Below are 56,450 nucleotides of genomic sequence, written 5' to 3' on the forward strand. Positions count from 1 at the left end.
TCCGAACAGCCCGGCAAACAAGCTGACGGACAAACGCTACGCCAACTTCGTCACGGCGTTCAACTTTGCCCAATATGGCGATCAGACAACGTCGCGCGACGAGGTGCTGAAAGACACGCCGAAGATCTACACCACGGGGTCGGCGCTTGGCCTGATCCCGCCCAACGCGGACACCATCAAGTCGGAGACCGCCTACTACCTTGCCAACGTCACCAACGTGAAATCCATCGACGACCTGATGGCCAACAGCCGCTTGTACAATTATGCGCTGTCGGCTTACGGACTCGATCCGGCGACGGAAAGCAAGGATCTCATCCGCAGCGTCCTGGCCGGCGGCGTTCGCGACGCCGACAGCGTCGCCAACAAGATGACGAACAAGGCCTATGCCGGGCTCGCCACCGCCTTCAACTTCGAACAGTACGGCGAGGCCGCCACCACCATCAATGCCGCGCAGCAGCCGACCGTCGACAAGTACATGCGCCAAACGCTGGAGGAGGATGCCGGCAAGACCAATGAAGGCGTGCGGCTGGCGCTCTATTTCAACCGCAAGGCGCCTGACATCACCAGCTGGTACGACGTGCTGGCCGACACCGCGCTCGCCAGCGTGGTGCGCACCGCGCTCGGACTGCCCGATTCCTTCGCCACCGCCGACATCGACAAGCAGGCGCAGCTGTTCGAGCAGAAGCTCGACCTCTCGGATTTCACCGACCCCGTGAAACTGAACAAATTCCTGACCCGCTTCACCAGCATGTACGAGATCAACAACCCGACCTCGCCGGCGGTGACATCGATCAGCGTGCTTTTCGCCAAACCGGTCACATCGGGCATATCCACCGACCTGATGATGGCCATGCAGAAATTGAAGTTCTGATCATGCGAGACAGTCTCTACGTCGCCCTCTCCGCGCAGATGGCCCTCGAGCGCCGGCTCGACACGATCGCCGACAATGTCGCCAACGCCAACACCGTCGGCTTTCGCGCTACCGGCGTGAAGTTCGAGGACGTGGTGTCGGGTACCGGGCAGAAATCGGTTTCGTTCGCCTCCTCCGGCAAGACCTTTCTGTCTGGAGCCCACGGCGCCATGACCGAGACCGGCAACCCGTTCGATTTCGCCATCCAGGGCGACGCCTGGTTCGCCATCGACACGCCGGCCGGCACCGTCATGACCCGCGACGGCCGCTTCTCGATGAACGAGAATGGCGAGCTGATGTCGGTCGAGGGCCACCCGGTGCTCGACGCCGGCGGCGCGCCGATCCAGCTCGATCCCCGCAACGGTCCGCCCAAGGCTGGCTCCGACGGCTCGCTGCGCCAGAACGACCAGCTCGTCGGCTCGATCGGCCTCTACAATTTCGACCCGGGCGAGAACTTCGTGCGCTACGGCAATTCCGGCATTGTGCCAGCACGCACGCCCGAGCCGGTCACCGACCGCTCCGACATCGGCGTCGCCCAGGGTTTCGTCGAGGAATCCAACGTCAATCCGGTGCTGGAAATGACCCGGTTGATCATGGTCCAGCGCGCCTTCGAGAACACCGCCGCGCTGATGCGGCAGACCGATTCCTCCTCCGACGAGGCGATAAAGACGCTCGGCTCGAAGTCGTAGCATGTCGCCGGAGCAGCCATCCATTCGCGCACCCGAAAGACAGCTCCAGCCGGCGCCGGAGCATCGGCTTGCCGCGTTGGAGCGGGTTATCAGGCGCTTCGGCGACGGCGACGGGCTGGTCAAGCGCGGCGGCCTCGTCACCGAAGTCACGTCGACGCATTACAAGGTGCGCGGCCTGTCCGATTTCGCCAGGCTCGGCGACATCGTCGAGCAGCGCGGCCAGGCCGGCACGCGCCGCGGCGAGATCGTCAAGATCAGCCGCGACGAGATTGTGATCGCCCCCTTCGAGCGCAGCGCCGACGCCGGCATCGGCGATGCCGTGTTCCGCAGGGGGCCGCTGGCGGTGGCGCCGCACGCCTCTTGGCGCGGCCGCGCCATCGACGCGCTCACCCGGGCGATCGATGGCGGTCCGCCTCTGGTCAGGGGCGCCGACATGTCGGCGGCCGGCGCGACACCCGGCGCCATGGCGCGGCAGCGCGTCGGCACCGCCTTCATGACCGGCGTCAAGGTCATCGACATCTTCACGCCGCTGTGCTTCGGCCAGCGCATGGGCGTCTTCGCCGGCTCCGGCGTCGGCAAGTCGACGCTGCTTGCCATGCTCGCCGGCGCCGACGCGTTCGACACCGTCGTCGTGGCGCTGATCGGTGAACGCGGCCGCGAGGTTCGCGAATTCCTCGAGGACACGATCGGCGACAGCATGGCCAAGACCGTCGCCGTCGTCGCCACCAGCGACGAGAGCGCCATGATGCGCCGGCGCGCGCCCGACACCGCCATGCGCGTGGCCGAGCATTTTCGCGACCAGGGGCAGCGCGTGCTTCTGGTGCTGGATTCGATCACCCGCTTCGCGCACGCGCTGCGCGAGGTGGCGACCGGAACGGGCGAGCCACCGGTCGCGCGCGGCTATCCCGCCTCGGTCTTCACCGAACTGCCCAAGCTGTTGGAACGCGCCGGACCCGGGGCCGAAGGCAAAGGCTCGATCACCGCCATCATTTCCGTGCTGGTCGATGGCGACGACCACAATGATCCGGTCGCCGATTCCGTGCGCGGCATCCTCGATGGCCATGTCGTGCTCGACCGCGCGATCGCCGAACAGGGCCGCTATCCGCCCGTCAATCCGCTGTCGTCCATATCGCGGCTGGCCGGCAAGGCCTGGAGCGTCGAACAGCGAGCCCTGGTGACGCGGCTGAAATCGATGATCTCCCGCTTCGAGGACACGCGCGACATCCGCCTGCTCGGCGCCTACCAGGGCGGCGTCGACGCCGAACTCGACATGGCTGTGCGCCAGGTGCCCGTGATCTATGAGGCGCTGACGCAATCGCCCAGGGACCGTCCGTCCGCCGATCCGTTCTCCGACCTTGCCCGCCATCTCAAGGGAAAGCAGAATGCCGAACCAGGAGACTGAACGCCAGTACACCGAGCGCCTCCTGAACGAGATGATCGCCGAGGCGAACGCCGCCGAGCAGGCTCGGGCGGAGGAGGCCAGGCTCGCCAAGGCAAATGTCGCCAGCGCCATTGCCGCCAGGACCGCGGCTGTTCTGGCCAGGGCCGTCAAACCGGCTCTGCCGAGATCCGAACCCGTTCTGGTCCGGCCTTCCCATTCCTCAATGCCCATCGTTCCCGGTGTCAGCGCTCCCGAGATCACCCAGGCAAGCCGTGAAACGCTGATCGAAGACCTTTTTTCCGCCGCCGAATGGCCGCAACCGCCAAAGGCGCAATTTCCGAGATTGAGAAAGAAGGCGGACCGGCGCAGCGATCTTGTCATCGCCGCCCTCGGCGTCACGCTTGGCCTGATCTGCGCCCTGTTTCCCTGGTACATCTTCTTCAATCAGGACCAGTTCGGCGTGCAGGCGATCAAGTTCGGCGGCACAGGCACCAATTCGGGACGTGCGGGCGGCGGCGTGGTCGCCGAGCGAAGCGCGCCACTGACCGCCAAGGACGTTCCCAACGCCGGTGTCGACCTGTTTGCCACCGGCACGGTGCAGGACGATTCCAAATCGGAGCCGCCCGGCGACCAGCCCTTCCCCGCCGACATCGCGAAGTTTCGCATGGTCCATGTCGCCAACGGCCGGGCCATGATCGAGGACGACACCGGCCTGTGGATGGTCCAGCGCGGTTCGACGCTGCCGGATTCCAGCAAGGTATCGGCGATCGAGCAGCGCAATGGCAAATGGGTCATGCTCACCAGCGCCAACCAGGTGATCGAGCTTTCCCGGTAAGGCCGACCATCCGCAAGGTCCGCGCAAGACTGACGGCATAGTCTTCGAGCACATGCCCGGAGATTCCCATGGAGCCCGTTTCCCTTTTCGATCTCGCCGCCAAGCAAGCGCAGTGGCTGTCGGTGCGTCAGTCGGCAGTCGCCGGCAACATCGCCAATGCCAACACGCCGGGCTACACGGCAAACGACGTCGAGCCGTTCGAGAAGGTGCTCGACCGCACCGCCGTATCGCTCCAGATCACCGAGCCCGGCCATCTCGGCAACGCGGCGACCAATGCCGGCTTCTCCATCAAGCCGCAGGAGGACGACGGCGTGATCATGCCGTCCAAGAACACGGTCGTGCTTGAAGACCAGCTTCTCAAGGCCGGCGAGGTGCGCCGCTCCTTCGAACTCAACACGGCCATCGTCAAGGCATTCCACTCGATGATGATGATGGCGGTGAAGAGCTGACCATGGACGCACTGACCGCAGCCCTCAAAGTCGCAGCATCCGGCCTCGGCGCCCAGTCCGAGCGCCTGCGCGTGGTTTCTGAAAACCTCGCCAACGCCCAGTCGACAGGCACCACGCCCGGCGCGGACCCGTATCGCCGCAAGACCATCAGCTTCGTCTCCGAACTCGACCGGGCCTCCGGCAGTTCCACGGTCGAGGTGAACTCGATCGACCGCGACCCGAGCAACTTTCCCGTTGAATTCCAGCCCGGCAACGAGGCCGCCGACGAGAAGGGCTACGTCAAGATGCCCAATGTCAACGTGCTGATCGAAATGGCCGACATGACCGAGGCCAACCGCTCCTACGAGGCCAACCTGCAAGTCGTGAAGCAGGCGCGTGACCTCATTTCAATGACCATCGACCTGATGAGGAATCAATGATCGTCAACGGCATCGGCGCGCTCAACCTGAAGCCTGGGCTGGGCGACACGGCCACCGACCTGCTGCAAGGCGGCGTTGCGCCGGCGGCATCGGGCAACCTCGGAACCTCTTTCGCCGAAGCAGTGGGCCAGGCCGCCTCCAAGACCGTGAACACGCTGCAGAATGCCGAGCAGGTATCGCTGCAGGCGCTCAAGGGCGATGCCGATACCCGCCAGGTGGTCGACGCCGTGATGAGCGCCCAGCAGGCGCTGCAAACCGCCGTCGCCATCCGCGACAAGGTCGTTTCGGCCTATCTCGAAGTCAGTCGCATGGGTATCTGAGGAGCAGGCCATGAAAGCACTCGCCATCGCCGCCACCGGCATGAACGCCCAGCAGACAAATCTGGAAGTCATCGCCAACAACATCGCCAACATCAACACCACGGGCTACAAGCGGGCGCGTGCCGAATTCTCCGACCTGCTCTACCAGGTCGACCGCACGCAAGGCGTGCCCAACCGCTCCAACGCCTCGCTGGTGCCGGAAGGCGTTTCGATCGGTCTCGGCGTCAAGACCACCGCCGTGCGCAACGTCCACACACAGGGCGAACTGACCAGCACCGGCAACAGTTTTGACATGGCGCTCACCGGCAGGGGCTGGTTCCAGATCGAGGGCGCCGATGGCGGCACGCTCTACACGCGCGCCGGCGCCTTCAACACCAACGCCACCGGCCAGCTGGTGACGGTCGACGGCGCCAGCGTCATTCCGGCCATCACCGTGCCGGTCGACGCCGTCGAGGTCATCGTCAACAAAACCGGCCAGGTCTTTGCCCGCATCGACGGTCAGACCGACCTGCAGAACCTCGGTCAGCTCCAGATCGTCAACTTCGCCAACGAGGCGGGCCTGGCGCCGCTGGGCGACAATCTCTTCCAGGAAACGACGGCTTCGGGTCCGGCCAATGTCGGCGTGCCCGGCGATCCCGGCTTCGCCACCATCCAGCAAGGCTATCTCGAAGCCTCCAACGTCGACCCCGTCAAGGAAATCACCGAGCTGATCTCGGCGCAGCGCGCCTATGAGATGAATTCGAAGGTCATCCAGGCCGCCGACGACATGGCCTCCGTCGTCTCCAAGAACATCAGGTAACGGGTGATGGCCATGCCGATATCCTGCTCCGCATTCCGCCGCGCCGCGCTGGTCCTTGCGCTGGTGGCCGGCGGCATGCCGGCTTTCGCCCAGGATTCGGCAAGCCAATCGACAGGGCAGTCTGCCACCCAGATCGCCAACAGCCAGCCTGCCGGCGAGGTCGTGCTGATCCCCAACCGCGTTATCTATCCCGGCGAGACCATCGAACTCGCCGCCCTGAAACAGGTCACCCTCATCGCCGGCAAGCACAAACCCGATGCGGTGGCGACCCGTTCCGAGGAACTCCAGGGCAAGATCGCCAAGCGCACGCTGCTGCCCGGTCGCTACATCCCGTCCGCCGCCATCCGCGAGGCCTGGCTTGTCGAGCAGGGTGCCGCCGTGCAGGTCTTCTTCGCGGCCGGCGGGCTGACGATCACGGCCACGGCCGTGACCTTGCAGCCGGGCTCGGCCGGCGACTTCATCAAGGTTCGCAACAGCGACAGCGGCAAGATCCTCTCCGGCACGGTGATGGCCGACGGCACCGTCCAGGTCGGCGCTTCATGATGCGGCCGTTTGCCCTTCTGCTCGCGGCGGCGCTTGGCCTGCAGCCGGCGCTGGCCGACGGCCTGACACCCAAGGCCAAGCGCGAACTCGCCGCCAGGAATGGCGGTGTCTACAACGATCCGGAATATGATCCGGCCACCACCACGCGCATGTTCCGCGTTTCGCCCGGGCCGAGCCAACTGCCGCCGGGCCAGGTCGCCTCGCGCATCAAGGACATCGCGCAACTCCAGAGTTCGCGCGACAACCAGCTCGTCGGCTACGGCCTCGTCATCGGGCTCGCCGGATCCGGCGACAGCCTGCGCAACTCGCCGTTCACCGAACAGTCGATCCGCGCCATGCTCGAAAATCTCGGCATCGCCACCGAAGGCGGCAGCGCGCGCGCCAAGAACGTCGCCGCCGTCATCGTCACCGCCAACATGCCGCCCTATGTGCAGTCGGGCGCCCGCATCGACATCGACGTCTCCTCCATGGGCGACGCCACGTCGCTTGCAGGCGGCACGCTGATCATGACGCCCCTGAAGGCGGCGGACGGCGAGATCTACGCCGTCGGCCAGGGCGCGGTCATCGTTTCCGGTTTCACCGCGCAGGGCCAGGCCGAGCAGCTGACGCAAGGCGTGCCGACCGCCGGACGGGTGCCGAACGGCGCCATCGTCGAGCGGCAGGTGAAGGCCGAGTTCGACGACCAGTCGACTCTGACGCTGCAATTGCGCAATCCCGATTTTTCGACCGCCATCCGCATCGCCGACGCGATCAATGATTATACCGCCCAGCGCTTCGGCATGCGCGTGGCGGCCGAGCGCGATTCCCGTACCGTGCAGATCAGGCGGCCGAAGAGCGTCTCGGCGGCCCGCTTCTATGCCGAGATCGAGAATCTGGTGGTCGAATCCGACACGCCGGCCCGCGTCGTCATCGATGAGCGCACCGGCACCATCGTCATCGGCAACGACGTCAAGATCTCGCGTGTCGCCATCAGCCACGGCACGCTGACGGTGCGCATCACGGAAGCGCCGCGCGTCGTGCAGCCCGAACCCTTCTCCAAGGGCGAAACCGCCGTCGAACCGTTCACCGCCATCGATGCCAGCCGGCCCAACGCCCGCGTCGCCGTGCTCGACGGACCCGACCTGCAAACCCTCGTTTCCGGCCTCAATCGTCTCGGCGTCAAGCCGGACGGCATCATTGCCATCCTGCAAGGGATCAAGTCGGCCGGCGCCCTGCAAGCCGACCTGGTTCTCCAATAGCCATGCCGATGATCTCCTCCCCCCCGTCCCGTGCAAGACACCGCTCCCGGATCATCCTGTTTGCGGTCGCGCTGATGGCCTTGGCCGCTCCCGGCAGCGCGCGCGGGGACGACACCGTCCGCCAGGTTCTGCCCGGAGCGCAGCCCGCTGTGGCGCCGCTGCAATTGACGCGGGAGAAAGCGCCGGACCAGAGCGAGATCGAGCGCTTCTGCTCCAACATCGCCGACGCCGCGCGCGACCGCCGCTATGCCTTGCAGGCGGAAGAGCTGAAACAGCTCCAGGCCGGCATCAACGAGCGCATGAAGGCCCTCGATGCAAAGAAGGCCGAATATGAAAGCTGGCTGAAGCGGCGCGAGGTGTTTCTGGCGCGGGCGGAGGACAGCGTCGTCAAGATCTATGCCGGCATGAAGCCTGACGCGGCGGCCGAACGCCTGGCGATCGTCAACGCCGACCTGGCCGCCGCCATCCTGATGAAGCTCGATTCACGCAAGGCCGGCGTCATCCTCAACGAAATGGACCAGAAGGCGGCGGCGACGCTCACCGGCATCATGGCCAGCGCAGCCCGAAGGGTAGATCCGTCATGATCCGCAGAATGCTCATCCTGTGCGCGGCGGCAGCCTTGTCCGGCTGCGGCACCAACTTCAAGGAGATCGGCAGGGAACCGGCGCTGTCGCCGGTCGGGTCCGGCATCGGCAGCGACGGGGTAGCGCCCTACAGCTATCCCCAGCCGCCCGCCACGCCGGTCAAGAAGTTCTCGCTATGGGACGACCGCCAGAGCCGGCTGTTCACCGATCCGAGGGCCTTGCGCGAAGGCGACATCCTGACCGTCAGGATCAAGCTCAACGACAAGGCCAACTTCAAGAACCAGAACGACCGGAGCCGCACCGCCGCGCGCAAGCTGGGCTATGACGTCACGCTCGGATGGGAAGGCAACAGCACGAGCGGCAAAGGCGACGCCGGCTTGAGCTCCAGCACCGAAACCAACGCCGACGGCGAAATCAAGCGCTCCGAAAACCTGGAGCTCAATGTCGCGGCCGTAGTCACCGAGGTCCTGCCCAACGGCAATTTGATGATCAGGGGTTCACAGGAAGTGCGCGTCAATTACGAGCTCAGGGTGCTCACCATCGCCGGCATGGTGCGCCCGTCCGACATCGGCGCGGAGAACACCATCTCTTATGAACGCATCGCCGAGGCACGCATCTCCTATGGCGGCCGTGGCCGCGTCAGCGAGGTCCAGCAGCCGGCATATGGCCAGCAGGTCCTCGATCAGGTTCTTCCGTTCTAGTTTCTGGCCTTCTGGGGATTGGAGCACAGCACCTTGGCCAATGTCGAACAGGTTCAGCCTCGCAAGGGTCCTTCCCTTGCCGTCCAGGGCGCCATGCTGGCCATGGTAACCGTGGCCGCCATCGGCATGGGCTGGATGTCGGGCGGTTACCTCAAGGGCGTCGGCGCACCATCATCGGTGCCCGTTGCGCCTGAAAATGAGGGCAAGGTCCCCCAGCCTGAAGCCGAAAAACAGCCTGGCACCGGGCCGACGCTCGTCGCACTGGCGCCGATCACCACCAACATCGCCTCGCCCGCGGACACCTGGATCAGGATGGAAGTGTCCGTGGTCTATGACGTTCCACAGCCGCCGGCGATGGCGGAGGATATCCAGCAGGATCTTCTGGCCTTCGTGCGCACCCTCAAGATGCACCAGATCGAAGGCGCCAGCGGCTTCCAGCACCTGAAGGCCGATCTCGACGAACGCGCCTCGATCCGCAGTCAGGGGCACGTCAAACAGGTTCTCGTCAGGACATTGCTGCTCGAATGAGAAAATTCCTCCTTGCCGCGGCACTGATCGGTGCCGCCACCTCCGTCGCGGCGGCCCAGCAACTGGACCTTGGCGGCATCGGCAAGGCCGATGGCGCCACCGTCGGTTACATCATCCAGATGTTCGGCCTGCTTACCGTCTTGTCGGTGGCGCCGGGGCTGCTGATCATGGTGACCAGCTTCACCCGCTTCGTCATCGCCTTCTCGATCCTGCGTGCCGGCATCGGCCTGCAATCGACGCCGGCGAACCTCATCCTCATTTCGCTGTCGCTGTTCATGACCTTCTATGTCATGGCGCCGACCTTCGATCAGGCGTGGAACACCGGCGTCAAGCCGTTGATGGACAACCAGATCAGCCAGACCGAGGCCTTCGAGAAGATTTCCGATCCGTTCCGCACCTTCATGCTGCACAATGTGCGCGACAAGGATTTCGACCTTTTCGCCGACCTCGCGCGCGAACGCGGCCAGACCGTTGCCAAGGAGACGGTCGACCTGCGCATCCTGGTCCCGGCCTTCATGATCTCCGAAATCCGCCGCGGCTTCGAGATCGGCTTCCTGATCGTGCTGCCATTCCTGGTCATCGACCTGATCGTGGCGACCATCACCATGGCAATGGGCATGATGATGCTGCCGCCCACGGTCGTGTCGTTGCCGTTCAAGATCCTGTTCTTCGTCCTGATCGACGGCTGGAACCTGCTCGTCGGCAGCCTGGTGCGCTCTTTCACCTGATCCTCCGCGCCCGGCATGGTAAGCCGCCTGCCCGAGGAACCGGGCGGCGCGTCGCGTCATCGAATTTTCTCCGAATTATTTTCGATTAACCGTCCGGTTTAGTCCTTTGGTAGGGACTCGCCGCCATAGTCGCTCGCAGATGGCGGGTGACCCAAACGCAACGGTCATTGGCATGATGCCGCTCCGTCATACCGGACACACCGGTATGCAAAAAACACCCTGTAAAACAAGGTACGAGTAGCCATGGCCAGTATCATGACCAACGCTTCGGCGTTGACCGCACTGCAGAGCTTGAACGCCACCCAGAAAAACCTCGACACCACCCAGGCCCGCATCTCGACGGGTTACCGCGTCTCCCAGGCTTCGGACAACGCCGCCTACTGGTCGATCGCCACCACGATGCGTTCCGACAACTCGGCCATGTCCACCGTTTCGGACGCGCTCGGCCTCGGCGCCTCGAAGGTCGACACCGCCTACACCGGCATGGACAGCGCGATCACGACCATCAACCAGATCCAGCAGAAGCTGACCGCATCCTACGGCCAGACGGACGCCTCCAAGGAAAAGACCCAGGTCGAAATCGCCGCTCTTCAGAAGCAGTTGAAGGCCTATGCCGACGGCGCCACCTTCTCCGGCACCAACATGCTGTCGGTCAACAGCGGCGCGACCGCCACGACCGCGGCCGACGTCAAGATCGTTTCGGCCTTCAACCGCAGCGCCACCGGCGCGGTTTCGATCTCGACGATCGACGTCAACGTGGAAAGCATCAAGCTGTATGAAGCCGGCAGCGCTGCGGGCGTTTCCAAGGGTATCCTCGACGCCGACCGTCTCGGCACCGACGGCAGCGTCGTGACGACGGCCTCTAACCCGACCCTGGGCGCCGCCGCGGCGGCTACCGACACCTATTCGGTCGCCAGCCTGAAGATCTTCTCGGGCACCACGGCGGCGAGCGATACCCAGATCCAGGCGATGATGAACGTCGTCGACGCCGCGCTGAAGGGCATGACCAACGCCGCGACCAAGCTCGGCGCCGCCAAGAGCTCGATCGACCTGCAGAAGACCTTCACCTCGAGCCTGATGGACTCCATCGATCGCGGTGTCGGCCAGCTCGTCGACGCCGACATGAACAAGGAATCGACCCGCCTCCAGGCCCTGCAGGTTCAGCAGCAGCTCGGCGTCCAGGCACTGTCGATCGCCAACGGCTCGTCGCAGTCGATCCTGTCGCTCTTCCGCGGCTGATCCCTTTCGACCGGTTACATCAGGCAAACGGGCCGCGCCAAAAGCGCGGCCCGTTTTGCGTTTGCTCCAGCCCCGCGCAACCCTCGTTTCTTAACCCTCGAAAGCTGGCTTTTAACAAGCCGTTAACCATAACGCGCTAGTCATGGTTAACCAATGACTTACAACGGTTTGCCGAATCGGCCATCGGGCGGCGGCAATCCACGGGCGGGTCGAGCGGCTCGCGAGGGCAACGCCGGTTTTTGAGAAAGACCGGCCTGAAAAAGGAGTGAGTTTCTTGGCGAGCATCATGACGAACGCGGCTGCGTTGACCGCACTTCAAAGCCTTAACGCCACCAACAAATCGCTCGAGCAGACGCAATCCCGAATCTCGACGGGCTACAGGGTCTCCGAGGCCTCCGACAACGCCGCCTACTGGTCGATCGCCACGACGATGCGCTCCGACAACCAGGCCCTCTCGACGGTGCAGGACGCGCTCGGCCTCGGCGCCTCGAAGGTCGACACCGCCTACACCGGCATGAACAATGCGCTGGATACGATCGGCAAGATCAAGACCAAGCTGCTTTCGACCATTGGCCAGACTGCTGCCAACAAGGCGAAGACGCAGACCGAGATCACGGCCCTTCAGGCGCAGATGAAGTCATTTGCCGATGCCGCGACCTTTTCGGGTTCGAATTACCTCTCTGTGACATCAACCCAGGTCAGCGCTGCCAACGATGGCGTCCAGGCCGACGCCAAGATCGTCTCATCGTTCAATCGCTCCTCGTCTGGCGCCATCTCGCTCGGCACGATCGACATCAATGTCGAGAGCACCAAGCTGTTCGATTCCGGTCTCTCCACCGCCGTCAAGAACCAGGGCACGCTCGACCGTCAGACCTCGGTCTACTCCACGGCCGCCGCCCAGAGCCTGTACGACAACGCCTATTCGACAGCACTCGCCGGCGGCGCCACGGACATCGCCGCCAACACCGCCGGCCAGACCGCTGCCGCGGCGAGCACCGCCACCAAGATCGACAACGTCTCGGCCTTCAATCTCGACATCACGGCGGCCGGCGTGACCGACGACATCATCACCCAGATGGTCGGCAAGATCGACAAGGTCATGAGCCAGCTGACCGACTCCGCCACAATCCTCGGTTCGGCCAAAAGCAGCATCGATCTGCAGAAGACCTTCACGCAGAGCCTGATGGACTCCATCGACCGCGGCGTCGGCCAGCTCGTCGATGCCGACATGAACAAGGAATCGACCCGCCTCCAGGCGCTGCAGGTTCAGCAGCAGCTCGGCATCCAGTCACTGTCGATCGCCAACAGCTCCTCGCAGTCGATCCTGTCGCTGTTCAAGAACGGCTAGTCCGGCCTAGCTGACGGATAGTTCTACTTGCAATTCCGGGCCGCGCCGCAAGCGCGGCCCGATTTCATTTTCGCACAAGCTTCGAGGGCTAGTGTTCCGGCGGACAAGTCATGCTGGGAGTCGCTCAACCGTGCCGGAACAGATCCAGAGCATCATCTCGAATCTTCGCGGCTTTGGCGTCAGGCGCCTGGCCATGCTGGCGGGCATCGCTGTCCTGGTGATGGGCGTCATCGGCATTGCCTCGGTCTACCTCAACCGTCCGGCCTACGACACGCTCTATGTCGGGCTCGACCGCTCCGACGTGAACCAGATCGGCCTTGTGCTGGGCGAGGCCGGTATCGGCTTCGACGTCGGCGCCGACGGAACGTCCGTGCTGGTGCCGGCAGGCACCACGGCGCAGGCGCGCATGCTGCTTGCCGAAAAGGGCCTGCCGACCAGCGCCAATGCCGGCTACGAACTGTTCGACAATGTCGGCGCGATGGGTCTCACCTCCTTTATGCAGCAGATCACCCGGGTGCGCGCGCTCGAGGGCGAGATCGCCCGCACCATCCAGTCCATATCAGGCATCAAGGCGGCACGTGTCCACATCGTCATGTCCGAGCGCGCCAATTTCCGCCGCGACGAACAGCAGCCCTCCGCCTCGGTCGTCATCCGCTATGCCGGCATCGACGCGGAGAAGAGCGCAATGTCGATCCGCCACCTCGTCGCCGCCGCCGTCCCCGGCCTGTCGGCCGACAAGGTGACGGTGCTCGATTCCAACGGCAACCTTCTGGCCGCCGGCGACGACCCCTCCAACACCAGCGCCGCCCGCACGCTCGGCGTCGAGCAGACCGTGGAGGCGCAGATCGGCGACAACATCCGCCGCGCGCTGACGCCCTATCTCGGACCCGACAATTTCCGCGCCAGCGTCAAGGCCGACGTCAACACCGACACCCGCCAGACCGAGGAGACGATCTTCGATCCGGAGTCCCGCGTCGAACGCTCGGTGCAGTCGGTGCGCGCCAACGAGAACAGCAACCAGAAACAGGCCTCCACCCCGGCCAGCGTCGAACAGAACCTGCCGGAGACCCAGGCGACCAGCACCGAAGGTCCGCAGACTTCCTCGGCGAACGACCGCAAGGAGGAGATCACCAATTACGAGATCAACTCCAAGAAGATCGCCACTGTCTCCAACGGCTATACCGTCACCAAGATGTCGATCGCCGTTGTCGTCAACCAGGACCGGCTGAAGACGATCCTGGGCAAGGATGCGACGCCCGAACAGATCGCCAAACGCGTCGCCGAAATCCAGAAAATGGTGAGCTCCGCCACGGGCTTCGACGACAAGCGCGGCGACGTCATCGACGTCTCGGCGGTGGAGTTCATCGACGGGCTGGACGGAGAGGCGATCCCGCAGGCCGGAATGCTGGATTCCATCGGCCAGCATGCCGGCACGCTGATCAATGCCGGCGCCTTCATCGTCGTGGTGTTCCTGGTCGCCTTCTTCGGCTTGCGGCCGATGGCGGCCGCGCTGACGGCCAAGGCGACGCCCGCCTTGGCAGGCCCCAATTTCGATGAAGTGCAGCGATCGTTGCCCACGCCGGAGGCAGCCGCCTCCGCCGATGCGGGCGCCGCCATCGGCGCCTTGCCCGGCACGCGAGCCGGCGCCACACCGCTCGACGATTTGCGGCAGAAGATCAGGCCGGCGCCGCAGGAACGGCTTGCCCGCATGGTCGACATCAACGAGGAACGCACCGCGCAGATCCTGCGCAAATGGGCGGCCCAGGAAGTCGCGGCGTAGACCATGCCTTCCGTAGCCCTCTTCGATCTTCTCCCGGATTTCGGCACGCGCGCGCAACGTGCCAGCCAGCCGCAGCCCGCCGAGCAAAAGCCCGAGGCGGCGGCACCGCCGGCCGATATCGGCACGCTGATCGCCGAAGCGGTCGCCCAGGCGGAGGCAGCACTTGGCGAACGGCTTGCCGCCGCCCATGAAGCGGCGCTGGAAATGGAACGCCAGGCAAACGCCGAGGAAGCGAAGGCTTTTCTCGACAGTTTTGGCGGCGATGTCGGCAAGGCGGTCTCGTCGTGCATCGACGCCATGGAGGCGCGCGTGACGGATCTTGTCGCCGCCACCGTCGCCCGCATCATCGGCGGCGTTGTCAGCGAGGAGCTGCGTAAGCGCTCGCTTGAAGCGCTCGCCAGCGCGATCCGCGAAGCGGTGGGAGATGGCGAGGCGGTGCGTATCGCCGTCCGCGGGCCGCTCTCTTTGTTCGAAACGCTGAGGGCCTCGCTTGGGTCCCGCGCCGCAAACCTCGACTTCATCGAGACGCCCGGCTTCGACCTGACCGTAACCATTGACGAGGCCGTGTTCGAGACGCGCATGGCCGAATGGTCGGCAACCCTGTCCGAGGTCCTGTCATGAGCGTCGCCGAAGCCGATCATGGCAGGCACGAGATCATCATCGTGCGGCGCGGCCATGACGACCACGACGAGGGTCATCACGGCGGCGTCTGGAAGATCGCCTTCGCCGACTTCATGACCGCGATGATGTGCTTCTTCCTTGTCATGTGGCTGATCAATGCCGCCAACGAACAGACCAAGACGGCCGTCGCCAGCTACTTCAACCCCGTCAAGCTGGTCGACCGCGAGTCGAGCCGCAAGGGCCTCAAGGATCTCGGCAATGGACCGCGCACGGCCGGGCTGACGGCCGACGACGCGCAGGAAGCGACAACCAAGGCGGGACAGGACGGCATTGGCGCGGCCGGTTCATCCAACCGCAAACAGGACAAGCAGGAGCCGCAACAGTCGCTACAGTCCGACGAGCATCTGTTCGCCGACCCCTATGCGGTTCTCTCGGAGATCGCCACTGATACCGGCGTCATGCAGAATGTCAGCCAGAAGGGCGATGGCGGCGCGCAAAATTCCGGCCCGGCGACCGGCGCCTCCGGCGGCGCTTCCTACCGCGATCCCTTCGAACCGGACTTCTGGTCGCAGCAGGTCGCCGCGCCCGGCGCCGAGGCGAGCGCCCAGCGTCCCAGCATCGAGGGCGACCCGCTGAAGCCCGGCGACAAGCAGGCCGAGACTGAGGCCGCCAAGGTCAAGGCCGTGCCGCCGGCGCCGCCCGTCAAGGATGCACCGCTCGAGCCCTTGGCAGGAGAGGTCAAGGACGCCGCCACGACTATGGTCACGGCCGACAACGGCAAGGCTGGCGATCACAAGGCGGGCAACACCAAGGCCGCAGACGGCAAAGCCGCGGATGTGGCCAAGGCGAGCACGGACGCCGCGAAACAGGAGGCCGCGAAATCGGAGGCGACGGACAAGGCTCCGACCGCCGCCGCGCTGAAGGCGGCCGCCAACGTCAAGCAGCAGCTCGCCGATGCCTTCAAGCCCGGCGACAAGCTGCATGATGGTGTCTCGGTCGAAGCCACCGACAAGGGTGTCGTCATCTCCATCACCGATCAGCTCGACTTCGGCATGTTCGAGGTCGGCTCGGCGGTGCCGAGCCGCGAGCTGGTACTGGCGATGGAAAAGATCGGCCGGATCGTCAACAGCCAGAAAGGCACCATCAGCATCAACGGCCACACCGATGCGCGTCCCTTCCGCAGTGCCAGCTACGACAATTGGCGGCTGTCGACGGCGCGCGCACACTCCGCCTATTACATGCTCGTGCGTGGCGGCGTCGATGAACGCCGCATCACCGAGGTTGCCGGCTTCGCGGATCGCCAGCCCAAGGATGCCGCTGATCCGCTGTCGGCGGCCAACCGCCGCATCGAGATCCTGATGGCGACCGGCGGATGAAGCGGGCGGCGCTCACCAGCCGCCTGATGGGCCTGTTGCTGCTGGCCACGGCTTGTCCGTCGGCGGGCCTCGCCCAGGACACGCTGCAGCCTTATCAGCTGGTACGCTCGTTGCAGCTCGTCCAGGACCGTATCGCGGCCGGCGATCATGCCGCGATGCCGATGCAGGCCAAGCTGCTCGAGATGACCGATGCGCGGCTGCGCGCGGCGGACGCGGAGGATTTCAAGGATGCCAGGAATTTTCGCGCGCTCCTCGTCTACGGCATGAGCGGCGGCAATCCGGTGACCGTCGAGGCGGCCGTGTCGCGGGCCGCCTCCGACCCACGGAACCTTGCCATCGCCAAGGGTGTGATCGACTATCTGAACGGCCGGCCCGGCGAGGCGATCGAAGCCTTGAAGCCGATCGACCCGATGACTCTGCCCGGCGATCTCGGCGCATTCCTCGCTCTGGTCAAAGGGTCGCTGCTTGCCACGGACCAGCCGGCGGCCGCGCTCACATTGCTCGATGAAGCCAAGCTGCTCAGCCCCGGCACGCTGGTCGAGGAAGCGGCGCTACGGCGCTCGGTCGGCATCGCCGTCACGCAAGGCGACGCGGCACGGTTCGCGCGGGTCTCCACCCAATATGTCGAGCGCTACCTCTATTCGCCTTACGCCAGCCAGTTCGCCGACTCCTTTGTCTCCGGCGTCATCGCGCTGCACATGTCGATCAGCCAGGACAAGCTGGCGGACATCACCTCGATGATGGATGCCGAGCGTGAGAAGGTGATCTATCTGCGCATCGCTCGCCGTGCCGCGATCGACGGCATGAGCGACTTGTCGGCCTTCGCCGCGGCTCGGGCCGAACAGGGCCGCGACGGCAACACCAATCAGGGCGATCCGCGCGCCCTGCTCTATTCCAGCCTGTCCACCGTGACCTCCGACACGATCGAGGACGTCCGCGCCAAACTGGGCAAGATCGACCGCGGCAAATTGTCGAACGGCGATCGCGCCTTGCTCGACGCGGCCCAGGCCATCGCCGGCGAAGTGGTGGCGCCACCCGCTTCCCTTCCGACCCCGAGTCCGGCGCTCGCCCCGGCCATGCCATCGCCCGAACCCGAGACTGCCGCCGCGTCGACCACCGATGCCGCCGGCTTGCCGCCCGTGGAGGGTGCCGTTTCCGAACAGCCGGCGGCTGCGCCATCCCTGGACGCGGCAGCGGCAACGCCGAGCGCATCGGCACCCGCAACCGAGGCGGCAACCGTCCTGCCCGCATCGGCGCCGGCGGCTGCGGCAAGCACCGACACGGCCGACCCGACCGACGCCGCCATGACGAAAACCCGTCGACAGCTCGACCTGATCGACCAGATGCTTGGAGCCGCCCCAAAATGACCCCCAGCCTCGGCCCGGCCCAGCCAGGATTTACCGCCGCGCGCACGGCCGAGCAGCCGGCCGCGTCCGCAAAGAAGGACGATTCCGGATTCGGCAAGATGGTGCATGGCAACGCAAGTCCGGCCCATTCGGAAAAGCAGCCACCGTCCGAGGCAAGCTCGCGCGATCCGCGTTGGAACAGGCTTGCCGCGGAACTTGCGGCAAAGGCGGGCGAGGACGAGCCGATGCCTACCGCCAAGGCAAGGCCGAGCGGATCGCAGGCCGCGAAATACACGAAGGACGGCAAGGACGCCGCGACGGAAAAGGATGCCGATGCCGATGCGTCGGCAACCGACACCGGCGCGACGCCGCTCGACGAGCATCTGCCCCTGCTGATAGCGTTTCATGACCTGCGCCATTTCTCGACATCGGCCAAATCGGCCGACCCGAGCGCGGTTGGAACAGGACAGGACGCCGCTATCGATGGACAGCTTCCGCCGGATCGGCAGAAATCCGCCGCCGGGCTTGGCGATCTCGAATCCATGTCCAAATCCGAACGCGTATCGCTCGTCGACGGGCCGTTGACCAGGCTCGACGGCAAGCTCGTCCGCGATGCCGCAAGCGCGCCAAGACAGGACAGCATGATCGCGGCCGGCCCGCTGCCCGAGACGGCGCCAGCGGAGGTGCCGGGCGTGGAGACGAAACAGGCCGCGCCGCACTTGAAATCCATCGCCGACCTTCAGTCCTCATTGCGATCCGAGCCAGGAAAACAGTTGTCGGGGGCGACACGCGTCGACGTCGTTTCCGAGCGCAGCTTCCCCGCGCCGCCGCAGGCACCGATGAGCCAGGCGGCCCTCAACGTGATCGGCGCGATTTCAGCCGATGGCGGCCCGGGCCAGGCGCTCTCGACGGCTTCCGCGAGCGCTCAACTGACGGGCTCTGTTGCCGTTCCGACACATGTGTTGAAGATCGAACTTCACCCGGCCGAACTGGGCATGGTCACAGCCCATCTGCGGCTCTCCGGAGAACAACTGTCGATTGAGTTGAAGCCCGAAACACACGATGCCTATCGCCGGCTTTCGAGCGACAGCGAGGCGATCGTCAAGTCGCTGCGCGGGCTGGGCTTCGAGGTTGATAAGGTGACCATCATGCAACCCTCGATAGCAGTCCTCTCTACAACCCGCCCGGAAACCGCGGCGTCCCTGAGCGCGGCGCCCGGCCGCGATCCGTCATCCTTCCAGCCCGGAAATCCCGGCGGCGGCAATGGTGGAGCCGGCGGCCAGCAGTCCGGTCAGCAATCCGCAAGGGGTAGCCATGATGACGCGCAAGCACACGGCCGCGCCGCTTCGCCTTCTCGCGAGCGCGCTGGCGGCGATATATTTATCTAGCCTCGCCAGCAAGGCCGGCGCCGCCACCAATCCTTGCGAGCCCGAGATCTTGCGTGCCGCCGACCGTTATGGCGTGCCCGCCGGCATCCTCTACGCCGTCGGGTTGACGGAAACCGGCAACAAGGGCAGCCTCCAACCTAACGCCTTGAATATAGAGGGAAAAGCAGTCTTCCCGAGAAGCCGGACCGAAGCGCTTGCCGCCTTCGCCAACGCCCAGCGCGAGGGCAAGACGCTGATCGATCTCGGCTGCATGCAGATCAACCATCACTACCACGCCTCGCATTTCCGCAGCGTCGAGGACATGCTCGACCCACGCCAGAATGTCGACTATGCCGCGCGCTTCCTGGCCAGCCTCCATGCCCGCCACGAGACCTGGTCTATGGCCGTCGCCCGCTATCATGCCGGTCCCGACAACGATCCGGCGCAGAAGGTCTATGTCTGCAGGGTCATCGCCAACATGGTCGCCACCGGCTTTGGCAAATGGACGACGAACGCTCGTACCTTCTGCAACCCGTAAGCGCATTTTCTGCTTCTAATACATCAATCCCCTGGCTGCGAAGCTGCCGGCACGACTTGGTCAAGACTTGGACCCGCAAGCATATCTGGCTGCACGCTAATGCAACCGACACGATTCCAGACTCCCAAGAAACTAGTTACAAGAAATGACGGTTGTTCAGGATTCCCGCCAGCGGTTACGCCTTTCCCCACGGGGCAGATGAGCTGATTCGGAAGGCGGGGCCGATGATCGTTATCGTTGATGAGCGAGAGCTCGTAACAGCGGGCTATAATTCACTTTTCGACCGCGAGGGGATCGCCTGCGCCGGTTTCGCTCCGGGCGAATTCGGCGAGTGGGTCAACTCGGCCGCCGATACCGATCTGCGGTCGGTGCGAGCCTTCCTGATCGGCGACTGTCGTGACGGCGCGATCTCGCCACGCCAGATCCGCGACCGTACCGGAGCTCCGGTCATTGCGCTCAGCGAGCAGCATTCGCTGGAAAACACGCTGCGGTTGTTCGAGAGCGGCGTTGACGACGTCATTCGCAAGCCAGTGCACATCCGAGAAATCCTGGCCCGCATCACCGCCATCCGCCGCCGCGCCAGCGAGGACGTCGCCTATACCGAGATCGGCGCCATGCGCATCTTCATGGACGGCCGCGATCCCGAAATCGACGGCCAGCCGCTGCCCTTGCCGCGCCGCGAACGCCGTATCCTGGAGTATCTGGCGAGCAACCGCGGCCGCCGCGTCACCAAGACCCAGGTGTTCAACGCCATCTACGGGATCTTCGACGAGGAGGTCGAGGAGAACGTGGTGGAAAGCCACATCAGCAAACTGCGCAAGAAGCTGCGCGAGAAGCTGGGGACCGACCCGATCGATTCCAAGCGCTTCCTCGGCTACCGGCTCGTGTTCTGATGCGGTCCCGCGCCAGCCTCGCGCAAGACAGGACGCGTAGCCTCGAAGCCAGTGGCATGGATATTGCGGAGACATCTCGATGAGCCTCTACGGAATGATGCGGACCGGCGTTTCCGGCATGAACGCCCAGGCCAACCGCCTGTCGACAACCGCCGACAACATCGCGAACTCCGACACCACCGGCTACAAGCGGTCCTCGGCCGAGTTCTCAACCCTGATCATGCCGTCGACCGGCGGTGCCTATAACTCCGGCGGCGTCACCACGACGATCCGCCAGGCGGTCAGCGATCCGGGCGTGCTGCAATACACGACCTCGGTTTCCGACCTTGCCGTCAGCGGCGACGGCTTCTTTGTCGTCCAGGATCCGAGCGGCACGCCTTTCCTGACCCGCGCCGGCGCCTTCGTTCCCGACGCGCAAGGCAGGCTGGTCAATGCCGCGGGCTTCCAGTTGATGGCCTACAGCTACGCCAACGGCACGCCGGCAGCGACGGTGAACGGCTTCGAAGGTCTGGAGCCGGTTGTCATCTCCGACCAGGGATTGACCGCAACCCCGAGCACCGCGGGTACTTTCAGCGGCAATCTGCCGGCGGGTGCGACACCGGTCTTCGCCGCCAACCTGCCCAGTGCCAACGCCGCCACCGCACAGTACACTCAGAAAACGTCGATGGTCGCCTATGACAACCTCGGCAACAAGAAGCTGCTCGACGTCTATTTCACCAATACCGGTGCCGGCACCTGGGAGGTAGCAGTCTTCGATCAGTCGAAGGCAACGCCTGGAACTGGTTTCCCCTATGCTGCCGGCGGCGCGCTCGGCTCGGCCAACCTGACCTTCGACACCACCACCGGCAAGCTCAGCGGCACCCCCACCGGCGTCACATTCACCGTGCCGGGCGGCGCCAGCCTCGATCTCGACCTGTCGAAGCTGACCCAGCTCGGGACCGGATTTACCGTTTCCGACGCTCAGGTTAACGGCAATGCGCCGAGCACCATCGACAAGATCCAGATCAGCAAGGATGGCACGATCTACGCCCAGTACAAGGACGGCACCTCCAAGCCGCTCTACAAGATTCCGCTGGCCGACGTGCAGAGCCCCGACCAGCTCAAGGCGCTGCCCGGCAACGTCTACGCGCAAGGCACCGATTCCGGTGCGATCCGTGTCGGCTTTGCCAATGAAGGCAAGGCCGGTTCGATCATCTCGGGAGCGCTCGAAAATTCCAACGTCGATATCGCCGAGGAATTGACCGACATGATCGCGGCACAGCGCAGCTACACCGCCAATTCGAAAGTCTTCCAGACCGGTTCCGACCTGATGGACGTCCTTGTCAACCTGAAGAGATAAACCGGGCTTCGCCCGTGAAAGACCAGCATGTCGCTTTCCTCCGCATTGAGTATCGCCCAATCGGCGCTTCTGGCCACCTCGCGGCAGACAAGCGTTGTCACGCGCAACGTCTCGGACGCCTCCAATCCGGACTATGCGCGCCGCATCGCCGTCGTCTCCAGTACGACGCCGGGCGCCCGGGTGGTCGATATCCAGCGCGTGACCAACGACCTGCTGTTTCGCCAGAACCTCGGCGCGTTGTCGGCCTATAGCGGCCAAAACGCGCTCTTCAGCGGCATGGATCAGCTGGACGTCGCGGTCAATGGCGTCGACAATGCGTCTTCGCCCTCGACCGCCATCGCCAATCTGCAGCAGCAGCTGCAGCTCTACGCCACCTCGCCGTCCAACCAGAATCTCGGCTCCACCGTCATCGACGCAGCCAGACAGGTCGTGCGCTCCCTGAACGAAGGCTCCCAGGCCATTCAGGCTTTCCGCACCCAGACCGACGGTCAGATCGACACCGCGGTCAAGGACCTGAACTCACTGCTCGGCCAGTTCCAGGATGCCAACCAGGCCGTCATGTCCGGAACCCGTTCAGGCACGGATGTTTCCGACGCGCTCGATCAACGCGACGCGCTGCTGAAGAAAATCGCCGACTATGTTCCGATCTCGACTTTCACGCGCGGTGACAATGACATGGTCATCACCACGGGTGACGGCACCACATTGTTCGAGACAATCCCGCGCACGGTGAGCTTCACGCCGTCGGCCGGCTATGCCGCCGGCGCGGCCGGCAACACCGTCTACATCGACAACGTGCCCGTCTCGGCGGGTGCCGGCGGCAACACCAGCGCCAGCGGCAAGCTTGCCGGCCTGCTGCAACTGCGCGACGGCGTCGCCTCGACCATGCAGGGCCAACTCGACGAGACCGCGCGCGGCCTGATCACGGCCTTTGCCGAGACCGCGCCTTCGCTGCCCAACGCCGCCGGCCTGTTCACATGGTCCGGCGCGCCGGCCGTTCCGGCCGCGGGCACGCTGGTCAACGGCCTTGCCGGTTCGATCAGTATCAACGCGGCGATGGACCCCAGCGTTGGCGGCAATCCGACATTGCTGCGCGACGGCGGCGCCAACGGTGTCGCCTATATCGCTAACACCGGTGGCGGGGCATCCTATTCCAGCCTTCTGGTTGCCTATGGCGACCGACTCGACCAGCCAATGACGTTCGATTCCGCCGCCGGGATTTCGGCGACGTCCAGCGTTTCCGACTATGCCGCCAATTCCATCGGCTGGCTCCAGGCCATGCGCCAGCAGGCGTCGACCGCGTCGGACGCCAAGGAAGCGCTGGCGCAGCGCAGCGCCGAGGCGCTGTCCAATGCCACCGGCGTCAATGTCGATCAGGAAATGTCGCTGATGCTCGATCTCGAACACACATACCAGGCATCGGCCCGGATGATGAAGACCGTTGACGATATGATGACGGCCCTGTTGAACGCGGTGGGATAATCCATGACCTCAGTTTCCTCGGCCGCCCTTACCAACGCCATGCGCTACCAGCAGATGCGCATGCAGGCGGACCTCGTCAAAGCCACCAAGGAATCCTCGACCGGCAAGGTCGCCGATGTCGGCCTGGCACTGGGCGGCCGCACGGCCCAGTCGGTCACCTTCTCGCGTGATCTCGACCGGCTGAACGTGGTCATCGATTCCAACGGGCTGGTCGCCGCCCGGCTTTCATCGACCCAGACCTCGCTCGGCCAGCTCTCCAATGTCGCGCAGACTTTCCTGTCCAGCCTCACAACCGCATCGTCTGGTGACAACTCCGACAGCCTGACCCAATCGACCGGCCAGACCGCGATCCAGCAGCTTGCCTCGATCCTCAACACGAGCGTCAACGGCGAATATCTGTTCGCCGGCACCAACACCGACGTCAAGCCGATCAACGATTTCACGGCGGCCGGCTCCCCGGCCAAGGCCGCCTTCGACGCTTCCTTCGTCGCCAAATTCGGCTTCACGCCAGCCGACCCGGCCGCGGCCAACATCACCGCCGCCCAGATGGACGACTTCATCACCAACGATGTCACGCCGCAGTTCCTCGGCGCGGGCTGGCAGGCCAACATGTCGAACGCGACCGACCAGCAGATCGTCAGCCGCATCGCGCTCAACGAAACCACCGCGACCTCGACCAGCGCCAACAGCGATGGTATCAAGAAACTCGCGATGGCGGCGGCAATGGTTTCGAGCCTGATGTCCACCAACATAAGCCAGGCGGCGAAAGACACGATCGTCAGCCGTTCACAATTGCTGGTCGGCGAGGCGCTGAGCGGCATCAGCCAAGTCCAATCCGAAACCGGCATCGTCCAGAAGCGCGTCTCCGACGCCAACGACCGCATGAAGACGCAGGTCGACCTGTTCGAGCGCCACATCCTCGATCTAGAGGCCGTGGATCCGGCGGAAGCCGCGACCCGCGTCGCCGATCTGACGCAGCATATCGAGACGTCCTTCGCTCTGACGGCGCGCCTGCAGCAGCTCAGCCTGTTGAATTACCTGACCTGAAAGCACTCTGAACCGGAACGGTAGAGCCAACGATGTACCAATTCTCCTATGCCGACGTCCAAAGCACCTCCGTCACGGACGCCAAGGACCGTGAGCGCGAGCTCCTGACGCGCTCGATCGACATGCTGTCGGCCGCCGCGGCGGCCGGGCAGGATTCGATGGAGGCCGTGGAAGCACTGCATTTCACCAACCGCGTCTGGACGGTCTTCGTCGAGGATCTTGGCTCCAGCGACAATGCGCTGCCCAAGGAATTGCGTGCCAACCTGATTTCCATCGGCCTGTGGCTGCTGCGCGAGGCCGAGGACATCCGCCAGGGCCGCACCGACAATTTCGAGGGGCTGATCGAAGTATCCCAGATCATCCGCGACGGCATTCAATGACCAACACGCTGAAGATATCGCTGAAGCCCAACGAGAAGATCTACATCAACGGCGCGGTCATCCGCGTTGATCGTAAGGTCACTGTCGAGCTGATGAACGACGTGCAATTCCTGCTCGAGAACCATGTCATCCAGGCCGACGAAGCGTCGACGCCATTGCGGCAGCTCTATTTCATCGTCCAGGTCATGCTGATGAACCCTGCCGGCGCCGATGAAGCGCGCGAGATGTTCCGCCGCTCGCTACCGCTGCTGATTGCAAGTTTCGAGGACGCCGAGATCGGCGGCGCGCTGAAACAGATCGACCGCATGGTCGGCGAGGATCACATCTACGAGGCCCTGAAGGCGATCCGCGCGCTTTACCCTCTCGAGCGCCGCGCGCTTGGCGGCAATGACGAAGTTCCGGGCGCCGCGCGCCCGCTGGCCGTGGGAGCACGATACTGATGACCGTGGACATGACGACGACGATACCGGCTGGCACCAACCAGACCACCACGCAGACCGCCAAGACCGCGGTCGACTACAATTCGTTCCTGAAACTTCTGATCGCCGAGATGAAGAACCAGGATCCGACCAAGCCGATGGATTCGACGCAGTACGTCGCCCAGCTCGCCACCTTCTCGCAGGTCGAGCAATCGGTGCAGACCAACACCAAGCTCGACCAGATCATGCAGTCTTCGGCATTGTCGCAGGCCGACGCTCTCATAGGCCGCAACATTACCTCGGCTGATGGCAAGATCACGGGCACGGTGGCGTCGGTCACGCTTGGCAGCAACGGACTGATCGCTGTGCTGCAGGATGGCACCACGGTCCCCGTCGGCGCGGGCGTGTCGATCAAGCCGGCGAGCTAGGCCAACCGCCCACATGAATGAGGCCGACGCTCTCGACATCGTCCAGTACGCGGTGTGGACGGTGCTGACCGCGTCCGCTCCGGTGGTGCTGGTCGCCATGGCGGTCGGCATCGGCATCGCCTTGCTCCAGGCATTGACGCAGGTCCAGGAAATCACCTTGACTTTCGTGCCCAAGATCGTCGCCATCATGCTGGTGGTGGCGCTTACGGGTCCCTTCATCGGCGGCCAGATATCGGCCTTCACCAATGTCATCTTCGAGCGTATCCAGAACGGCTTCTGAGCAAGGCCGGCAAAGCTGTGCGACGGCCTTCCGTCCAGTCTCGGCCCGGATGGAATGCAGCTTGCGGGCGGCCGCGTTGCGGCTAGAGTGCCGCTCCATGATCCGGCGAATTACCAGGCGGGCATAGCGGTGTTGTCTCGATGATGTCTCACGGATTTCTGGACCACGCCGGACCGGCCGGCACGCCATGTGCGGCATAGCCGGCGTCTGGCGCAAGCGCGATCCGATCAGCGGCGGCGACATCGCCGACGTCGCCCGTATGATGCAGGCGCTGGCCCATCGCGGGCCCGACGACCACGCCAGCTGGAACGACAGCCGGCTGGCGCTCGGTCACCGGCGGCTCTCGATCATCGATCTGTCCGCGCAGGCGCGCGAGCCGATGCTCACCGCCTGTGGCCAAGGCGTGCTGGTCTACAATGGCGAGGTCTACAATTATCGCTCGCTGCGGGACGCGCTGGAAGCCGAAGGCCGACGGTTCCGGACGGTCTCGGATACCGAGGTGGTTCTCGAAGCACTGCACCACTGGGGCCCGGACAAGGCCATCCCGATGTTCGACGGCATGTTCGCCATCGCCTATTTCGACGCCCGTGCCGGCGCCCTGTGGCTCGCGCGCGACCGTCTCGGCATCAAGCCGATGTCGGTGGCCGAGATGGGTGATCGGATCCTGTTCGCCTCCGAGGACAAGGCGATCCTCGCCTGCGACGGCGTCGCGCGGAGCGTCGATGCGCGCGAGATCACCTTGCGCCTGGCCTGGCAGAGCCGTGACTCCTGCTCCAGCCTGTTCCAGGGCATGGAGCGGCTGCCGCCGGCGGGCCTGTGGAAGATCAGCGATGCCGGCATTGAGAAGCGCTGTTTCTGGCATGTCCTCGATGTGCTCGACGCCGCCCGCATCGTCAGCGACACGGCCAGCGACGCCGACCACATGGCGACGCTGGAAACGCTGATCGAGGACAGCGTCGGGCTCCATTGCATCGCCGATACCAGCCTTGCCGCCGCCTGCAGCGGCGGCGTCGATTCCGGCCTCGTCACCACGCTCGCCAAACGGTTCAGGCCGGAGATGACAGCCTATGTCGTCGATCCCGGCATTGGCCACAGCGAGGCTAATGACGCCCAGCGCACCGCCAGCCACGCCCACGTGCCGCTGAACAGGGTGCCGGTCGACAAGGACCGGTTCCTCGACCTCTGGCCGAAGACCATCTGGCATTTGGAAAGCGATGGTTGGCATGCAAGCCATGTCTGCCTGCTCGCGCTCGCCGAGCAGTGCCGGGCCGACGGCATCAAGGTGCTGTTGACCGGTGAAGGCGCCGACGAACTGTTTGGCGGCTACGACTGGCAGGAAGCCAGCCTGAAAGTGTGGCGGGCCTGGTCCTGGCCGAGACGGCTGTTTGTTTCGAAGCGCAACCTGACCCGAAAATTCGAGCGCCAGCGTCATGCCCCCTTCCGCACATCGATCGCAGGTGGCCATGCCTGGGATCGCAACATCGTGCTCAGGGCGCTTTCGCCGGAATTGAATTTCCTTCAGACAAAAATATTCAACCGCCTGGAGCCAGTCACGCCGCTTGGCGACCGCGCCTTCCTCGGATGCTGCCTTCACGACATGTATTCGCATCTGCAGGACTTGCTGAACCGGCATGACCGGCTGAGCATGGCGGCCTCGGTGGAACTCAGGGTGCCGTTCCTCGAGAACCGGCTGATCGACTTCGCGATCCATCTGCCCCGGCGACACAAATACCGCCAGAGGCAGGGAAAGTGGCTCTTGAAGAAGGTCGCGGAAAAACACATTCCACTTCAGAACGTTAAGGCCAGGAAGAATGGTTTCCAGGTATCGGCGAACTTCACCGCCGGCACGGAGACCCTGTTGCATGGCGGCTATCTGCGCGATGCGATGAAGTGGCCGGCATCTTCGGTAGCGGACCTCATCGACCTGGCCAGGCGCGACCAGGCCTCGCGGCTTCGGTTGGTGGGAATGGAGCTTTTCCTGCGTCTCCATGCCGGCGGTCAATCCACCGGGCATCTGACCGAAGCATTGCATGCGGCCGTCGCCAAGACGCGGTGAAACGACACGCTGGGCGCCAGGGTGGCAAAGCGGTTTTGCGATGGCGGCGAAAGCGTGGCCCTTCGCTATCCCTTTGTTGGACCATGATCTTCCCTGCACGGCATTCGCCCTTTATGCGGCGATGCCATAGTTTCGGCAAATCATGCGGGGAAACCGATCCCCGCAAGGATCAGCACGCCGTGGCAGGAATCCACCCATGATTGACGAAAAGCCGGATAGCGAAAGCGTCTCGGCGCTGACGCCGTTCCGGCATGGCATCTTCCGCGCGGTCTGGGGCGCGAGTCTCGTCTCCAATTTCGGCGGCTTGATCCAGGGCGTCGGCGCCGCCTGGATGATGACCACCATCGCCACCTCGCCCTATCAGGTCGCCCTGGTCCAAGCCTCGACCACCTTGCCGATCATGCTGTTCGCGCTCGTGGCCGGCGCCATCGCCGACAGTTTCGACCGCCGCAAGGTGATGCTGGTCGCGCAGACCTTCATGCTGGTCGTCTCGGTGCTGCTGACCGTATTCACCTACTACGACTTGCTTACGCCCTGGACGCTTCTGGCCTTCACCTTCCTGATCGACAGCGGCACGGCGCTCAACAGCCCGTCCTGGCAGGCTTCCGTCGGCGACATGGTTCCGCGCGACAAGGTGCCCGCCGCCGTCGCGTTGAACTCGATGGGCTTCAACCTGACGCGCAGCGTCGGCCCGGCGATCGGCGGCATCATCGTGGCGGCCGCCGGCGCGGCGGCCGCCTTCGCGGCGAACGCCATCAGCTATATCGGCCTGATCGTGGTGATGGCGCGCTGGAAGCGGGAGGTGCCGGTCTCGACCTTGCCGCGCGAGTCGCTGGGGGCGGCCATGGGTGCTGGCCTGCGTTACGTCGCCATGTCGCCCAACATCGGCAAGGTGCTGGTCAGGGGCGCCGCCTTCGGCTTCAGCGCCGGCGCGGTGCTGGCGCTGCTGCCGCTGGTGGCCCGCGACGTCGTCAAGGGCGACGCGCTCACCTACGGCGTCATGCTGGGCGCCTTCGGCATCGGCGCCGTCGGCGGCGCGTTGATCAGCGTGCGGCTGCGGCAACTGCTCTCCAGCGAGACGATGGTTCGCTGCGCCTTCGCCGGGTTCGCGCTGTGCGCCTTCAACGCCGCGATCAGCCAGCATGCCTGGCAGACCTCGCTCGGCCTGCTCATCGGCGGCGCCTGCTGGGTGCTCGCGCTGTCCCATTTCAACGTCACGGTGCAGATGGCGACCCCGCGTTGGGTGGTCGGTCGGGTTCTGTCGGTCTACCAGACCGCCACCTTCGGCGGCATCGCGCTGGGCAGCTGGATCTGGGGTGTCGTCGCCGACGCGCATGGCGCCGAGACAGCACTGATCGCGGCTGCCGTCGCCATGCTGGCCGGCGGCGCCATCGGCCTCCTGCTGCCGCTGCCGCAGCAGCAGATCCTCAACCTCGACCCGCTCAACCGCTTCAAGGAACCTCACCTGGCGCTCGACCTTAAGCCGCGCAGCGGTCCGATCGCCATCATGATCGAATATGTGATCCGGCACGAGGACGAGACGGAATTCCTTGCCACCATGGCCGAACGCGGCCGCATCCGCCGCCGTGACGGGGCCCGCAACTGGACGTTGGCGCGCGATCTCGAAAATCCCACGATATGGATCGAGCACTACCATACGCCGACCTGGCTCGAATATGTCAGGCACAATGGCCGTATCACCCAGGCCGATGCCATGGTCGGCGAACGCTTGCGGGCGCTGCACTCGGGCGACGAGCCGCCGCGCGTGCGCCGCGTGATCGAGCGCCCGACGACCGCCGGCACGGCGCTGGTGCCGGCGAAGGGACCGATCGAGCATTGACGCGTTCGGAGACCGCGGGCGCCCTACCCCTCGCCCGACAGATCCCGGCGCGCCTTTTCGAGTTCCTCGGCATAGCGCCGCATCAAATGGCCCTCGGTCAGCAGCCCGAGCACGATGTGGTCGGCGAAATCCTCGACCACGGCCAGTTCCTCCGCCCCGGCGCGCTGGAAGGTCTCGGCGGCCGCCTGCACGTTCATGCTGGGCACCAGGACCGCATCCTTATACTGGGCAAGATCGCGCACCGGCACCTCGCCTCCGGAGGGATCGCTGTGCAGTTCGGCCACGATCAGCACGCCGACATACTCATCCCCCGGGTCGACCGCGATCACGCGCTGGGCCGAACCCAGCGGGAACTCCTTGCGGAAGGCGGCCAGCGTCGTCGAGGCATCGACGGTCTTGATGTCCTCGCGCATCATCGAGCCGACGGTAAGGCTGCGCATCCAGCCGACGTCGTGGGCGCTGCGGATCGTCTCGCCGCGCAGATGGAAGCGCCAGGTCGAGAACGAATAGCCGAAGGTCTCGCGCACCAGGATCGCCGCCATGATCGAGGCCGCCAGCACCACGCCGGTGAGCGTCAGGTCGCGGGTCGATTCCAGCGCCAGGAAGGTCATGGTCAGCGGACCGCCGACGACGCCGACGGCGAGCGACGTCATGCCGACGACGGCGGCGACGGAAGGGTCGATGCCGGTCGCCGGCGAGACCAGCGCCATGACGCCGGCGAACGCCTTGCCAAGCAGCGCGCCGAGAAACAGCGAGGCGAAGAACAGTCCGCCGCGAAAGCCCGAGCCCAGCGAGATGGCCGACGCCGCCAGCTTCAACACGAACACGCTCGCCACCACCGCCAGCCCATAATTCATGGCGAACTCGCGATGCAGCGCGCCGTGGCCGCTGGACAGGACCTGCGGCGTGATCAGCCCCAGCAGCCCGACCAGGACACCGCCGATGATGGGGCGCAGCGAGGCATCGACCGACAGCCTGTTGAAACCGCGTTCGATCAGCGTCACCAGTTGCATGATGGCGATCGAGGCCGCTCCGCCCAGCACACCGAGCAGCAGGAACGGCACATACTGGCTGGCGGTGAGCTGCGGCAGCCCTGCAAGCTCGAGCGGGAACGGGACGCCGCCGAAAACCTCGGCAGTCAGCGACGCCGAGATGGCCGCGGTCATGACGGGCGCGACATTGGCGACCGAGTAGATTCCGATGACAAGTTCGAAACCATAGAAGGCGCCGGTCAGCGGCGCGTCGAAGGCCGCCGCGATGGCGCCGGCGGCGCCGCAGCCGACCAGGATGCGAACATCGTTGCGGCGCAGCCGGAAGGCACGCGCCAGCCGTGAGGCGACGCCGGAGCCGACCTGCGTATAGCCGGCCTCCAGGCCGACCGAGGCGCCGAAGCCGCTGGAGATCATCGTCTGGACGACGATGATGAAGGTATCGGTCAGCGACATGCGCCCGCCATAGAGGGCGTTGGCCTCGATCGGGTCGACCGGCGTGCGGAATTTGCGGATCCTCAGCCAGACCACCGATATCCCGAGCAGGACGCCGCCGATCGCCGGGACCGCCGCCTGCATCGGATTGGCGAGCGAGAACATGCCCGACAGCCGGCCGCCTGGCTGGACGTCGAACAGCAATCCGTGCAGGTCCTGTACGATCTGGCTCATCGCTGTGACCAGTATACCCGCCGCGACGCCGACAATGCCCGCCAGGATCACCACCGCGATGCCGCGCGCCTCGAGCAGAGGGACTGATCTCAGAAGCACCGCGCGCAGCCGGCGGGCGTAAACTTGCGGTTGGGTCCTGGAAAGCACCGGGGCGGCTCGCCGATATCAAAGGGCAACGGTAGACCCGCCTGATACGCCGGGCGGCACGGCGTGACAACCACAATGCCGACATCGAAGGCGCCAATTTGGCCGCGAACCGTTCGATCCGGCTTTCTCCGCTTCCAGTGCCGACGGCTGCCCGCCAGTTGCGTACGCCCACCGATCCGGCGCCGACGTGGCCCACTCAGGTCGGCATGGGCTCGCCAGCCTCGTAGAGCACCAGCTTGCGCTCGCCGATACCGAGCCCCGGCCAGCTCGCGCGCCAGTCGGCAAGATGCGGCGCGCGGAAATGCGCATCGAGCGCAATCCTGTCGCTCCACACTTCGGTGACCCGGATCAAGCCAGGTTCGAAGACATCCTGCGCATAGGAATATTCGAGGCAGCCGTCCTCGGCGCGGCTGGCCGAGGCCATGCGTTCCATCACGGGCCTTGCCTCGTCGAGCCTGTCGGGCGGCAGGCGGATCGTGCCGATGATCAGGAGCATGGAGTATCCTTCGCCAGAGAATCGAGCCCGCACTCTCCCACCCTCGCGCAAGCTTGGCCAGCTACCCTCGCCGGGCTGTCGCATGCTCGGCAGCCCATGGGTTCGAGGACGAGAATGGCGATCAGCGAAAGCATCCAGCCCGGCGCGGTGGCCAAGAACGGCCGCGACGTCTTCTTCGCGCTCGGCATCGTCATCATCCTGGCCGTGCTGTTCCTGCCGATCCCGGCCTTTCTCATCGACGTCGGGCTGGCCTTCTCGATCGCGCTGTCGGTGCTGATCCTGATGGTGGCGCTGTGGATCCAGCGGCCGCTCGATTTCTCGTCGTTCCCGACCGTGCTGCTCATCGCCACCATGCTGCGCCTGTCGCTCAACATCGCCACCACGCGCATGATCCTGTCGCATGGCAATGAGGGCACGCACGCCGCCGGCTATGTCATCGCCGGCTTCTCCAAGCTGGTCATGGCCTCGGACTTCGTCATCGGCCTCATCGTCTTCATGATCCTGATCGTGGTGAACTTCATCGTCATCACCAAGGGCGCCACCCGCATCGCCGAAGTCGGCGCACGCTTCACCCTCGACGCCATCCCCGGCAAGCAGATGTCGATCGACGCCGACCTCTCGGCCGGCATGATCGACGACAAGACCGCGCAGTTGCGCCGGCGCGAACTGGAAGAGGAATCCTCTTTCTTCGGCTCGATGGACGGCGCCTCGAAATTCGTCCGCGGCGACGCCATCGCCGGCCTGATCATCACCGCCATCAACATCGTCGGCGGCATCGCCATCGGCTACATCAGGCACAATATGGGCATGGGCGAAGCCGCCGACGTGTTCATCAAGCTGTCGGTCGGCGACGGTCTCGTCACCCAGATCCCGGCACTCATCGTCTCGCTCGCCGCCGGCCTGCTGGTCTCCAAGGGTGGCACGCGCGGCTCGACCAACCAGGCCGTGTTCGGCCAGCTCGGCGCCCACCCGCGCGCGCTCTACGTGGCGGCCGCACTGCTGGTGCTGCTCGGCCTGATGCCCGGTCTGCCGCTGTTCCCGTTCTTCGCGCTGGCCGCCGGCATGGCCGGCCTCGGCTACGTCATTCCGATGCGCCACAACCGCGCGGTCGCCGAGGCCGAGGCGCTGAAGCACCAGGAGAAGGCGACCAAGGCCGAGGAGGAGAAGAATTCGGTCAAGGCCTCGCTCGCCACCGCCGAGATCGAACTTCTGATCGGCAAGCAGCTTTCCACCCGGCTCCTGGTCTCGCATCAGGAACTGGTCTTCCGCATGTCCAAGATGCGCAAGAAATTCGCCCAGCAATACGGCTTCGTCGTGCCGGAAGTGCGCGTCGCCGACGACTTCGCCATCCCGCCGAAAAGCTACCAGATCAAGGTGCACGGCACCGTGGTCGCCGAATATTCGATGCGCGTCGGCGAGATCATGGTGCTGCTCGGCAACCGCGACATACCCGAGATCCCCGGCGAGGAAATTCGCGAGCCGGCCTTCGGCATGCGCGCCTATTCCGTCATGGAAACCTTCGCCGAGGATCTGAAGCGCGAGAACTTCACCTTCGCCGACAACATGTCGGTGCTGCTCACCCACCTTTCGGAAGTCATCCGCAACAACCTGCCGCAGCTCCTGTCCTACAAGGACATGAAGGCGCTGCTCGAACGCCAGGACCAGGAATACCGCAAGCTCGCCGACGAGATCTGCACCACCCACATCTCCTATCCCGGCCTGCAGGCGGTGCTGAAGCTGCTGCTGGCCGAACGCGTCTCGATCCGCAACCTGCATCTGATCATCGAGGCCATCGCCGAGATCGCGCCGCATGTGCGCCGCACCGAGCAGATCGTCGAGCATGTGCGCATCCGCATGGCCCAGCAGATCTGCGGCGACCTCTCGGAAGGCGGCGTGCTCAAGGTGCTGCGCCTCGGCAACCGCTGGGACCTTGCCTTCCACCAGAGCCTCAAGCGCGACGCCAAGGGCGAGGTGCGCGAATTCGACATCGATCCACGCCAGCTGGAAGAGTTCGGCCAGGACGCCACCAAGGCGATCAAGAAGCACCTCGAAGCCGGCGAGCGTTTCGTGCTCGTGACCGCGCCCGACGCGCGCCCCTATGTGCGCATGATCATCGAGCGCCTGTTCACCACGCTGCCGGTGCTCTCCCATGTCGAAATCGCCAAGGGCGTCGAGATCAGGGTGCTCGGGACGATATCGTGAACATTCTCTCGCAGGCGGTCGTCATCGCGGCGTTCCTTGCCTTCTGCCGCATCGGCGCTTGCTTCATGCTGATGCCAGGCCTGTCCAGCGCCCGCGTGCCGGTGCAGGTCAGGCTGTTCGTCGCGGTCGCCGCCACCGGGGGCCTGCTCGCCTTCCTGTGGGACAAGATCTTTCCCTTCGTCGATCCGCGTCCACAGGTCCTGGTGCCGATGATCATCTCGGAGCTGCTGGTCGGCGGGCTGATCGGCGCCATGACCAGGCTCTACATGGAAGGGCTGCGCTTCATGGGCTCGGCCATCGCCATGCTGGTCGGTTATGGCGGCTCCGGCGGACCGGCGATCGAGGAGCCGGAACCGCAAGCGGCGCTCGCCGCCATCATTTCGTTCTCGGCGCTGTTGATGCTGTTCGTCTTCGACTTCGACCACGAGATCGTGCGTGCCCTGGTGACGTCCTACACGGTCGCGCCGGTCAACGTCTTCTTCAACCCGCAGGCGGCCCTCGTCGACATCACCGACACCGTGTCGGATACGTTCTTCCTGGTCATCCGCCTCGGCAGCCCGTTCGTCGCCTACGCCATTCTGGTCAATCTGACGATCGGCTTCGTCAACAAGCTGACGCCGCAGATCCCGATCTATTTCATTTCCCAGCCCTTCGTGATGGCCGGCGGCATGCTGATCTTCTATTTCGCCGTCGGCACCATGCTGTCGCTGTTCGTCGACGGCTTCGTCAACCTCACGCTGGCGAGGTGACATGAGCACGCGCAAGGATCGCCTGAAGAAACTGGTCAAGGTGCAGGAACAGCTGAAGGCCCTGCACGAGACCCGCCACGCCACCTTCGTGGCGGCGGCAAGCGCCGCCGAGACCGAAGCCCGCGAATTGATGGGCTATTTCGACCAGGACGATTCCCTTTCCGGCCTGTTCCCCGACCTGTATCATCGCCGCATCGCCCAGGCCGCCCTGCGCCAGGAGGCAAGCCTGGAAAGCGCCAGGCAGGAAGCCGGCCTCATCGCCGCCGCCACCGCCCGCACCAACATGGTGGAGCGTGCCTACAAGGACGTGCGCAACCGCGACGAGCGCGAGAGATCGGACCGCGAGCGGCTGGACCTGATCGCGCAGAAGCGGCAGGAATAGCCGCTTCGCACGCCTCACTTGGCGATGGCACCTGGCTCCAGCACCTTGACCGTGCCGTGTCGTGCATCGTTGCCCTTCGGCATGGCAGGGCTCGGATGGAAGCGCGCGCCTTTCAGCCAAAGCTTCAATGCTTCCCAGTGAATGCCGGCGATGATCTTCACCGTCACGAAGGGAAACTTGACCAGACACGCTCCAAGCTCCTGCGTGGCAAGTGGACGGGCGGTTGCTGCAAAGGTCGCCGACAGCAACGGCTCGCCATTTTCCGTCTCATGGATGCGAAGCCTGACGGTCTTGCCTGGCGGTAGGATGCGAAAGTGATAACGCGCATCCATCCCTATGAATGGTGAGACGTGGAAGACCTTGGCCTGAGTCTGACGCACTCCGCCGGGACCGAGTTCGCCCGTTCGGATCGGCGCCACGTAGATATGCCGGCCGCCGAACGTGTTGCGCACGGCGTAGATCAGGGCGATCAGCGCGCCGGCATCGCCGTAGCAGAAATAGACCGAGATCGGATTGAAGACGTAGCCCAGGATGCGGGGATAGGCGAGCAACAGCACGCGCACCGCAGGCTTGCCCAGGCCGGCGTCGGCGAGTTGCCGGTCGGCAAAGGCCCGCAAGGTTTCGCCCGGGGTTTCGACGTGATCGCTCTCATGGAAGGAGGCCAGACCAGACCGATTGACTCCCAACAGCCATGTCATGCGACCGAGCTCGGCAAGTCTGTCTATGTCGACCAGCAACGAGAACACACGATAGACGAAGCGGTGGCCGAACGGCTTCAGCCGCGCATGCATGACTTCACCCGGATAGAGCACGCCGGCCGCTTGCGGCGGCGGACCGTTCCGCTCCAGTGTGGTGACGCGTTGTTCCATGGCCGCGACCTGCCGCTATTCCGCCGCCAGGAACGCGGTGGACAAAGCCTCCTCGCTCCTGCGCCACGGGACTTTGGCGCCAAGCGAGATCGCCGCGTTCAGGCCCGAGCGCAAGCCGTCCTCATGGAAACCATGGCCGGTCCACGCGCCGGCAAAGTAAGTGCCGCGCACGCCTTGGATATCATCGAGACGGGCCTGCGCCGACAAGGCGCGGGCGTCGTACTGCGGATGCTCGAACGTCCACTCGCCGAAGATCAGATCCGGGCGCGGCTCGACGACCGGATTGAGCGAAACAAACAGCGGCCTTGCGGCGTCGATCCCTTGCAGCCGGTTCATCCAGTACGTGACCGACACTTCGGGTTCCGCGCCGTCAGAGGAGCAGCGCAGATAATTCCACGCCGCCCATGCCGCCCGCCGCTTCGGCATCAGCCGCGGGTCCCTGTGAAGCACGACACGGTTGGGGCGATAAGGTATGGACGACAGGACCGATTCTTCGACGCTCGTTGCATCGCCGAGCATGGCCAATGCCTGATTGCTATGGCCAGCAACAATGACATTGTCGAACCGCTCCGGCGCGTCGTCGCCGGCCCATACCGTGATGCCGAGCGCATCGCGGACCACCGTCTTGACGGGCGATGACAGCCGCAGCCTCGATCCGAGCGGCGCCAGCAGCTTGCGCAGATAGTTGCGCGAACCGCCGCTGACGGTTCGCCAAACGGGGCGCGTATCGTTGTCGATCAGCCGATGGTTCTCGAAAAAGCTGATGAAGCTCGCGGCTGGATAATCCAGCATCTTGGCGCGTGGTGTCGACCAGATCGCCGCAGCCATCGGGATGAGATAATTGTCGCGAAAACCCGCCGAGAAGCCGCGGGTGCGAAGATAGTCTCCGATCGACACATTACCCAGCGTGCCGTTGTCGCGCTCGGCGACGCATGCCTTGTTGAAACGCAGGATTTCACGCAGCATCCACAGGAAGCCGGGCGAAAAGAAGTTGCGTTTCTGGGCGAATATGGTGCGCAGCGTCGAACCGCACCATTCGAGCTTGCCGCCGTCGAGTGAAAGCGAAAAGCCCATGTCGCTCTCATGCGTGGCGACATCAAGGCGCGAAAACAGCGCGGTCAGATCCGGATAGGCCAACTCGTTGTAGACGATGAAGCCGGTATCGACGGAAATCGGCGTGCCGTCATAGTCGATGTCGACGGTTGCGGTGTGACCGCCCGCACGGTCCGAAGCTTCATAGAGTGTAACGTCCGCACCCGGATGCAGAGCCCATGCGGCCGCGGCCCCGGAAATGCCCGAACCGATGACCGCGATCTTTTTTCTGCCGTTCGGGCGGCCACGGCTGATGGGCACGATGTTCATCGATAATCCTTGTTGGAAATCAAATCTATAAGGCGCAAGTGGCACCCGGGGATGCTTGTAGATACGGGAGGATCCGGCGTGAGTTTCACCGTGTAGAAGTGGATATTTTCGGCCGCAAAGGACCTCTGATCCGACCTGTACCCCGGTCGTCAGCGGGCACGGGACCAATTGACCGACTTGCAGACCAGACCGCCAACGACGCAGCCCCGCGTGACAAGGCTCTTGCCGGCCACCTTGAGCTGGATCGCATAGGTCAGCGAGCGCTTTGCATCGAAGGCCTTGCCGGCCAGCGTATCGGCGGACTTCGGTTTCAGCGTCATCACCAGCTTGTCGCCGACGGCTTCACCGCCGCTGGTGTCTTTGATCCAGACATTGGTGGCGCAGATGTTCGATCCGCAGGGGGCGATCCGCACCTTCGCATTGCCGTCTCCACGGTTCCATATACCGCTCGGATCAGGTGCAGATGCGGCAAACGCCGATCCTGGGAACGAAACAAAAATAATCAGACTTGCCCCCGCTGCCACTCGGTTCATCACGCGCCCTATCATCCGTTTTATGGAGCTACGGGCGATATGCGGGGTGAGTTTCGGCCGGCCGAAACTATCCCCGCTCAAAACCGTTGCTGCGACAACGGCCAACGCCAATTCTGGAGCGAAGATGATCAAGACCTACGGCACCGCCTATCTGACGACGGCGGTTGTGTTCCTGTGCATCGACGCCGTCTGGCTGACGGTGATGAGCAGCCGGCTCTACAAGCCGCTGCTGGGTCCGATCCTGCTCGACGATTTCAACGCCAAGGCGGCGGCGCTTTTCTACGTCATCTACATCGCGGGCATCGTCTACCTGGCAGTGCAACCCGGCTTGCGGACCGGCTCATGGACAATCGCCGCGATGCACGGCGCAGTGTTCGGCCTTTGCGCCTATGCCACCTACGATCTGACCAACCAGGCGACGCTGAAGAACTGGCCGGTCGCGGTCACCATGGCTGACATCTGCTGGGGAACCGTGCTCACCGCTATCGCCGCGACGGCGGGCTTTCTCGTCTCCAGCGGGCTGTCGAGAACGCCTTGATCGACCTCAGCCTCCGACCCGGCGGCCAATCAGGTCCATCACCAGAAGACCGATGAAGGCCGTCAGCGTCCCGGCGCTCAGGGCGTTCATTTTCAGAAAACCGGCATACTCCTCCACCGAATACGTATGAACGGGCTCGCCGTAATGCCCGTGCAGGGCCGTGAAGGCCAGCAAACCGGCGGCGGCTATGACGATCGAGATTACACGCTCGGTAGGCCGGAACAGCACGAAGCCGAGCAGCACGCAAGGCAACAGAAAGATCTCCACTCCGGACGCGACGCCGAACACCTTGGCACTGAGCACCGTGTTGCCTATTCCGGCCAACGGCAGCAACGCACGCCCGGCACGGCCATTGACGCGCGCAAGTGCCGGCACCGCCAGGAAGAACGGCGTCGAGATGAACGTGTAGCAGGTAGGCGCGATGTCGGGGCCGACCGACCAGTAGACATAGAGCGGATAGAAAGGCTGGTTCCACAGCACGACAAGAGCAACCAGATTGGCGGTGGCAACGAGCGGATCGTCATGGGCAAAGTAGGTTCTTGCCGCGTTCCAGAACCTGCTCAGCTTTCCCGATCCGACAGCCATTCCCGATCTATGCGGCCGCGCGCAGCAGATAGTGGCTGACGCCCCACTCCTCACCATTGGCATGCCCGAACAAGCCAGCGGTCGCGAGGAAGAACAGGCGCCAGCGCCGCCGCCAGATCAAGGCATCCTTGCCATAGACCTCCGTGAGAATGCGGTCGATCTCAGGCCGGCGGGCGTCCATGTTGGCGAGCCAGTGATTTGCGGTACGCTGATAGTTGCGACCATCCCATCGCCATTCCCGCTCGACGTCGAACAGGCCTGGGAACTGCCGGATCAGATCGTGGCTCGGCATGATGCCGCCGGTGAAGAAGTGCTGCGCAATCCAGTCCGACTTGTCGCGATGGTCAAACCGGTATGACCGGCTTTTATGCGTAAAGACATGGATGAAAAGGCGGCCCTGCGGCGCCAACCAGGATTGAACGCGTTCAAGCAGCTTTTGCCAGTTCGACATGTGCTCGAACATCTCGACCGAGACGATACGGTCGAATATGCCGCCCGGATGAAAACTGTTCATGTCGGCGGTTATGACTCGAATGTTTGCGAGACCTTTTTCCCGGGCCCGCGCTTCTATGTATGCCCTCTGGGGCGACGAGTTGGAAACCGCCGTCACCCTGGCTCCAGGAAATCGCTCCGCCATGAACAGCGTGAGCGACCCCCAGCCGCAGCCGAGCTCGAGGATATCGTGGCCATTGGCGAGATCGGCGTGGGCTACAGTCTCTTCCAGTGCGAGCACCTCGGCCTCCGCCAGGCTTTCGTCGCCGCGCTGGTAAAGACAGGAGGAATATTTGCGACGCGGCCCGAGCACCAGCCCGAAGAAAGCCGGTGGCAATTCGTAGTGCTGTTCGTTTGCGGTTTGCGTGTGCTCGGCAATCGGATGATTGGCCATTGCGCGGGCGAAGGCCTGTTCATGCGTGGCAGGGCTGTCCAGGAGGTTTCTGCGAGTGCGCCCGACCAAGAAGCCGATGCCCGTCCTGGTCACCGGATCCGGGAACGGACTTCGTTCGACGGTGCGTATGGCGGATGCGATAAGGCTCACGAGGCTTGACCCTTCGAGGTTTGCGTTGGGATGTGGCGAGGCCCCGGCCAGAATGCGTTGACGCGCGCTTGGTAGGCACGAAACGTCTCGCCGCGCGTTTTCAGCATATGCGCCTCAAGCGGCGGGATGCCGGATACATGAACCAGAAGCCAGTACATGAAGAGCGGGCCGGAGACGGCGACCCAACCCCATGGGTAGCTGCCGTTAAAATCCAGTGCGATGGCGACATAGGCCAACCAGCCTAACCACTCGAAGAAATAGTTGGGATGGCGTGAAAGCCCCCAGAGGCCGACATCGCAGACCCTCCCCTTGTTGGCGGGATTTTCGCGAAACCGCCCAAGCTGGCGGTCGGCCAGGCCTTCGCCAAGGATGGCAATGACCAGAATGGCGATGCCCAGCCAATCGCCGATTTGAAGTTGCGGCGCCGGATTGCGAGCTGCCGCGAAGATGGAGACGGCGAGCAGAAGGGCGGCGCCGGCCTGTATCTGCAGGAACCAGAACAGCCGGCGTGGAAAATCCTTGCCCCATTCGCTGCGCAGCTGCGCGTAACGCGGATCGTCGCCGCCGCGCAGGGTTCTGACCGCGATATGCAGGCCAAGCCTGATCGACCAGATTGCCGCGAGCAGCGCCACGATCACCGGCCTCGTCAAGGATTGCTGCCAGCCGGGCAATGGAACAAGCGCCATGGCGATGCCGGCTGCGCCCACCGCGAACGACCAGATAGCATCCACGCAGCCCGACTTGCCGCTGCGAATGGCGACAAACCACGCCGTCGACATGGCAAGCGACAGGCAAATTCCCACACCGACGAACAAAGCTGCAAATGTCACGTCATAGCCCGGCACATGGCGATCTCTTTGGGTGAGTAACGGATCCGCGAGGCGGCAAGTTTCCGTCATCCTTGCGGTTTGCCGCGCCGATCATGGACGAACGGACGAATTCGGACCGGCAAGCCTGCCACAAGCTTGTTGAGGCATGGTCCTGGCTAAGGAAAACCGGCAAAAGGCGGACTTTCTTGGCGATTTCTCCACCCAGCGACATCGTGATGGATGTCGCCCGAGCCGCGGAACCGGCTGATATCGAGGCTGCGCGCGCCGCGCTGACCAGGCGTGCGGGCGGCGTTGCCGGCACGTTTTCGGTCGACAGCGCGGCTTCGGTCGATGCCGGCTCGATCCTGTCGCGGGCGACGGCTGACAAGGCCGCCGCGACGGCCGACCCGGCCAAGAAGTTCAAGAAGTTCGAGGCGATGGTCCTTCAGACCTTCATCCAGAACATGCTGCCCAAGGACACCGAGGGCGTCTACGGCACGGGTCTCGCCGGCGACATGTGGAAATCGCAGCTCGCCGAGCGCGTCGCCGACGTCATGGCAGACCGCGGCGGCATCGGCATCGCCAAGTCGCTGCTCGCCGACCACTACATGGACGGCAAGCGCAAGGTTCCGATCGGCCCGGTTTCGAATGGGCCGGAAAAGACAGAGATCGATCAGCAGACCCGTCTGTCCACCTCGCTCGTCCAGGAACTGCAGCGCAAGGCCGCCAGGTCGATGACCGGCGACGAGACAACCATAAAAACAGACATCAAGATCTAGGACTGGGAAACACATGGCCGACTCTTCGGAATTCACCGCCAAGCTGCCCGCGCGCACGACCGCGTCGGACGCTTCGACCCCTTTCGCACGGCCTGGAAACCTTGCCGCCATCATCCGCCGCATCGAGGAGGTGGTCGAGGAAGAAACCGCCGGCATCCGCAACGACACCAGCTATGACCTCAAGGCGTCGAACGCCCGCAAGAGCCGCTATCTCTACGAGCTGACCCGGGCCATGAAGGGCGGCAGCGAAGCGGAATTCCTCGAGCAGCACCGCGAGGGCTTGACCCGGCTGCGCCAGAAGCTGGCGAAGAACGAGGCCGCGATCCTGGCGCATCTGAGCGCCGTCAACGAGGTCGCCAGCCTGCTGCGCAGCGCCATCCAGCGCGCCGAGACCGATGGCACCTACTCCGCCGGCGAGTTCGGCAGGATGAAAGGTTAGGGCGCGGCGATGCCGGGCTCGGGTTCAAAATGATCAAGGTCATCGCCATAGCGGTCTGGATCTGCGCCGCCACGCTCGGCGCGGTGTTCTATTCCTTCCAGGCCGCCGGTGAACAGGGCGTCGGCGAGAAACCCAAGCCGATGCTGGGCGGGCTGGACTACGTCAAGACCGACATCATTTCGGTGCCGCTGATCCACGATTCAAAGATCGACGGCTACTTCCTGGCCAAGCTCGTCTACACCGTCGAGCCGGAACAGATAAAGAAGCTGTCGATCCCCGCCGAGGCGCTGATTACGGACGAGGTCTACAGCTATCTCTACGCCCATCCCCAGATCGACTTCACCAAGAAGGCAACGGTCGACCTCGATGCCTTTCGCGCGGCGATCCGCGACACCGTCAACACCCGCGTCGGCGCAACCCTGGTGCATGAAGTGCTGATCGATCAGGTCAATTTCCTGAGCAAGGATGAGATTCGCGACAATTGGCTGCGCCGCCGGCAGGAGTCCGCCGCCACGGCGCCCGAGACGCCAAAGCCGGTCAGCGCGCATTGAGCCATCGGCCCGGCGCCGGTGGTCCCGATGCAGCCGGCGTCCGAGACAATTCCTGCAATTCGCGTTGACGTAAACGTCAATCCAAAGCTATATGCGGCAGCGATCATGATCGCCAGTTGATGCCGCACGGACTTCGGCTGGGCCGAAGTACCGTCGCGTGACCGATGCAGCAGATGCAACCAGACAGGGAGAACAGCGTGAGCGTTCAGGATATTGCCGAGAAGATCAAGTCGCGCGTGGCCAGCAGCGGCTTCGACCGTTCCGTGAAGTTCGACACCGGCAGCGACGGCGTCATCGTCATCGACGGCGCGACCGTCTCGACCACGGACGCTCCCACCGACTGCACCATCAAGCTGTCGCTCGACGATCTGGAGTCGCTGATCGCGGGCGACCTGAACCCGACCATGGCGTTCATGACCGGCAAGATAAAGGTCGAAGGCGACATGACTGTCGCCATGGCTCTGAGCCAGTTGATCGGCTGAACGGACGTCGCCGCCAGAAGCGGCTTTGAGATGACAAAACGCCGCCGTTCCGAGGCGGCGTTTTGTTTGCATGGCGGTCGAGCTTGAAGCCTCACGCAGCCAGCGTCGGCGCCTGCCCCTTGAGCTTGCGGCCGGATGCCTTCAGCGTGCCCTTGGCGCCGTCGAGGGCGCCTTCCACCAGTTCCAGCGCCAGCAGGCGGTGCCGCTCGTAAGGTCCAGGCATGGCGAGCGCACCGGTCCTGGCGGCCGAAAACCCGAAGCGCCCATAGTAAGGCGCGTCGCCGACCAGCAGGATCGCGGCGTGGCCGAGGCGCCCGGCCTCCGCGATCGCATGACGCATCAGCGCCGAGCCGATGCCGGCGCTCTTGAGCGAGGGATCGACGGCGAGCGGGCCGAGCAGCAGCGCCGCCGAACCGCCCTCGCCCAGCGTGACGTCCCATAGCCGCACCGTGCCGGCCACGCCGCCCGACCCATCGCGCGCGACGAAGGCAAGGCCTTCCGAGGGCCTACGGCCGCGCCGCAGCTTCTCCGAGGACTTGGTCTTGCGCTTCGGCCCCATGGCGCGATCGAGCAAGGCTTCGCGCGCCGCGACGTCGGCAACGGTTTCGGCGACCATGGCGAAAGCCGGCGCATGAGCTACGATTTCAACTGACATTTCCATTTCCGCAATCCCTGGCGAGCGGAGATCTGTTCCACAAGCGAAGCCGGGCGGACGACAAGCGCCCGCGCCGGATGACCTGACCGGTTCTCAGCGCATTTTCAGGCGAAGTGGTGGCCGAAAACGCGCGGAAAAAAGAACCGTCAGATCACGTAGGATCGGAGAGGCTCGAAGCCGTTGAAGGCGACCGCCGAGTAGGTGGTCGTGTAGGCTCCGGTGCCTTCGATCAGCACCTCGTCGCCGATGGTCAGCGATAAAGGCAGCGGATAGGGCGTCTTCTCGTACATCACGTCGGCCGAATCGCAGGTCGGGCCGGCGAGCACGCAAGGTGCCGTCTCCGAGCCGTCATGGCGGGTGACCAGCGGGTAGCGGATCGCCTCGTCCATCGTCTCGGCGAGACCGCCGAACTTGCCGATGTCGAGGAACACCCAGCGCACATTGTCGTTATCGGCCTTCTTCGAGATCAGCACGACTTCCGACTTGATGACGCCGGCATTGCCGACCATGCCGCGGCCCGGCTCGATGATGGTCTCGGGCAGCGCATTGCCGAAATGCTTGCGCAGCGCCGAGAAGATCGCCTGGCCATAGGCCTGCGCCACCGGCACGTCCTTCAGGTAACGGGTCGGGAAGCCGCCGCCCATATTGACCATCTTCAAGACGATGCCTTCGTCGGCCAGCGTCGCGAACACCTTCTTGGCATCGCCCAGCGCGCGGTCCCAGGCGGTCAGGTCCGTCTGCTGCGAGCCGACATGGAACGACACGCCATAGGCGTCGAGGCCAAGGCCCTTGGCATGGCGCAGCACGTCGACGGCCATCGCGGGCACGCAGCCGAACTTGCGCGACAGCGGCCATTCGGCGCCTTCGCCATCGGTCAAAACGCGGCAGAACACGCGGGAGCCTGGAGCGACGCGGGCGATCTTCTCGACCTCCTCGACGCAATCGACCGCGAACAGCCTGATGCCGAGCTGGTAGGCGCGTGCGATGTCACGCTCCTTCTTGATGGTGTTGCCGAAGGAGATGCGGTCCGCCGGCGCACCGGCGTCCATCGCCATCTCGACTTCGGCAACGGAAGCGGTGTCGAAGGACGAGCCCATCGCAGCAAGGAGGCGCAGGATTTCCGGCGCCGGGTTTGCTTTCACCGCGTAGTAGATCTTGGAATCGGGCAGAGCCTTCTCGAAGGCGCGGAAATTGTCGCGCACGACATCGAGGTCGACGACGAGGCAGGGGCCGGACGGACGTCGGGTGGCGAGGAAGTCGAGGATACGCTGGGTGGCCATCGGGTTTCTCCATCACGCCTTTCGGCGCGCGCAAGGGTGCGGACGCGGGCTGTCGGCCTCGCGAACACGCGGTCAAACAAAGGCGGGACGGAAAATCCATGGAACCAGCCGGTGGAGACCCCGGAACCATGAAACGCCGTCTCGCGGCGATGAACCTTGGCCTTGCCCGGCTTCGGTTCGCTTTGTCTGCCTTGGCTTGGATTGGGAGAACCCCGTTCCGCACTGCCGGCAATGAAGGTGTGCCTCTTCAGTAACCCCGGTCTTTGGACAACCGGAAGAGAACCAGAAAGGCCCGCACCGTCGTTGCTTCAAGGTGTCCTCGGTCTGGCGGTTGGCCGCTAAACCGACTGGAGGGGTTGGCTCCAGTTACCTTACCGATTTCCCTCACCATTCGAGGATCGGCGGACACCCACAGGCACGTGCGACTTTGGGCAAGCGCGATATAGGGGCGAAGCATTTCACAATCAATAAAAATCGTATCCCAGGTTGTAAAATTTCTGGCATCGAACAATGTTGGCGCGACTGTATCCGGATATCGAACGATGACAGGCACGCACGGCCCCCTCCACGCCTTCCTCGACCTTCGCCGGATGCCGGTGGCGCATGCCGAACTTGGCCCCCTGGCCGGGCTGCGGCTGGCGGTCAAGGACATTTACGACGTTGCCGGCTACCGCACCGGTTGCGGCAATTTGCAGAAATTCGCCGGAAGCCATGCCGCTTCGCGCACGGCACCCGCCGTGCAGACGATTCTCGACGCCGGTGCGCGTTTCATCGGCAAGACCCAGACCGACGAGCTCGCCTTCGCTTTGTTCGGCCAGAATGCGCATTTTCCGTTTCCGGTGAATCCCGCGGCTCCCGACCGTGTCACCGGCGGTTCGTCGTCGGGGTCGGCGGCGGCGGTGGCGGGCAGGCTGGCCGACATCGCCACGGGGTCCGACACCGGGGGTTCGATTCGCGCGCCGGCGAGTTTCTGCGGGCTGATTGGGCTGCGCACCACCCATGGCCGCATTTCCCTCGACGGCACCATGCGGCTGGCGCCGAGCTTCGACACGTTCGGCTGGTTCGCCGACGACATCGAGACCTACGAGACCGTCGGCAAGCTGCTGCTTGGCCGCGACCCGCATCAACATTCCCTGGACCGCCCGCTCTCGCTCGCCTGGCTGGACGAAATGGTCGCCCGCCCGGCGCTCGCCGAATATGCGGAAATGAAGGCGCTGGCGAGCGCGGTGTTCGGCATGCCGGCGATGCCGACGATGCGCTTCAGCTCCTCCCCGGACGAACTCTACTGGTGCTTTCGCCGGCTGCAGGCCAGGGAAGCCTGGGCGGTGCATGGCGATTGGATCACCAGCGGCGAGCGCGACCTCGGACCCGGCGTCGAGGAGCGTTTCGGCTTCGGCCGCGCCGTCGACGACCGCACGGCCCAGGCCGAGAAAGTGCGTCGGCTGACGTTCCGCGGCGAACTGAACGCCTTGCTCGGCAAGGACGGCGTCCTGGTCCTGCCGACGGTGCCGGGCCCCGCGCCCTACGTCGACAGCACGCCGGAGCAGTTCCAGGCCTATCGCGAGCGCGCCTTGCATCTCCTGTGCCTGGCCGGGCTCTCCGGCTTCCCGCAAATCACCTTGCCGATCGGCTCGGTCGCCGGCGCTCCGTTCGGCCTGTCGCTGCTTGGCCCTTCCGGCAGCGACATTGCCCTGATACGGCTCGGCAGGAAACTTCTAATGCATGTCGCGCAAAAGTGACCTCGGTTTTGCGACAACGACATGCATCAAACAACACCCAAAGCGCGTCGCATGAATCCGTTTCGACGCGCCGCGCTTTGGACGCAGCACAAAAGGCCTGAACCATGGACACATTGACCCGCATGCGCGCCTTCATCGACGTCGTCGAGGCCGAGGGCTTTTCGGCGGCGGCGCGCAAGATCGGCCGCTCCAAGGCGCTGCTGTCGAAATATGTGCGCGAGCTGGAGGACGAACTCGGCGCGCTGCTGCTGAACCGCACGACGCGCCAGTTCTCGATGACCGAGGCCGGCCATACCTACTACCGCCGCGCCTCGGAGATCGTGCGCGAAGTCGACAGCCTGGCCGATGCCGTGCGCGAATCTTCCGGCGACGTGCGCGGCCGGATCAAGCTGTCGGCGCCACGCACCTTCGCCGACGCGCCGATCGGCCAGTCGCTGATCGACTTCGCCAAGCAGTATCCCGACATCGTGCTCGACATCCAGCTCGACGACCGCTTCGTCGATCTGGTCGAGGAAGGCTTCGACCTCGCCGTGCGCATCTCGCGCCTGGAGAACTCGTCGCTGATCGCCAGACGGCTGGCGCCGTTTTCGATCAAGCTGTGCGGCTCTCCCGAACTGATCGCCAAGCATGGCATGCCGACGCGGCCGCAGGATCTCGGCCACATGCCCTGCATCGTCGACACCAATGGCCGCGGCCTGAACAACTGGCCGTTCAAGGGCGACAATGGCGATCCGGTGAGTATTGCCGTGTCGGGCCCGATCGAGGTCAACAGCCCGATGGCGGCCCGCGCCGCGGCCTTGTCGGGGCTGGGATTTTGCATCCTGCCGGATTTCATCGCCGCGCCCGACCTCAAGAGCGGCCAATTGGTGGCGGTGCTCGACGACCGCATCCTGTCGGGCGGCGGCATCTTCGCAGTCTATCCGCATCGCCGTTACCTGCCGGCGAAGGTGCGCGTTTTCGTCGACTTCCTGGTGCAGTGGTTCAGGACGCGCGAAAGCGCCTGAACTGCCTCAGCCCTGGAGGTGCGTCGCTCCGCGATGCGCTTTGAATCCTGGTCGCGTCCGGTCGTTGCATCGGAACAGCCGCGCACTTTTGGGTGACATGTGCCGACAGTCCCAATTTCGCCCCCTTTCTGGTAACCTTCGACAACGCTCTCGAAGCCAAGGGAATCGCGACCGCGAATGCATTTGAAACGGCACGCAATCACGCTGGCTTCGACCCTGGCGGCGACTTTCGCCGCGACGGGACCGGCCGAGGTGCATCCGCACGTCTTCGCCGAGGCACGCCTCGACGTGATCCTGTCACCGGATCACCAAAGTGTGAAAGCGCTGCGCCATCTCTGGCGCTTCGACGACCTGTTTTCGAGTACGGTGATGATGGAGTTCGACAAGAACTCCGACCTGAAGCTTGACGACAAGGAGCTGAAGGAGGTCGCCGACACCGTCCATGCCTCGCTGGCCGAGTTCAATTACTTCCAGCTCGTCACGCAGAACGGCAAGGACGTGACGATGGTGCCGCCGCCGCATCTGATGGCCAATTTCGACAACGACCAATTGATCATCCTGTTCGAATCCGAACCCAAGGTGCCGATCAAGCTGACCGGCACCATCGACATAGGCGTCTACGACCCCACCTTCTACACGGCGATCGACTTCACCGAGGACTCCAACATCACGGTCGCAGGCCTGCCGTCGAACTGCACCAGCAAGGTCGTTCGGCCGGACCCGGACGAAGCCATCAAGGAAAACCAGAAGACCCTGACGGATGCCTTCTTCAACGATCCGACAGGCACCGACATGAGCAAGATCTTTGCCACCAAGCTCGAACTGACCTGTCAGCCAGAAGGATGAATCCGGTGACGAAACCATCCCTGCGCTTGGCGTTCAGCCTTTTGGCCGTCGCCTTTGTCACGATGCATTTCGCCAGCATGGCGCACGCCCAGAGTTCGCTCGGCATCGGCGTCAATGACGGCATGGCGCCGACCACCGGCCCCTTCGCCCATATCCTGATGTGGATCAATCTCAGGCAGCAGGAATTCTACCGCGCGCTGGCGACGGCGATGAAGGCGATGCGCCAGGACAACAGCAAGCTCTGGGTGCTCATCGGCTTGTCCTTCGCCTATGGCATTTTCCACGCCGCCGGCCCCGGCCACGGCAAGGCCGTCATCTCGTCCTATATGGTGGCCAACGAAGTGGCGCTCAAGCGCGGCATCCTGTTGTCCTTCGTCTCGGCGCTGCTGCAGGGCCTGACGGCGATCCTGGTGATGCTGCTTGCCTATTTCGTCCTGCGTGGCACCACCATCTCGATGACCGACGCGGCCTGGTTCATGGAAATCATGAGCTTTGCCCTGGTCACCCTCTTCGGCGCCTGGCTTTTGTGGCGCAAGCTCGGCCCCGCCGTCCTGCGCCTGTTTGGCAAGGGGCCGGCCTATAGCCTGTCGGCGGCTCATGCCGGGCATTCTCACGCCGGGCATTCCCATGCAGGCCATTCGCACGCAGCCCACTCGGCGCATGCCCATTCGCACGCGCTTCACGTGCATGACGACCACGACCATGCCCATGATCATTCGCACGATGACCACAGCGCGCATGACCATCATCATGATCACGGCGCCCATGACCATGCGCATCACGACCATGCGGGCGAGGTCTGCGACACCTGCGGCCACTCGCATGCGCCCGATCCGGCGCTGCTGTCGGGCGACCGCTTCGATTGGCGCACCGCATGGTCGGCGGTGGCGGCGGTCGGCATCCGCCCCTGCTCCGGCGCGCTGATCGTACTCAGCTTCGCGCTGCTCAACGGGCTCTGGCTTGGCGGCCTGCTGTCGGTGCTGGCCATGTCGATCGGCACCGCCATCACCGTCTCGGCGCTGGCGACGCTGGCGGTGACCGCCAAGAACTGGGCGGTCTATTTCGCCGGCGACGGCCGCATGGGCAACCGTATCCACTCGATCGTCGAGATCGGCGGCGCCGCCTTCGTGTTCCTGTTCGGATTGCTGCTGTTGTCGGCGAGCCTGACAGGCAGCGTCTAGACCTGCACCACGATCGAACGGATGGCTGCGGACCTCTAACCGGGAATCTTGCCGCCGAGCTCATCCTCGATATGGGCGCGGATGATTTCGTCGAAGCTCGCCTCGGCGCTGAAGCCGAGTTCGCGTGAGCGCCGCGCCTCGAACCGGGTCGGCCAGCCCTGGACGATCGCCCAGATCGTCTCGTCCGGAACTTCGCGGATCAGGCTTGCCGTCTTCGATCCGGCGATGCGTTCAAGCGCCTCGATCTGCTCGCCGACGCTGACGGCGACACCCGGCATCGTCAGATTGCGGCGCGGCCCGACGGCGGCACCGTCGATGCCGGCCGCATGGATCAGGAAATTGACCGCCGAGCGCGGGCTGGCATGGGTGTGCACGACCGAGCGCGGCACCGGCAGGATCGCCTCCTGCCCGCTCAACGGTTCGCGGATGATGCCGGAGAAGAAGCCGGAGGCCGCCTTGTTCGGCTTGCCGGGCCGCACGCAGATCGTCGGCAGCCTGATCCCGATGCCGTCGAAAAAGCCCCGCCTGGAATAGTCTGATAACAGCGCCTCGCTCATCTGCTTCTGCGTGCCGTAGGAGGTCAGCGGCGTCGGATGGAATTCGTCGGGAATGACATCCGGGAACGGTGCGCCGAACACCGCGATCGACGAAGTGAAGACAACGCGCGGCGCAAAACCGGCCAGGCGGATGGCGTCGAACAGCGCGCGCGTGCCGTCGAGGTTGACGCGGTAGCCGAGGTCGAAATTCGCTTCCGCCTCGCCCGAGACGATGCCGGCGAGGTGAAAGACGACGTCGGGGCGCGACGCGACCAGGCTCTCGGCGGCGCCGGCTTCGGCCAAGTCGCCGGTGTGCAGTGCGACGCTGACGCCGTCTATCTCAGGCGCCTGCGGCGGCACGATGTCGTGCAGGTCGAGCGCGGTGATCTTCTTGCCGCGCAGCGTGCCGTCCTTGGCCAGCCGGGCGATGAGCTTGCGGCCGACCATGCCCGCGGCGCCGGTGATCAGAATGCGCATGTCCGATATCCCTTACTTGCCCTGATTTTTGCGCTGGGTGCGCGCGCGCAGCCAGAACACCAAGAAAAATGCCAGCACGAAGACGGTGCCGAATATACCCGCCAGCACGGTCGAAAAACTGCCGAGCGCCAACATCACGGTCGGCAGGTAGAAAGCGGCAATGCCGAACAGAAGCATGATCCAGACCGCCGCGATGGCCGCGTTGCGTGTGTCACGGTCCATCATGCCGCACCGGAGCGGCGGTCATTCATCGGGCTGAGTTTCAACGCTGGAGAACTCCTGGGGCAGATCCGGTCAATGGGCATCGATCGGGCCTAGTGATAGTGGCCATGATGCGGGGCCGCACCATGCTCATGCTCATGCTCATGCTCGTGGTCGTCGCCCTCGTCGGCGCACCGGCCGAATTCCGGTTCCACGGTGGCATGGCTGATGCCGTGTTCGCTGGCAAGCCGCTTCTTGATGGCGCTGACCGCCTGATGCGCATCGACGCCCTCGTTGAGACAGGCATGCAGCGTCGCCATGCTGCTTGTCCCGTCGAGCGACCAGATATGCATATGATGCACTTCGCGCACGCCCTGGACCGCCCCCTGGATGTCACTGGCGATCAGGTCGCGATCAAGGCTTGGCGGCACGCCTTCGAGCAGGACGTGGGCCGCGGCGCGCATCAGTGACCAGGCGGTCGACAGGATCAGCAGCGAGACCAGCACGGACAGGATCGGGTCGATCGGCGTCCAGCCGGTCGTCAGGATGACCAGCGCGGCCACGATCGCGGCGGCGGAGCCGAGCAGGTCGCCAAGCACATGGAGGATGGCGCCGCGCATGTTGAGGTTGTCGCGATCTCCGCCATGCAGCACCAGGAAGGAGCCGATATTGACCAGCAGGCCGAGGATCGCCACCACCAGCATCGGTCCGCCCAGCACCGGCGCCGGTGTCAGCAGGCGATCCCACGCTTCGTAGACGATCCACAGCGCGATGACGAAAATGGCGATGCCGTTGGTGTAGGCCACCAGCGTCTTGACCCGGCCGAAGCCGTAGGTGAGCTGGCCTGTCGCCGGCCGGTCCGCCAGATGGAAGGCATACCAGGCCAGGCCGAGCGCGATGGCGTCGGCGAGCATGTGGCCGGCGTCGGCCAACAGCGCCAGCGATCCGGTCAGCAAGCCGCCGAGCGCCTCGGCAACCATGAAGCCGGCGGTCAGGCAGGCCGCGATCAGGACGCGTTTCTTGTCGGTCGAGCCATGCACATGACCAGCGCCATGGTCGTGCCCGCTGTGATCGTGGCTATGGGCCAAATAGTAAACTCCTGTTACGCGCCCAATTCCGCGCGAAAATCTTCCAGGCGGCGTTTCTGCTGGCCATTGGCGTCGAAGTTGGCCGGATCGAGCCAGGCTTCATAGGCTTGGCGCAGAGCCGGCCATTCCTTGTCGATGATCGAATACCACGCGGTGTCGCGGTTTTCACCCTTGACGATGAGATGCTGGCGGAAGATGCCCTCGAACTTGAAGCCGAACCGCTCCGCGGCACGCTTCGACGGCTCGTTGCGGTTGTTGCACTTCCATTCGTAGCGGCGATAGCCGAGTTCGTCGAAGATATATTTCATGAACAGGAACTGCGCTTCCGTCGCCGCCGGCTTGCGCGAGATCAGCGGTCCCCAATAGATGTTGCCGATCTCGATGACCCCATAAGCGGGATCGATGCGCATCAGCGTCTGGCGTCCGGCGACCTTGCCGCTGGCCTTGTCGATGATGGCAAAGAACAACGGATCCTCGCTGGCCTCGACCTTGTCCAGCCAGGGCTGGAAGGCGGCGCGCGTCTCCGGCGGATAGTCGGGCAGCCAGGCGAAGCGACCACCGACATCGGATACGGAAGACGCTTCATAGAGGCCGTCGCCGTGCTTTGCCGCGCTCAGCGGCTCGAGCCTGACATGGCGGCCGTCGATCGCCTTGCGCTCGGGTCGCGGGCGTGGCTGCCAATTCGCAAGATTTTCCGACACCGAAAGCTCCAATCCGTTTGACTTTTGCGGGCCAAGGCTCACAAAAACGCGACCCAACAGCAAGAACCACACGGACGGGAAAAATGCTCCACACGATTTCGGCCTTCGACCGTCTCGGCGAGGAAAATGCCTTCGCGGTATTGGCGCGGGCGACGGCGCTGGCGAGCCAGGGCCGCGACATCGTCAACCTCGGCATCGGCCAGCCCGACTTCAAGACGCCGCAGCACATCGTGGAAGCCGCGATCAAGGCCTTGCGTGACGGCCACCATGGCTACACGCCGGCCAACGGCCTGCTGGCGACGCGCGAGGCAGTGGTGCGCCGCACGCTGACCACCACCGGCGTCGAGGTCTCGCCGGAGGCGGTGATGATCATGCCCGGCGGCAAGCCGACCATGTTCGCCGCCATCCTGATGTTCGGCGAGCCGGGCGCCGAGATCCTCTACCCCGATCCGGGCTTTCCCATCTATCGCTCGATGATCGAATTCACGGGTGCGGCACCCATTCCCGTGCCGATGCGCGAGGAAAACGGCTTTGCCTTCTCGGCCGAGGAAACGCTGGCCCTGATCACCCCGAAAACCAGGCTCCTCATCCTCAACTCGCCGGCCAACCCGACTGGTGGCGTCACCCCGCGCGCCGAGATCGAGAAGCTGGTCAAGGGGCTGGAGAAGCATCCCGATGTCGCCATCATGTCCGACGAGATCTACGATGTCATGACCTATGACGGCGAGACCCATTGCTCGCTGCTCGGCTTTCCCGAGATCCGCGACCGGCTGATCGTGCTCAATGGCTGGTCCAAGACCTGGGCGATGACCGGCTGGCGCATGGGCTGGTCGATCTGGCCGAACGGCGAAAAGGGCGCCCATCTCTACGACAAGGTGCGCAAGCTGGCGGTCAATTGCTGGTCCTGCGTCAACGCGCCGAGCCAGTTCGCCGGCATCGCGGCGATCGACGGCCCGCAGGACGATGTCGACAGGATGATGCGCGCCTTCGACAACCGCCGCAAGATCGTGGTCGAGGGCCTGAATGCCTTGCCAAACATCTCCTGCATCACGCCCAAGGGCGCCTTCTATGCCTTCCCCAACGTGTCGAAGACCGGCTGGAAGGCGAAGAAACTCGCCTCGGCTCTGCTTGACGAGGCCGGCGTGGCGCTGATCGGCGGCCCCGATTTCGGCATTCTCGGCGAAGGTTACATCCGGCTCTCCTACGCCAATTCCGAGGAGAACATCCTGCGCGCGCTGGAGCGGATCGGAGCGTTTCTGGCGAAATGAGCTTCAGCTCGTCCCATCGAGATAGGCTCTCGCGATCGACCGCAGCTCCTCCTGGTCGATCGCCTCGCCATGTCCACAATAGGCACGGCTGAATTCGATCTGCAAAAGCCGCCGCATCGTGTTGCGGTAGGACTGCACGTCCGATCCTGGAAGATCGTCGATCAGCCGTCCGCGATAAATCGCATCTCCGGCGAAGAAGTCGCCATTTTCTTCGTCGAGAAGCCCGATCGATCCAGGCGAATGACCCGGCAGATGCAGGATGCGAAGCGACCTGTCCCCGGTCTCGATCCTGTCGCCCTCGTCCAGAATCCTGCTTAGCGGCGCCGGCTTGATCCGGAAACGCAGCGGCGACCATGTCACGCCTGGTGACCTGCCGACGGCCTCCGGTTGCGCGCGAAAAAGGTGAGCCAGTGTGTGTTCATCGGCCATGTCCGCGAAAAAAGCAGCCTCCGCGCGGTGGCCGGCTCTCGTCTCGAATTCGCTCAACGCGCCGACATGATCGACATGGATGTGCGTTGCAACGGCCAGGGCCGGCTTGCCACGCGACAGGTTCAACAGCGGTTTGAGAGGCACCAGCCCCATGCCGGCGTCGATGACGAGATCGACGTCGCGCCCGCGGAGATGAAAGATGTTGCTCCTGAAAAAGGAATGGACGTGCGGCTCCCAGAGCCGCGTGATGCCGCCGCCCAGATCCTCGCTTGAAAACCAGCCGGCGGCACGGCTGGGGCCGCCGGGTCCAGTGCCCGGCATCACCGATGGCCCCGCGCCAGAATGCGCTCGACCCGCATCTGCAGCACAGTCAGAACCGAGACGATGGACATGTAGTAGATCAGCGCGGCGCCATACCATTCCAGGAAACGAAAGCTGGTAGCGATCGCGAACTGGGTTACCGTCATCAGTTCCTTCAGCGAGATGACCGTCGCCAGCGACGTTGCCTTGAGCAGCGAGATGAACTCGTTGACCAGCGCCGGCAGGGCAACACGAATGGCCTGCGGCAGGATGATCAGGAAGAATATCTGGCCCCGGTGCAGGCCAAGGGCCGCCGCCCCTTCCGATTGTCCCTTGCCGATCGAAGCATAGGAGCCGCGCAGGATCTCGGTAAGGTAGGCGATCTCGATCAGCGTCAGGGCAAGAAAGGCCGCGATGAACGGCGTGAACCAGTCTGCCCGGAAGATCGCCGCGATCTGCGGCAACCCGTTCCAGATGAACAGGAGCACGAGCAGTGCCGGTGCCCCACGAAAAAGCCAGACAAAGGCGGCGATCAGGAAACGTATCCAGCGCCGTTTCGACGTCGCCAGCGCCGCGGTGACCATCGACACCGCCAGGGCGACGATCATCACCAGCACCGACAGGAGCAAGGTCAGCAATGCCCCCTTGGCAAGGGGCCAGCCGAACAGTGCGGTGAGGAAGAGCTTGCCGTCGAACACCGCCTTTGCCTCACTCAGTCGCGTGCTTGACGTCGGTGGCGGTCTCGGGAAGCTTCCACTTCTGCAGCAGCGTCTTCATCTCGCCGCTGGCCTGCAGCGTCTCGATGGCTTTCACCAATGCCGCGCGGTTGTCGCCGCCCTTTCTCAGATAGATCCCGTAGGTTTCGCCGTCGCCATAATTATACGGCACCTGCAATCGGCCGGGCATCTGCTTGATGCGGAAGGCGGCCGTCGTGTCCTGCGTGATCGTGGCCGCGGCCCGGCCGACCAGGATCTGCTCGATGACGGCGGAGGCCGAGGGATAGGTCTGTATCTGCGCCGGCGGCTTGCCGGCCTTCGTCAGCTCGGCGTCAAGATCCGCGGCCGTCTTTTCATAGGTGGTACCCGCCTCGATCGCCAGCACCTTGCCGCCGAGGTCGAGCGGCGACTTGGTTTCGGCATCCGATGCTGCCGTGACCATCACGACGTTGGAGATGAAATAGGGGACCGCGTCATAGGCTTTGAGCCGGTCCTTGGTCACCATGATA

At 64.4% G+C, this 56,450-nt stretch carries 62 protein-coding genes (2 of these 62 only partly in view); 45 read left to right on the top strand and 17 right to left on the bottom strand.

What is annotated here, in order from left to right:
* The 32 genes from LB569_RS17815 to LB569_RS17970 form a co-directional block, all read left to right on the top strand.
* Positions 1-871: the 3' end of a DUF1217 domain-containing protein gene (locus tag LB569_RS17815; RefSeq protein WP_224693410.1), read on the top strand. The gene continues 947 nt to the left of window position 1, outside the view; the window shows 871 of its 1,818 coding nt (coding positions 948-1,818); the start codon falls outside the window, past its left edge; the stop codon is at positions 869-871.
* Positions 872-873: 2 nt separating this feature from the next.
* The gene (flgF, locus tag LB569_RS17820) at positions 874-1,599 is read left to right on the top strand and encodes a flagellar basal-body rod protein FlgF (protein ID WP_140704525.1); all 726 of its coding nucleotides are present in this window, start codon (positions 874-876) and stop codon (positions 1,597-1,599) included.
* Between the two features lies 1 nt (position 1,600).
* The gene (gene fliI / locus LB569_RS17825; RefSeq protein WP_140704523.1) at positions 1,601-3,001 is read left to right on the top strand and encodes a flagellar protein export ATPase FliI; all 1,401 of its coding nucleotides are present in this window, start codon (positions 1,601-1,603) and stop codon (positions 2,999-3,001) included.
* Positions 2,982-3,815, top strand: a complete 834-nt coding sequence (locus LB569_RS17830) for a hypothetical protein (protein WP_224539018.1) — start codon at positions 2,982-2,984, stop codon at positions 3,813-3,815. Before fliI ends, LB569_RS17830 begins: the two co-directional genes overlap by 20 nt.
* A gap of 68 nt (positions 3,816-3,883) precedes the next feature.
* Positions 3,884-4,264 (top strand): flagellar basal body rod protein FlgB, encoded by a 381-nt coding sequence (flgB, locus tag LB569_RS17835; protein WP_140704519.1) that lies wholly within the window; start codon positions 3,884-3,886, stop codon positions 4,262-4,264.
* 2 nt (positions 4,265-4,266) lie between these two features.
* A complete protein-coding gene (gene flgC, locus LB569_RS17840) occupies positions 4,267-4,683 on the top strand; it encodes a flagellar basal body rod protein FlgC (RefSeq protein ID WP_140704517.1) in 417 nt (138 codons plus the stop codon).
* Positions 4,680-5,003: a flagellar hook-basal body complex protein FliE gene (locus tag LB569_RS17845; RefSeq protein WP_224693411.1), complete on the top strand. Its 324-nt coding sequence runs from the start codon at positions 4,680-4,682 to the stop codon at positions 5,001-5,003. Before flgC ends, LB569_RS17845 begins: the two co-directional genes overlap by 4 nt.
* A gap of 10 nt (positions 5,004-5,013) precedes the next feature.
* Positions 5,014-5,802, top strand: coding sequence for a flagellar basal-body rod protein FlgG (gene flgG / locus LB569_RS17850; protein ID WP_140704515.1), 789 nt, complete (start codon positions 5,014-5,016; stop codon positions 5,800-5,802).
* 6 nt (positions 5,803-5,808) lie between these two features.
* Positions 5,809-6,345 carry a flagellar basal body P-ring formation chaperone FlgA gene (gene flgA / locus LB569_RS17855; protein ID WP_224693412.1) on the top strand — a complete coding sequence of 179 codons (537 nt, stop codon included), beginning with the start codon at positions 5,809-5,811 and terminating at the stop codon, positions 6,343-6,345.
* Positions 6,342-7,583, top strand: coding sequence for a flagellar basal body P-ring protein FlgI (locus LB569_RS17860; protein WP_140704511.1), 1,242 nt, complete (start codon positions 6,342-6,344; stop codon positions 7,581-7,583). Before flgA ends, LB569_RS17860 begins: the two co-directional genes overlap by 4 nt.
* Before the next feature lie 2 nt (positions 7,584-7,585).
* A complete protein-coding gene (locus LB569_RS17865; RefSeq protein ID WP_224693413.1) occupies positions 7,586-8,167 on the top strand; it encodes a MotE family protein in 582 nt (193 codons plus the stop codon).
* Positions 8,164-8,868 carry a flagellar basal body L-ring protein FlgH gene (gene flgH / locus LB569_RS17870; protein ID WP_140704507.1) on the top strand — a complete coding sequence of 235 codons (705 nt, stop codon included), beginning with the start codon at positions 8,164-8,166 and terminating at the stop codon, positions 8,866-8,868. Before LB569_RS17865 ends, flgH begins: the two co-directional genes overlap by 4 nt.
* Positions 8,869-8,901: 33 nt before the next feature.
* A complete protein-coding gene (locus LB569_RS17875) occupies positions 8,902-9,396 on the top strand; it encodes a flagellar basal body-associated FliL family protein (protein ID WP_140704505.1) in 495 nt (164 codons plus the stop codon).
* Positions 9,393-10,124 carry a flagellar type III secretion system pore protein FliP gene (gene fliP / locus LB569_RS17880; protein WP_023770451.1) on the top strand — a complete coding sequence of 244 codons (732 nt, stop codon included), beginning with the start codon at positions 9,393-9,395 and terminating at the stop codon, positions 10,122-10,124. The genes LB569_RS17875 and fliP overlap by 4 nt, the downstream gene beginning before the upstream one ends.
* Before the next feature lie 243 nt (positions 10,125-10,367).
* A complete protein-coding gene (locus LB569_RS17885) occupies positions 10,368-11,363 on the top strand; it encodes a flagellin (protein ID WP_224693414.1) in 996 nt (331 codons plus the stop codon).
* A gap of 274 nt (positions 11,364-11,637) precedes the next feature.
* A complete protein-coding gene (locus LB569_RS17890) occupies positions 11,638-12,711 on the top strand; it encodes a flagellin (protein WP_224693415.1) in 1,074 nt (357 codons plus the stop codon).
* 130 nt (positions 12,712-12,841) lie between these two features.
* Complete coding sequence (fliF, locus tag LB569_RS17895) at positions 12,842-14,491, top strand: flagellar basal-body MS-ring/collar protein FliF (protein WP_140704499.1); 1,650 nt, start codon at positions 12,842-12,844, stop codon at positions 14,489-14,491.
* Between the two features lie 3 nt (positions 14,492-14,494).
* Entirely contained in the window at positions 14,495-15,112 is a 618-nt protein-coding gene (locus LB569_RS17900; protein WP_224693416.1) for a hypothetical protein, read from the top strand.
* Complete coding sequence (locus LB569_RS17905; protein ID WP_224693417.1) at positions 15,109-16,488, top strand: MotB family protein; 1,380 nt, start codon at positions 15,109-15,111, stop codon at positions 16,486-16,488. The genes LB569_RS17900 and LB569_RS17905 overlap by 4 nt, the downstream gene beginning before the upstream one ends.
* Positions 16,485-17,855, top strand: coding sequence for a chemotaxis protein MotC (locus LB569_RS17910; RefSeq protein ID WP_224693419.1), 1,371 nt, complete (start codon positions 16,485-16,487; stop codon positions 17,853-17,855). Before LB569_RS17905 ends, LB569_RS17910 begins: the two co-directional genes overlap by 4 nt.
* On the top strand, positions 17,852-19,222 hold the full coding sequence (locus tag LB569_RS17915; protein WP_224693420.1) for a flagellar hook-length control protein FliK: 1,371 nt from the start codon (positions 17,852-17,854) through the stop codon (positions 19,220-19,222). The genes LB569_RS17910 and LB569_RS17915 overlap by 4 nt, the downstream gene beginning before the upstream one ends.
* The gene (locus LB569_RS17920) at positions 19,152-19,739 is read left to right on the top strand and encodes a transglycosylase SLT domain-containing protein (protein ID WP_224693484.1); all 588 of its coding nucleotides are present in this window, start codon (positions 19,152-19,154) and stop codon (positions 19,737-19,739) included. Before LB569_RS17915 ends, LB569_RS17920 begins: the two co-directional genes overlap by 71 nt.
* A gap of 224 nt (positions 19,740-19,963) precedes the next feature.
* Positions 19,964-20,632, top strand: a complete 669-nt coding sequence (locus LB569_RS17925) for a response regulator transcription factor (RefSeq protein ID WP_140704489.1) — start codon at positions 19,964-19,966, stop codon at positions 20,630-20,632.
* 79 nt (positions 20,633-20,711) lie between these two features.
* On the top strand, positions 20,712-21,971 hold the full coding sequence (locus tag LB569_RS17930; RefSeq protein ID WP_224693421.1) for a flagellar hook protein FlgE: 1,260 nt from the start codon (positions 20,712-20,714) through the stop codon (positions 21,969-21,971).
* Between the two features lie 27 nt (positions 21,972-21,998).
* Entirely contained in the window at positions 21,999-23,453 is a 1,455-nt protein-coding gene (flgK, locus tag LB569_RS17935; protein WP_224693422.1) for a flagellar hook-associated protein FlgK, read from the top strand.
* Between the two features lie 3 nt (positions 23,454-23,456).
* Complete coding sequence (locus LB569_RS17940) at positions 23,457-24,500, top strand: flagellar hook-associated family protein (protein ID WP_224693423.1); 1,044 nt, start codon at positions 23,457-23,459, stop codon at positions 24,498-24,500.
* 32 nt (positions 24,501-24,532) lie between these two features.
* The gene (gene flaF, locus LB569_RS17945; RefSeq protein ID WP_140704481.1) at positions 24,533-24,880 is read left to right on the top strand and encodes a flagellar biosynthesis regulator FlaF; all 348 of its coding nucleotides are present in this window, start codon (positions 24,533-24,535) and stop codon (positions 24,878-24,880) included.
* Complete coding sequence (flbT, locus tag LB569_RS17950; protein WP_140704479.1) at positions 24,877-25,320, top strand: flagellar biosynthesis repressor FlbT; 444 nt, start codon at positions 24,877-24,879, stop codon at positions 25,318-25,320. Before flaF ends, flbT begins: the two co-directional genes overlap by 4 nt.
* Positions 25,320-25,727, top strand: a complete 408-nt coding sequence (gene flgD, locus LB569_RS17955) for a flagellar hook assembly protein FlgD (protein ID WP_140704477.1) — start codon at positions 25,320-25,322, stop codon at positions 25,725-25,727. Before flbT ends, flgD begins: the two co-directional genes overlap by 1 nt.
* 13 nt (positions 25,728-25,740) lie before the next feature.
* Positions 25,741-26,007 carry a flagellar biosynthesis protein FliQ gene (fliQ, locus tag LB569_RS17960; protein WP_140704475.1) on the top strand — a complete coding sequence of 89 codons (267 nt, stop codon included), beginning with the start codon at positions 25,741-25,743 and terminating at the stop codon, positions 26,005-26,007.
* Between the two features lie 187 nt (positions 26,008-26,194).
* Entirely contained in the window at positions 26,195-28,063 is a 1,869-nt protein-coding gene (asnB, locus tag LB569_RS17965; protein WP_224693424.1) for an asparagine synthase (glutamine-hydrolyzing), read from the top strand.
* 196 nt (positions 28,064-28,259) lie between these two features.
* A complete protein-coding gene (locus LB569_RS17970) occupies positions 28,260-29,903 on the top strand; it encodes an MFS transporter (protein WP_224693425.1) in 1,644 nt (547 codons plus the stop codon).
* A 23-nt stretch (positions 29,904-29,926) separates the two neighbouring features.
* On the opposite strand, the gene LB569_RS17975 is transcribed toward LB569_RS17970, so the two are convergent.
* Positions 29,927-31,708 carry a chloride channel protein gene (locus tag LB569_RS17975; RefSeq protein ID WP_224693426.1) on the bottom strand — a complete coding sequence of 594 codons (1,782 nt, stop codon included), beginning with the start codon at positions 31,706-31,708 and terminating at the stop codon, positions 29,927-29,929.
* A 196-nt stretch (positions 31,709-31,904) separates the two neighbouring features.
* Positions 31,905-32,204, bottom strand: a complete 300-nt coding sequence (locus LB569_RS17980; RefSeq protein ID WP_224693427.1) for a putative quinol monooxygenase — start codon at positions 32,202-32,204, stop codon at positions 31,905-31,907.
* A gap of 114 nt (positions 32,205-32,318) precedes the next feature.
* On the opposite strand from LB569_RS17980, the gene flhA reads away from it, so the two are divergent.
* The 3 genes from flhA to LB569_RS17995 are packed head-to-tail and all read left to right on the top strand — an operon-like array spanning position 32,319 to position 35,537.
* Positions 32,319-34,406 carry a flagellar biosynthesis protein FlhA gene (gene flhA, locus LB569_RS17985; RefSeq protein ID WP_224693429.1) on the top strand — a complete coding sequence of 696 codons (2,088 nt, stop codon included), beginning with the start codon at positions 32,319-32,321 and terminating at the stop codon, positions 34,404-34,406.
* Positions 34,403-35,155, top strand: a complete 753-nt coding sequence (fliR, locus tag LB569_RS17990; RefSeq protein WP_224539054.1) for a flagellar biosynthetic protein FliR — start codon at positions 34,403-34,405, stop codon at positions 35,153-35,155. Before flhA ends, fliR begins: the two co-directional genes overlap by 4 nt.
* Before the next feature lies 1 nt (position 35,156).
* Positions 35,157-35,537 carry a hypothetical protein gene (locus tag LB569_RS17995; protein ID WP_224693430.1) on the top strand — a complete coding sequence of 127 codons (381 nt, stop codon included), beginning with the start codon at positions 35,157-35,159 and terminating at the stop codon, positions 35,535-35,537.
* 14 nt (positions 35,538-35,551) lie between these two features.
* On the opposite strand, the gene LB569_RS18000 is transcribed toward LB569_RS17995, so the two are convergent.
* The 3 genes from LB569_RS18000 to LB569_RS18010 all read right to left on the bottom strand — a co-directional run bounded on the left by LB569_RS18000 (position 35,552) and on the right by LB569_RS18010 (position 38,433).
* Positions 35,552-36,406: a DUF1365 domain-containing protein gene (locus LB569_RS18000; protein WP_224693431.1), complete on the bottom strand. Its 855-nt coding sequence runs from the start codon at positions 36,404-36,406 to the stop codon at positions 35,552-35,554.
* A gap of 15 nt (positions 36,407-36,421) precedes the next feature.
* Positions 36,422-37,768 carry an NAD(P)/FAD-dependent oxidoreductase gene (locus tag LB569_RS18005; protein ID WP_224693432.1) on the bottom strand — a complete coding sequence of 449 codons (1,347 nt, stop codon included), beginning with the start codon at positions 37,766-37,768 and terminating at the stop codon, positions 36,422-36,424.
* A 149-nt stretch (positions 37,769-37,917) separates the two neighbouring features.
* Positions 37,918-38,433: a DUF2147 domain-containing protein gene (locus LB569_RS18010; RefSeq protein WP_224693433.1), complete on the bottom strand. Its 516-nt coding sequence runs from the start codon at positions 38,431-38,433 to the stop codon at positions 37,918-37,920.
* On the opposite strand from LB569_RS18010, the gene LB569_RS18015 reads away from it, so the two are divergent.
* Entirely contained in the window at positions 38,429-38,839 is a 411-nt protein-coding gene (locus tag LB569_RS18015) for a DUF2177 family protein (protein WP_224693486.1), read from the top strand. The two genes, LB569_RS18010 and LB569_RS18015, sit on opposite strands and share 5 nt — an antisense overlap.
* Positions 38,840-38,845: 6 nt before the next feature.
* Here the strand turns inward: LB569_RS18015 and LB569_RS18020 are convergent, their stop codons facing one another.
* The 3 genes from LB569_RS18020 to LB569_RS18030 are packed head-to-tail and all read right to left on the bottom strand — an operon-like array spanning position 38,846 to position 41,290.
* Positions 38,846-39,424, bottom strand: a complete 579-nt coding sequence (locus LB569_RS18020) for a hypothetical protein (RefSeq protein WP_224693434.1) — start codon at positions 39,422-39,424, stop codon at positions 38,846-38,848.
* A 7-nt stretch (positions 39,425-39,431) separates the two neighbouring features.
* Positions 39,432-40,460, bottom strand: a complete 1,029-nt coding sequence (locus tag LB569_RS18025) for an SAM-dependent methyltransferase (protein WP_224693435.1) — start codon at positions 40,458-40,460, stop codon at positions 39,432-39,434.
* Positions 40,457-41,290, bottom strand: a complete 834-nt coding sequence (locus LB569_RS18030) for a DUF1295 domain-containing protein (protein ID WP_411970237.1) — start codon at positions 41,288-41,290, stop codon at positions 40,457-40,459. The genes LB569_RS18025 and LB569_RS18030 overlap by 4 nt, the downstream gene beginning before the upstream one ends.
* 185 nt (positions 41,291-41,475) lie before the next feature.
* Here LB569_RS18030 and LB569_RS18035 point away from each other — a divergent pair, with 185 nt between their 5' ends.
* The 4 genes from LB569_RS18035 (at position 41,476) to LB569_RS18050 (ending at position 43,520) form a co-directional block, all read left to right on the top strand.
* Complete coding sequence (locus tag LB569_RS18035) at positions 41,476-42,048, top strand: rod-binding protein (protein ID WP_181173640.1); 573 nt, start codon at positions 41,476-41,478, stop codon at positions 42,046-42,048.
* Between the two features lie 13 nt (positions 42,049-42,061).
* On the top strand, positions 42,062-42,487 hold the full coding sequence (locus LB569_RS18040) for a hypothetical protein (protein ID WP_224693436.1): 426 nt from the start codon (positions 42,062-42,064) through the stop codon (positions 42,485-42,487).
* Between the two features lie 29 nt (positions 42,488-42,516).
* Positions 42,517-43,038 carry a hypothetical protein gene (locus LB569_RS18045; RefSeq protein WP_224693438.1) on the top strand — a complete coding sequence of 174 codons (522 nt, stop codon included), beginning with the start codon at positions 42,517-42,519 and terminating at the stop codon, positions 43,036-43,038.
* A 197-nt stretch (positions 43,039-43,235) separates the two neighbouring features.
* Positions 43,236-43,520, top strand: a complete 285-nt coding sequence (locus tag LB569_RS18050) for an SCP2 sterol-binding domain-containing protein (protein WP_140704453.1) — start codon at positions 43,236-43,238, stop codon at positions 43,518-43,520.
* Positions 43,521-43,611: 91 nt separating this feature from the next.
* On the opposite strand, the gene LB569_RS18055 is transcribed toward LB569_RS18050, so the two are convergent.
* Entirely contained in the window at positions 43,612-44,181 is a 570-nt protein-coding gene (locus tag LB569_RS18055; RefSeq protein WP_224693439.1) for a GNAT family N-acetyltransferase, read from the bottom strand.
* A gap of 140 nt (positions 44,182-44,321) precedes the next feature.
* Positions 44,322-45,455 carry an ornithine/lysine decarboxylase gene (gene odc2, locus LB569_RS18060; RefSeq protein ID WP_224693440.1) on the bottom strand — a complete coding sequence of 378 codons (1,134 nt, stop codon included), beginning with the start codon at positions 45,453-45,455 and terminating at the stop codon, positions 44,322-44,324.
* A 542-nt stretch (positions 45,456-45,997) separates the two neighbouring features.
* Between odc2 and LB569_RS18065 the strand changes: the two genes are divergently transcribed.
* The 4 genes from LB569_RS18065 (at position 45,998) to LB569_RS18080 (ending at position 50,225) form a co-directional block, all read left to right on the top strand.
* Entirely contained in the window at positions 45,998-47,194 is a 1,197-nt protein-coding gene (locus tag LB569_RS18065) for an amidase (RefSeq protein ID WP_224693442.1), read from the top strand.
* 104 nt (positions 47,195-47,298) lie between these two features.
* Positions 47,299-48,198 carry a LysR family transcriptional regulator gene (locus tag LB569_RS18070; protein ID WP_015315874.1) on the top strand — a complete coding sequence of 300 codons (900 nt, stop codon included), beginning with the start codon at positions 47,299-47,301 and terminating at the stop codon, positions 48,196-48,198.
* Between the two features lie 177 nt (positions 48,199-48,375).
* Complete coding sequence (locus tag LB569_RS18075; RefSeq protein WP_224693443.1) at positions 48,376-49,044, top strand: DUF1007 family protein; 669 nt, start codon at positions 48,376-48,378, stop codon at positions 49,042-49,044.
* Positions 49,041-50,225, top strand: a complete 1,185-nt coding sequence (locus tag LB569_RS18080; protein ID WP_224539061.1) for a nickel/cobalt transporter — start codon at positions 49,041-49,043, stop codon at positions 50,223-50,225. Before LB569_RS18075 ends, LB569_RS18080 begins: the two co-directional genes overlap by 4 nt.
* Positions 50,226-50,260: 35 nt before the next feature.
* Here the strand turns inward: LB569_RS18080 and denD are convergent, their stop codons facing one another.
* From denD to LB569_RS18100, 4 genes are all read right to left on the bottom strand, one after another.
* On the bottom strand, positions 50,261-51,238 hold the full coding sequence (denD, locus tag LB569_RS18085) for a D-erythronate dehydrogenase (protein WP_224693445.1): 978 nt from the start codon (positions 51,236-51,238) through the stop codon (positions 50,261-50,263).
* Between the two features lie 12 nt (positions 51,239-51,250).
* Positions 51,251-51,463, bottom strand: a complete 213-nt coding sequence (locus LB569_RS18090; RefSeq protein WP_027043097.1) for a hypothetical protein — start codon at positions 51,461-51,463, stop codon at positions 51,251-51,253.
* An 89-nt stretch (positions 51,464-51,552) separates the two neighbouring features.
* Positions 51,553-52,527, bottom strand: coding sequence for a cation diffusion facilitator family transporter (locus LB569_RS18095; RefSeq protein WP_224539065.1), 975 nt, complete (start codon positions 52,525-52,527; stop codon positions 51,553-51,555).
* A gap of 14 nt (positions 52,528-52,541) precedes the next feature.
* The gene (locus LB569_RS18100) at positions 52,542-53,228 is read right to left on the bottom strand and encodes a GNAT family N-acetyltransferase (protein WP_224539067.1); all 687 of its coding nucleotides are present in this window, start codon (positions 53,226-53,228) and stop codon (positions 52,542-52,544) included.
* An 83-nt stretch (positions 53,229-53,311) separates the two neighbouring features.
* Here LB569_RS18100 and LB569_RS18105 point away from each other — a divergent pair, with 83 nt between their 5' ends.
* Entirely contained in the window at positions 53,312-54,496 is a 1,185-nt protein-coding gene (locus LB569_RS18105; protein WP_224539069.1) for a pyridoxal phosphate-dependent aminotransferase, read from the top strand.
* A gap of 3 nt (positions 54,497-54,499) precedes the next feature.
* Here LB569_RS18105 and LB569_RS18110 read toward each other — a convergent pair whose 3' ends face one another.
* The 3 genes in view from LB569_RS18110 to LB569_RS18120 are tightly spaced (at most 10 nt apart) and all read right to left on the bottom strand, a layout consistent with a single transcriptional unit that may run on beyond the window.
* Positions 54,500-55,246, bottom strand: a complete 747-nt coding sequence (locus LB569_RS18110) for an MBL fold metallo-hydrolase (RefSeq protein ID WP_224539071.1) — start codon at positions 55,244-55,246, stop codon at positions 54,500-54,502.
* Positions 55,246-55,923, bottom strand: a complete 678-nt coding sequence (locus tag LB569_RS18115) for an amino acid ABC transporter permease (RefSeq protein WP_224539073.1) — start codon at positions 55,921-55,923, stop codon at positions 55,246-55,248. Before LB569_RS18115 ends, LB569_RS18110 begins: the two co-directional genes overlap by 1 nt.
* Positions 55,924-55,933: 10 nt before the next feature.
* Positions 55,934-56,450: the 3' portion of a transporter substrate-binding domain-containing protein gene (locus tag LB569_RS18120; protein ID WP_224539075.1), read on the bottom strand. It continues 320 nt past the right edge of the window; 517 of the gene's 837 nt are visible here — the last part of the coding sequence; the start codon falls outside the window, past its right edge; its stop codon occupies positions 55,934-55,936.

It is taken from the genome of Mesorhizobium sp. BH1-1-4, assembly GCF_020165665.1.
GTDB lineage: Bacteria > Pseudomonadota > Alphaproteobacteria > Rhizobiales > Rhizobiaceae > Mesorhizobium.

Bases quoted from the DNA above. Each gene is read 5' to 3' on its own strand.
- flgF (WP_140704525.1), top strand. From the start codon at position 874: ATGCGAGACAGTCTCTACGTCGCCCTCTCCGCGCAGATGGCCCTCGAG.
- fliI (WP_140704523.1), top strand. From the start codon at position 1,601: ATGTCGCCGGAGCAGCCATCCATTCGCGCACCCGAAAGACAGCTCCAG.
- LB569_RS17830 (WP_224539018.1), top strand. From the start codon at position 2,982: ATGCCGAACCAGGAGACTGAACGCCAGTACACCGAGCGCCTCCTGAAC.
- flgB (WP_140704519.1), top strand. From the start codon at position 3,884: ATGGAGCCCGTTTCCCTTTTCGATCTCGCCGCCAAGCAAGCGCAGTGG.
- flgC (WP_140704517.1), top strand. From the start codon at position 4,267: ATGGACGCACTGACCGCAGCCCTCAAAGTCGCAGCATCCGGCCTCGGC.
- LB569_RS17845 (WP_224693411.1), top strand. From the start codon at position 4,680: ATGATCGTCAACGGCATCGGCGCGCTCAACCTGAAGCCTGGGCTGGGC.
- flgG (WP_140704515.1), top strand. From the start codon at position 5,014: ATGAAAGCACTCGCCATCGCCGCCACCGGCATGAACGCCCAGCAGACA.
- flgA (WP_224693412.1), top strand. From the start codon at position 5,809: ATGGCCATGCCGATATCCTGCTCCGCATTCCGCCGCGCCGCGCTGGTC.
- LB569_RS17860 (WP_140704511.1), top strand. From the start codon at position 6,342: ATGATGCGGCCGTTTGCCCTTCTGCTCGCGGCGGCGCTTGGCCTGCAG.
- LB569_RS17865 (WP_224693413.1), top strand. From the start codon at position 7,586: ATGCCGATGATCTCCTCCCCCCCGTCCCGTGCAAGACACCGCTCCCGG.
- flgH (WP_140704507.1), top strand. From the start codon at position 8,164: ATGATCCGCAGAATGCTCATCCTGTGCGCGGCGGCAGCCTTGTCCGGC.
- fliP (WP_023770451.1), top strand. From the start codon at position 9,393: ATGAGAAAATTCCTCCTTGCCGCGGCACTGATCGGTGCCGCCACCTCC.
- LB569_RS17885 (WP_224693414.1), top strand. From the start codon at position 10,368: ATGGCCAGTATCATGACCAACGCTTCGGCGTTGACCGCACTGCAGAGC.
- LB569_RS17900 (WP_224693416.1), top strand. From the start codon at position 14,495: ATGCCTTCCGTAGCCCTCTTCGATCTTCTCCCGGATTTCGGCACGCGC.
- LB569_RS17905 (WP_224693417.1), top strand. From the start codon at position 15,109: ATGAGCGTCGCCGAAGCCGATCATGGCAGGCACGAGATCATCATCGTG.
- LB569_RS17910 (WP_224693419.1), top strand. From the start codon at position 16,485: ATGAAGCGGGCGGCGCTCACCAGCCGCCTGATGGGCCTGTTGCTGCTG.
- LB569_RS17915 (WP_224693420.1), top strand. From the start codon at position 17,852: ATGACCCCCAGCCTCGGCCCGGCCCAGCCAGGATTTACCGCCGCGCGC.
- LB569_RS17920 (WP_224693484.1), top strand. From the start codon at position 19,152: ATGACGCGCAAGCACACGGCCGCGCCGCTTCGCCTTCTCGCGAGCGCG.
- LB569_RS17925 (WP_140704489.1), top strand. From the start codon at position 19,964: ATGATCGTTATCGTTGATGAGCGAGAGCTCGTAACAGCGGGCTATAAT.
- LB569_RS17930 (WP_224693421.1), top strand. From the start codon at position 20,712: ATGAGCCTCTACGGAATGATGCGGACCGGCGTTTCCGGCATGAACGCC.
- flgK (WP_224693422.1), top strand. From the start codon at position 21,999: ATGTCGCTTTCCTCCGCATTGAGTATCGCCCAATCGGCGCTTCTGGCC.
- LB569_RS17940 (WP_224693423.1), top strand. From the start codon at position 23,457: ATGACCTCAGTTTCCTCGGCCGCCCTTACCAACGCCATGCGCTACCAG.
- flaF (WP_140704481.1), top strand. From the start codon at position 24,533: ATGTACCAATTCTCCTATGCCGACGTCCAAAGCACCTCCGTCACGGAC.
- flbT (WP_140704479.1), top strand. From the start codon at position 24,877: ATGACCAACACGCTGAAGATATCGCTGAAGCCCAACGAGAAGATCTAC.
- flgD (WP_140704477.1), top strand. From the start codon at position 25,320: ATGACCGTGGACATGACGACGACGATACCGGCTGGCACCAACCAGACC.
- fliQ (WP_140704475.1), top strand. From the start codon at position 25,741: ATGAATGAGGCCGACGCTCTCGACATCGTCCAGTACGCGGTGTGGACG.
- asnB (WP_224693424.1), top strand. From the start codon at position 26,195: ATGTGCGGCATAGCCGGCGTCTGGCGCAAGCGCGATCCGATCAGCGGC.
- LB569_RS17970 (WP_224693425.1), top strand. From the start codon at position 28,260: ATGATTGACGAAAAGCCGGATAGCGAAAGCGTCTCGGCGCTGACGCCG.
- LB569_RS17980 (WP_224693427.1), bottom strand. From the start codon at position 32,204: ATGCTCCTGATCATCGGCACGATCCGCCTGCCGCCCGACAGGCTCGAC.
- flhA (WP_224693429.1), top strand. From the start codon at position 32,319: ATGGCGATCAGCGAAAGCATCCAGCCCGGCGCGGTGGCCAAGAACGGC.
- LB569_RS17995 (WP_224693430.1), top strand. From the start codon at position 35,157: ATGAGCACGCGCAAGGATCGCCTGAAGAAACTGGTCAAGGTGCAGGAA.
- LB569_RS18000 (WP_224693431.1), bottom strand. From the start codon at position 36,406: ATGGAACAACGCGTCACCACACTGGAGCGGAACGGTCCGCCGCCGCAA.
- LB569_RS18005 (WP_224693432.1), bottom strand. From the start codon at position 37,768: ATGAACATCGTGCCCATCAGCCGTGGCCGCCCGAACGGCAGAAAAAAG.
- LB569_RS18020 (WP_224693434.1), bottom strand. From the start codon at position 39,424: ATGGCTGTCGGATCGGGAAAGCTGAGCAGGTTCTGGAACGCGGCAAGA.
- LB569_RS18040 (WP_224693436.1), top strand. From the start codon at position 42,062: ATGGCCGACTCTTCGGAATTCACCGCCAAGCTGCCCGCGCGCACGACC.
- LB569_RS18045 (WP_224693438.1), top strand. From the start codon at position 42,517: ATGATCAAGGTCATCGCCATAGCGGTCTGGATCTGCGCCGCCACGCTC.
- LB569_RS18055 (WP_224693439.1), bottom strand. From the start codon at position 44,181: ATGGAAATGTCAGTTGAAATCGTAGCTCATGCGCCGGCTTTCGCCATG.
- odc2 (WP_224693440.1), bottom strand. From the start codon at position 45,455: ATGGCCACCCAGCGTATCCTCGACTTCCTCGCCACCCGACGTCCGTCC.
- LB569_RS18065 (WP_224693442.1), top strand. From the start codon at position 45,998: ATGACAGGCACGCACGGCCCCCTCCACGCCTTCCTCGACCTTCGCCGG.
- LB569_RS18070 (WP_015315874.1), top strand. From the start codon at position 47,299: ATGGACACATTGACCCGCATGCGCGCCTTCATCGACGTCGTCGAGGCC.
- LB569_RS18075 (WP_224693443.1), top strand. From the start codon at position 48,376: ATGCATTTGAAACGGCACGCAATCACGCTGGCTTCGACCCTGGCGGCG.
- LB569_RS18080 (WP_224539061.1), top strand. From the start codon at position 49,041: ATGAATCCGGTGACGAAACCATCCCTGCGCTTGGCGTTCAGCCTTTTG.
- denD (WP_224693445.1), bottom strand. From the start codon at position 51,238: ATGCGCATTCTGATCACCGGCGCCGCGGGCATGGTCGGCCGCAAGCTC.
- LB569_RS18090 (WP_027043097.1), bottom strand. From the start codon at position 51,463: ATGATGGACCGTGACACACGCAACGCGGCCATCGCGGCGGTCTGGATC.
- LB569_RS18105 (WP_224539069.1), top strand. From the start codon at position 53,312: ATGCTCCACACGATTTCGGCCTTCGACCGTCTCGGCGAGGAAAATGCC.
- LB569_RS18110 (WP_224539071.1), bottom strand. From the start codon at position 55,246: ATGCCGGGCACTGGACCCGGCGGCCCCAGCCGTGCCGCCGGCTGGTTT.